The sequence below is a fragment of the Sphingomonas oryzagri genome, from assembly GCF_029906645.1.
GTDB classification, from domain to species: domain Bacteria; phylum Pseudomonadota; class Alphaproteobacteria; order Sphingomonadales; family Sphingomonadaceae; genus Solisphingomonas; species Solisphingomonas oryzagri.
The window spans coordinates 1-57,545 of record NZ_JARYGZ010000005.1 but is presented as its reverse complement, the minus strand read 5'-3'; the positions used below and the strand labels follow the sequence as shown (position 1 = coordinate 57,545).

The window sequence follows — 57,545 nt, the reverse complement described above, 5'->3', positions numbered from 1 at the left end:
CCACAGCTTCGGCCCCAGCATGGACTTCACCCTGATCGGCACGGCGATCCGTGTCGAGGGCCTGCCCGCCAGCGCCGAGCCGATCGTCGCCACCGTCCCCGCGCTGGAATTCGTGCGCCTGCTGGAGATGGGGATCGTGCCCGTCGGCATCGCGGTCGGCGCGCGCTACGACTGGCTGGGCCTCAACAGCTTCAACGGCGGCGGCTGGGGCAATGGCCGACAGGGCCGGCAGACCCAGTGGCAGACCGGCTTCTTCGCCGGCAACCAGCCGCTCTCCGAACTGGGCGGCTTCTGGGAGGGCATCCGGCGCCAGGCGCACGCCGCCTTGCGCGCCAACGCGCGAACGATGGGCAACGGCGTGCTCGCCCACACCCATTTCGGCCAGATCCTGAAGCGCGAGCAGGGCGACAAGCAGCCGCCCGCTTACCTCGGTCGCCACATCGTCGTCGGAACGGTGGTCGACACGCCGCGCGGTGCCGACGTGCCGCACGACATCGATCCCGTGATCGACATGCGCGATGGCCCCACCCCGCTCAAGCGCACCGGGGAGGTGCGCCACGCCGTCTACGACACCGATTCATCCGAACAGGAAGGCAGCATCTGATGACCGACGCGCACGGCCAGAACATCCCCGAGCACGCGCTCCAGCGCCTCGCGGGGCTGCGTAGTCAGGGCCACCCCGACGGCATCTTCACCTCCGACTTTTCGGTCAACGAGTTCCTGCTGGTGCGGAAAGCGGGGTTCGAGCCGGTCGGCCTGTGCGTGGGCTCCTGCATCTACCATCTCGGCTTCCAGTTCGCCTCGTGGGGATCGAACATGGAATTGGATGTGCTCTCCACCGCCATGTACGAGGCGCGCGCACTCGCCATGGAGCGGATGCGCGAGGAGGCCCAGCAGATGGGCGCGGACGGCATCGTCGGGGTGCGGCTGACCGTGAAGCGTCTCGAATGGGACGACAAGATCCTCGAATTCGTGGCGATCGGCACCGGCGTGGTCCACGCCAAGGGGCATCAGGGCTTCAAGGGGCCGAACGGCCAGCCCTTCACCTCGGCGCTGTCGGGGCAGGATTTCTGGACGTTGCTGGCCGCCGGATACCGTCCTCTCGAGATGGTGATGGGCAGTTGCGTCTATCACGTCGCCCGGCGCGGGCCGCTCGCGGCGATCTCCAGCATCGGCCAGAATGTCGAGCTGACCAACTTCTCCCTCGCCCTCTACGAAGCGCGCGAGATCGCGATGGAGCGGATGCAGACCGAGGCGAGCCAGGCGGGCGCCGAGGGCGTCGTCGGCGCGGACCTACACGAAGGCAGCCACAATTGGTCGCCTCATGTCATCGAATTCTTCGCGATCGGCACTGCCGTGCTGCCGATCGCGGGCCATGAGGCGGACGATATTCCCGATCCGAAGCTGGTGCTTTCCGTCAACAGCTAGGCGCGGAGCGCGCGACGCGGCGGCGCGATCTCCGTCGCCCGGCGGCGGCGGCCGGTCGTCACAAGCGTGCGAATGAACAAGGCCGCCTCGGTAACGATACGCCCCTTGTCGAAACAGGCGTCGGCACCATGCGCCAGCGCGCGCAGCGTCTCGGGCGATCCGGGCGATGTCGCGGCGGATACGATCACGATCGCGGGATGCACCGCGCAGTCCAGCTCGTCGAGATACTGGATGCCGTCATAGCCGGGCAATGACAGGTCCAGCGTGACGACGTCGGGCCGCAGCGCGGCGATCCGGTCGCGCGCGCTTTCCACGTCGGCGGCGGCACCGAGCAGCACACAACAGCCGCTCGTCTCGACGATGCGACTGATCACGCTCCTGACGACGGCGGAATCGTCGATTGCGAATACTCGAACCGGCTCCATAAAACCCAACTCCACTTTCCGTGAAGCAATGTGTTCCGGGCGAGTTACGCAAAACAGCCCGACAAAAGTCGGACGATACCGATTCCGGCCGACATTTAACCACGTTCGGCAAGTCTAGGCCAACCGTATCGACGCGCCTTCGTCATCGCGGACGATCCGCGCGCGAACGTCGAACAGGCGTTCGAGCATCGGGCCGGTCATTACTTCGACCAGCGGCCCGGCCGCCACCATCGTGCCGTCGCGCAAAGCCACCACGTCGTCGGCGACGCGCATCGCGAGGTCGAGATCGTGGATCGCCATCACCACCGTCCGCCCCGCATCGGCGCGCGCGCGCAGGCGCAGCGCCGCATCGATGGCGTGGCGGGGATCGAGCCCGGCGGTCGGCTCGTCGACGATCAGCAGCTCGGGATCGGCGACAGTCGCGCGCGCCAGCATAGCGCGCGCCAGTTCGCCGCCCGACAGGCCGGTCGCGGGGCGATCGCGCAAGGCCAGCAGATCGTGATCGGCCAGTGCCTGCTCGATCGCCTCATGCAGATGCGCCGGCAGGTCGCCGAAAGCCGGCAGATGCGCGGTCAGCCCCAGCGCCACCACGCGCTCGACGCTGATCGGCCAGTCGGCGCGCGGCGATTGCGGCAGGTAGGCCCTGCGCCGCGCCAGCGCCTTGCGACCGATCGCGGCAAGCGGTTCGCGGCCCAGCCACACCTCCCCGGAATCGGGCGCGAGCAGCCCGGCGGCGACCGCCAGCAGGCTCGATTTGCCGGCGCCGTTCGGGCCGATCAGCGCGGTCAGCCGGCCGGCGCGGAAGCTGGCCGATACACCGTTCAGCACAGAGCGACCACCGCGCGCGAGATGGATCGTGTCGAGCGTCAGGTCGATCATGGCGCCGTCCGCTTGAGATGCAGCACCAGCCACAGGAAGAACGGCGCGCCGATCAGGCTGATCAGCACGCCGAGCCTCAGCTCCGGCCCCGCCTGGAAATGGAACAGCCGCGTGCCGATGTCGGCCGCGACAACGATGATCGCGCCGGTCAAAGTCGCGGGCACCAGCACCTTGCCGGGGCGATGGCCGACCAGCGCGCGCACCAGATGCGGCGCGACCAGCCCGACGAAGCCGATCGCGCCCGCCACCGCCGTCGCCGCGCCGACACCCATGGCAGTGCCGAACAAGGCGAGGATGCGGGTCCGCGCGACATGCACGCCGAGGCTCTCGGCCTGCGCCTCGCCCAGCGACAGCGCGTCGAGCGCGCGGCCGGTGGAGAGCAGCAACGCCGCACCGGCGAGGATGAACGGCCCCGCCAGCCGCACATGATCCCAGCTGCGATCCGACAGCGACCCCATCAGCCAGGTGGTGATCTCGTAGGCGGCATAGGGGTTGGGCGCGAGGTTGAGCGCGAGGCTCACCCCCGCCGCCGCGATCGCCGACACCGCCGATCCCGCGAGGATCAGCGCCAGCGTGCCTCCGCTGCGCGACAAGGCCAGCGCGAGGCCGGCCGTCACCAATCCGCCGACCAGCGCGAAACCCGGCGCTGCGAGCGAGGTCAGGTGCGCGAAGCCGTAATAGATGGCGATCACCGCGCCGAGCGACGCGCCCGACGACACGCCGAGCAGCCCCGGCTCGGCCAGCGGATTGCGCAGCAGGCCCTGCAGCACGGCGCCCGACAGCCCGAGGATGCCGCCCACCATCAGCGCCAGCACCATCCTCGGCAGACGGATGTCGGTGACGATCAGCCTGGAAAGCGTCTCGCGGCCCGAAGTGAGGCCGTCGAATACGTCGGCAGGGCTAAGCCACACCGTTCCGGCGAGCAACGACACGCCCGCCAATGCCACCAGCACAACCACCAGCAAAGGGATCAGCAGCCGGCTCATCGCGTCCCCGCGAACGGCAAAGGCGCGTGCGGTCGAGCGGCGGCCGACTGGATCTGCTGTCGCAGCATGCGTGCACCATCCGCCGCGAAGGGCGTGCCGCAGAAATAGACGGTCGGCTTCACCGTCACCATCCGGTCGGCCCAGTAGCGGCGGACCAGCGGATGCCGCGCCACGTCGTCGCGCAGCCCCGGATATTGCGATCCCGGCGCGCCCTGCAGCAAGAGGTCCGGCGCGGCGGCGAGCAGAACCTCGGCATCGGGTTCTCCGTAGTTGGCAGCGGGCGGCTGATCGGCGACGTTGATCGCCCCCGCCACGCCCAGCACCGCATCGTAGAGCGAGCCTTTCATCGCCGAGAAGCCCGCCCCGTCCCACGCCGCGACGCGCACCGGCTTCACCGGTTCGTGGGCGAGTGCGGCCAGTTCCCCGTCCATGTGGCGGATCAACGCCTCGCCCCGCGCACGTTCCCCTACGGCCTCCGCGATCTGGCGGGTGACGACGCGGATATCGTCGAAGCTGGCCGCCTCGTTCACCTCGATCATCGGATAGCCGAGCTTCTTCAACAAGACGCGCGTCGCCGGCGTGGTGAAGCTGCCGGCGATCACGAGGTCCGGCTTCTGCCGCACCACCTCCTCCGCCTGCCCGTGGTTGACGCCGACGCGCATCGCCGCCTTGACCATCACCGAGCTTTCGGGATCGCGCGACAGCCATGTCACCGAGGCGATGCGCGACGGCGGCAGCAGCGCCAGCACGATCTGGTCAGCGCACTGGTTGAGCGACATCACGCGCACCGGAGCGGCCCTCGCCGCGCCTCCCGAGGGAAGCGCGGCGAGCGCGAGCACCAAAGCGCCCGCCGTCCGCATCAGAACGTCACGCGCACGCCGCCATAACCGGCGCGGCCGGCGGTGGCGAAGGTGTAGACGTCCTCATAATGCTCGCCGAGCTGGTTCTCGACGCGGCCGAAGATCTGCACCCGGTCGGTGAGCGCGTAGGTCGCGTCGATATTGACCAGCGTATAGCCGTGCAGCCGCACCAGAGTGCCGGGGAAGGTCGCGAAGAACTGGTCATTCTGCGGCCCGTTGTAGCGCACGCCGAGATTGGCGGTGAAGCGCTTGTGCGGCGGCGCCCAGGCGATGTTGACGCTGGCGATGTTCTTCGCGCGGCGCAGGCCCTGTACGTCGATGGTGCCCGTCAGGAAGGTCGCCGGATCGAGCGTGACGCTGAGCGGCTGCGGCGCGTGGAGATAGGTATAGGCCGCGTCGATCCGCCAGCCGTCGCCCAGCTTCGCCGAGGCCGAGACCTCGACGCCGCGCTGGCGGGTGTGGCCCGGCAGGTTGATCGAGGTGGAGCCGGTCGCGGTGTAGGTGGTGGTGATCTCGTCCTTCAGGCGATTGTCGAAATAGGTCGCGTCGAGGCTCACCTTGCCGCCCAGCAGCGTCTGGCCGATGCCCGCCTCCCAGCCGTGCGACTTTTCGGGCTTGAGGCCCGGATTGCCGATATACTGGCCGGCATAATAATCGAACAGCTCGCTGAAGGTCGGATCCTTCACGCCCGATCCGGCCGCCGCATGAAGGCGCGTTCCGGTATCGAGCTTGTAGCTCGCCTGCACCCGGTAGGTGGTGGGATCGCCGAAACGGTTGTTCCAGTCGTGGCGAACCGAGGCGCCGAAGGCGAGGCGATCGTGCACGGTCACGTCATACTCGCCGACGAGGCCGACATTGTTGGTGTGCCGCCAGCCGAGGAACGCGCCATACTGGCTGATCGTCGTGCGCTCGCTCTCGCGCTGGGCGTCCACCGCGACGGTGGCGACCTGCTTGATGGCGTCGGTGCCGAAGTGGAAGGCGCCGGCATAGCTGCCCTTGATGCGGCGGCCATGGGTTCCGTAGGTCGCCTCGATCGGCTGGTCGTCGCGCGGCGAATAGGGATCGGCGACGTCGAAGCCGGTGCGCTTGGTGTCGGCAACCTGCGCGGTGACGGCGTTGGTGAAGCGGCCGTCGAGCAGGTCCAGCTGGCCGCGCAGCAGGCCGTAGAAGGCGTTGGCGCGGAAATGGGTGCCGGGCGAATCCACCGTCGTGCCGGTATAGTCGCTGTCGTTGGTGTCGGCGTTGGTGTGGCTGTAGCGGCCGACCGCGGTGATCTTCAGGTTGGGCGCCGGCGTCCAGATCGCCTTGCCCGACAGGCCGACATTGTCCGATCCGACGTCGCGGGTGCCGCCCTCGGCAGTCGGGAAGCCGTTGGTGTGGAGGTAGGTGGACGACAAAGCGTAATCGAGATCGCCCTTCACGCCCGCAACCCGCGCCGCGCCGTTGAAGGTGCCGAACGAGCCACCCTCGGCGCGCAGCGAGACGCCGGGCGCCTCGGCGCCGGTGGAGGTGATGTAGTTGATCACGCCGCCGATCGCGTCCGATCCGTAGAGCGAGGACTGCTGGCCGCGCAGCACTTCGATATGCGCATCGGGATCGGCGACGAGCAGGCCGAAATCATATTCGCTGCTGGAGGGATCGGACACCTCGATGCCGTCGATCAGAACGAGCGTCTGGTTGGCCTCGGCGCCGCGCATGCGGATCTGGGTCTGGCCGCCGATGCCGCCCGTGCGGCTGACCGCGACGCCCGGCACGTCGCGCAGGATGTCGGACACGACGCGGGTCTGGCGCAGGTTGAACGCCTGATCGTCGATCACGGTGACGGAAGCACCGGTGAGGTCGATCGGCACCGCATCGCCCGAGCGCGAGGCGCTGACGACGATCGTGTTGCCGTCCGCATCGGTGGCGGGCTGATCGGGATTGGCCTGCGCGAAGGCCGGTGCGGCCGACAGCGCGAGCAGGAGGGTGAGCGTGGTCTTCATCATTCGGTCCCCAGGCGCTGGAGCGACTTCCAGCGGGGACTTCCGTGCCTCTCACGGCCGGGTCGCGCGGGTCGGCGAACGCCTGAGGCGCCGTCCCGAACGCACCGGTGCAGCCCCCGCCACACACGTCGCTCAGACGGACGGACCGTGCCTGGGCCAACCCCTGAACCCGGGCAAGAGCGACCTCGTCGCCGGCAGGTTTCCTGGCTCACGGGTCATCGCGCGACGCACGCCTTCCCAGGCTCGAAAGCCCAGTGGCCGGCCTTTCCGGACGGAAAAGCCCCGTGCATCGCGCTCACCGCTTACAGTTGCAGGGACAGCCACGGATTAGGGCGGCGAACCGCCCGCACCGCGTTCCCTATTAAGCCCCGAGGGGCACCGGCGCGATCGCGAAGGACCAGCTCGCGCCGCCCCCTCTGCGGCGGCCTATAGCGGCTTCGCCGCGCCGCGCCAGATGGAAATAGTTTCAAGCCCCTCCCCGTCGGAGAGGGGTTCAAGGTGTCAGGCCGCCGCGCCGAGCCTCTGTTCCAGCTTCGCCTGCTCGTCGTTGATCGCGTGCGGCACCCGCTCGCCCAGCCTGGCGAGGTCGCGCGCGGCGAGGTTCGCTTCCTCGCGCCACACCTCGGCATCCACGCGGAGCAGTTCGGCCAGCTTCTCCGGCGCCAGATCGATGCCGGAGAGGTCGAGCGAGCCCGGCGTCGGCACATGGCCGATCGGCGTGTGGACCGCCTCAGCCTCGCCCTCGATCCGCTCGACGATCCACTTGAGGACGCGGCTATTGTCGCCGAAGCCCGGCCACAGGAACTTGCCGTCGGCGCCCTTGCGGAACCAGTTGACCAGATAGATGCGCGGCAGCTGCGCCGGATCGGACGCCGCCTCCTTGCCGATGCGCAGCCAGTGGCGGAGATAATCCGCCATGTTGTAGCCGCAGAAAGGCAGCATCGCGAAGGGATCGCGGCGCAGCTCGCCGACCTTGTTCTCGGCCGCCGCCGTGCCCTCGGACGCGATGTTGGCGGCGAGGTAGACACCGTGCTGCCAGTCGAACGCCTCGGTGACGAGCGGCACCGCCGTCGCGCGACGGCCGCCGAACAGGATCGCCGAGATCGGCACGCCGGCCGGGTCTTCCCATTCACCCGCGATCGACGGGCATTGCTCGGCCGGCGCGGTGAAGCGGGCATTGGGGTGCGCGGCGGGCTTGCCCGAAGCCGGGTCCCAGCGGTTGCCCTGCCAGTCGGTCATGCCGACGGCCGGCGGCGCGTCGGTCATGCCTTCCCACCAGATGTCACCGTCGTCGGTCAGCGCGGTGTTGGTGAAGATGCAGTTGCCGGTGAGCGTGTCGATGGCGTTCTTGTTGGTCTTGATGCCGGTGCCGGGCGCCACGCCGAAGAAACCGGCCTCCGGGTTCACCGCATAGAGGCGCCCGTCCTTGCCGAAGCGCATCCAGGCGATGTCGTCGCCGATCGTCTCGGCCTTCCAGCCGGGGATGGTCGGCTCCAGCATCGCCATGTTGGTCTTGCCGCAAGCGCTGGGGAAGGCGGCGGCGACGTAATGGGTCTTCTGTTCCGGCGAAGTCAGCTTGAGGATCAGCATATGCTCGGCGAGCCAGCCATTGTCGCGCGCCATCACGCTGGCGATGCGCAGCGCGAAGCATTTCTTGCCGAGCAAAGCGTTGCCGCCATAGCCCGAACCGTAGGACCAGATTTCGCGCGTTTCGGGATAATGGACGATATATTTGGTCTCGTTGCACGGCCACGCGACGTCCTGCGCGCCATCGACCAGCGGCATCCCGACCGTGTGCACGCACTTCACGAAGAAGCCGTCGTCGCCCAGCATGTCGAGCGCCTGGGTGCCCATGCGGGTCATGATCCTCATGCTCACCACGACATAGGGGCTGTCGCTCAACTCGACGCCGATCGCCGACTTGTCCGAACCGATCGGCCCCATGCAGTATGGCACCACATACATGGTGCGGCCCTTCATGCAGCCGTCGAACAGCGGATCGAGCGTGGCGCGCATCTCCTGCGGGTCGGCCCAGTTGTTGGTCGCCCCGGCATCCGCCTCGTCTTCCGAGCAGATGAACGTGCGGCTCTCGACCCGTGCGACATCGCGCGGGTCCGAACGCGCATAGAAACTGTTGGGGCGCTTGGCGGGATCGAGCGGGATCAGAGTGCCGGCGGCGACCATCTCGGCGGTGAGCGCGTCCCACTCCGCCTGCGAGCCATCGCACCAGCGGATCGCATCGGGCTTGGTCAGCGCCGCCATCTCCGAGACCCAGGCGAGCAGCGCACGGTGGCGGGTGGGTGCGCCTGCCAGATCCGGTGCGGTCTCGGTCAGGGGGGTATCGATCAGCGTCGCCATCTATTGCTCCTCTTGGCTGGCGCTCGCGCGTGACGACGCCGCCTGTCGACGCGAGACTCCTCCCCTTCGGGAAGTTCCAGCCCCGCCGTACTAGGGGCCTTGTAGCGACGCGGGACGGGCCGCGCTTAATGACAACGATAGTATCAAAGGCGCTTTTCGAGACAAAAATGCAGTAATATCGCATATTTATCTGATTTATTACGGCCGAAATCCGCGCGCTGGACGGGTGCGACGAACCTTGCTTCATGAGAGATACGGCGCTCGCGGCGCAAAAGCCGACCAAGAAAGAGGCCGTCCTTTCGATCAACCCTTGCGACGAATGGCTAAGAGTCTGCTAGTATGTGCCGTGCTACCGCCCCCCTGGTTCCGGGGGGAGCAAAAGAGGCAGCGGGTTTGATGAACGGCGTCGGCACAGATCCGGGTTCGCATCATGCCGCCTGGTCGCGCCTGATCGCGGCCGGCGAGCGGCTGGCGACAGCGCGTTCGATGAAGGCTGTCGTCGATGTGCTGCGCACAACCGCTCGCGAAATCGCCGGAGCCGAGGGCATCGCCGTGGTGCTGCGCGACGGCGAGTTCTGCCATTATGCCGCCGAGGATGCGGTGGGGGCACTGTGGACCGGCCAGCGCTTCCCCATGGTCAACTGCATTTCCGGCTGGGCGATGATGAACCGCCAGACGGTCGCCATCCCCGATATCCGGCTGGACGATCGCATCCCGCAAGCCGCCTATGCGCCCACGTTCGTCCGCAGTCTGGTGATGGTTCCGGTCGGCACGCCGCGCCCGGTGGCCGCGATCGGCGCTTACTGGTCGGATGTCCGCGATCACGATGCCGAGACGATCGAGCGCCTCGAGGGATTGGCCCGATCGGCGGCGACCGCACTCGAGAATATCCGCCTGATCGAGTCGGTGCAGGAGAGCGACCGCCAGCGCGCGCTCGCCGTTGCGGCCGGGCGGATGGGCGTGTGGAGCTACAACCTCCCGACCGGCGAACTGACCACCAGCGAAACCTGCCGGCTCAATTTCGGCCGCGATCCGGCCGAGGACTTCACCTACGCAGATCTGCACGCCGCGATCCATCCCGACGATCGCGAGCGGGTGCAGGCGGCGATCGCGCAAAGCATCGCCGGCGGCACCGATTACGACATCGAATATCGCCTGATCACGCCGGCGGGCGAAACGCGCTGGATCGGCATCCGCGCCCAGCCCTCCTATGCGGCGGACGGCACGCCGCTCTCGCTCGCCGGCGTGTCGATCGACATGACCGATCGCAAGCGGATGGAGGAGGAACTGCGCGAACTCGCCGCCACGCTGGAGCAGCGGGTCGAACAGCGCACCGCCGAGCTGGTCCACGCGCAGGAGGCGCTGCGGCAATCGCAGAAGCTGGAGGCGATGGGCCAGCTGACCGGCGGCGTCGCGCATGATTTCAACAATCTGCTGACCCCGATCATGGGCAGCCTCGATCTGCTCCATCGCAAGGGGCTGGGCGACGAGCGCGAGCGGCGCCTGATCGCGGGTGCGCTCGAAAGTGCCGACCGGGCACGCGCGCTCGTCCAGCGTCTGCTCGCCTTCGCACGCCGCCAGCCGCTCGAACCGCAGCCGATCGACGTCGCGGCCTTGCTGGTCGAGATCGGGCCGCTGATCGGCACCACGCTCGGCCCCCGCATCGCGCTCACCATCGACGCGCCCGATCCACTGCCGCCCGCCTTCGCCGACCGCAACCAGATCGAGATGGCGCTGCTCAACCTCGCGGTGAACGCGCGCGACGCGATGGCCGATGGCGGTCGCCTGACCATCTCGGCGGCAAGCGAGGATGTCGCGCAGGGCCATGCCGAGCTGGTCGCCGGTCACTATGTCCGCATCACCGTCGCCGATACCGGCACCGGCATGGACGAGGAAACCCGCCGCCGCGCGATCGAGCCTTTCTACTCGACCAAGACCGAGAGCGGCGGCACCGGCCTCGGCCTGTCGATGGTTCATGGCCTGATGCACCAACTCGGCGGCGCTATGGCACTGGACAGTATGCCGGGCGCCGGCACCGACGTGGCGCTGTGGCTGCCGGTCTCGGCCCGGCCGCTGGTGGTCGAGCTCCGGATCGACGAGGAGCCACAGCCGGCGATCGAGGGCACCGTGCTGCTGGTCGACGACCAGGATCTCGTGCGCGCCACCACCGCGCACATGCTCGAGGAACTGGGCTTCGACATCATCCACGCGCGCTCCGGCGAGGAGGCGCTGCGGCTGGTCGAAGCCGGCGCGGCGTTCGATATCGTCGTCACCGATCACCTGATGCCCGGCATCACCGGCGCCGAGCTGGCCCGCGCCATCCGCAAGCGCGTGGCGGGCGCCCGCGTGCTGCTGGTATCGGGCTATGCCGACGAGGACGTGGCACCCGATCTGCCGCGCCTCGCCAAACCGTTCCGCGCCGCCGACCTCGCCGAACGCGTGCGCGGGCTGCTGCGGGACGAAGCCGCCTGACCATGAACCACGATCGGCTGCGCTCTTGAGCGTCGATCGCAGCCATGCCACCTTGCCCGCTCGAACGGCGTAGGGGCGGGTTTCTCTTTCGATGCGATATGGGGATCGCCGCCAGTCGCGGCCCTTCGATGCCTGGGATCCCTATCGCGACGATCCCGCGCCACGGCCGCGCAGACGGTACGAGCCGCGCCGCCTGATCCGGATCGCCATCCCCCTGCTGATCGGCGGAGCAGCGCTGGGCCGCGATCTGTGGCACGCCTTCGGCCCGGACCGCGCACCCGCCCAGCAGGCCGTCTCCGTTCCCGAACCGACGGCGCCCGCGCTGACGGCGGACCGTTCCGAACGCCCCGATCCCCGCACGGCCCTGCCGCGTCGGGCGCAACCGGCGGACAACCCCGGAGACTGGATCACGCCGGATGATTATCCGCCTTCGGCCCTGCGCGAAAACCTGCAGGGCAGCGTGGCTTTCCGCTTCACGATCAAACCCGATGGCCATGTGCGCGATTGCACGGTGACGCATGGCAGCGGATCGGCCCTGCTGGACGAGACGGCCTGCGGCATCTTCACCCTGCACGCCCGCTACTGGCCGGCGCGCGATCGCGCAGGCAAGCCGATCAGCGAAGTGCAGAACCAGACGGTGCGGTGGCAGATACCGAAGGACTAGGACAGGCGCCTAAGGCACCCGCCGCGCCGAGAGGATGCGGACCGGCTTCACCATCTGCTGCCCCGCCGTCTCCTTCGACCAGCCGCCCGGATAGGTCTTCGCCGCCAGCATCCGGCGCACCAGCGGCATCCCGCTCACGACATGGCCGAAGGCGGCGTAGCCGAGATCCTTGCGCGTCGCATCGAGATAGCGGCCATCGCCGACCACGATGAAGAAGTCCCCCGTCGCGGTGCCCGGATCGTCACGCGCCATCGACAGCGTGCCGTCGACATGGTGCAGCCCGGTGACGCTGGTCGGCTCGTGCCGGATCGGCTTCAGCACGCGGGTCATCATGTTGTTGGTGCCGCCCTGCACGAAGCCCTCCTTCGGTCGCTGGTCGGCGCGGGCGGCGCGGTAGAAGGTCATCTGGTCGAAGCGATGCTGATCGACATAAGCGAGGAAATTGCCTGCCGTCACCGGCGCGTGGCGGGTATCGACCTCGACGACGATCGGCCCGATGTCCGTCCTGATCTCGACGCGCACCGGCCGGGGCGACGCGGCAGCGACAAGCGCGAGCGACAGACAGGCGAGGAGAGCGCGTTTCAGCATGGCCATAGGCGATGATGGCCGATGGACGCCGCTGCAAGCGATTTCCGCTGCAATCCCTGCATCTTGCAGAGCCATGAGGAACCGGATCGCCTCGCCGGCCGTTTCCGCGCCGATACAAATATATAGGAGTAGGGCGACATGCTCGGCACGATTCTGATCATCATTCTGATCCTCATGCTGGTCGGCTCGCTGCCGAGCTGGGGCTATAGCCGCGGCTGGGGCTACGGCCCGTCGGGCGGCCTCGGCCTCATCCTGATCATCCTGATCATTCTGGTCCTGCTCGGCCGGGTCTGATCTGCACCGGCGACGGCGGTCGGGGCCCTCGACCGCCGCTTTCGCTAGATGGCTGGCCGCGCGACCGGAACCGGCGGGTTACGCGGCCCCGCCTTCAACCCGATCAGCGGGCGGAGCCAGCGCACCTCGCGCCCGGCCAGATAGAAGCCCCAGCATCCCGCCATCGTCGCCGCGACAAGCAGCAGGAAGGCCGGCAGCGGCGCGATCCCCGACCCCATCAGCCCGTAGCCGACGACGATGATGATCGTCTGGTGGATCAGGTAGAAGGGGAACACCGCTTCGGCCAGCATCGGCCGCCAGCGATGATCGACGTTCCAGAAGCGGTCGGCGATACCGATCAGCGCGATCATCGCGCCCCACGCCTCCGCCGACTGTGCCCAGCCGTGCAGCGCCCAGAAGCGGCGCGGCGCGATCGTCAGGCCGAAGCGCAGCTCGAACCACGCGAGTACCGCATAGCCTGCGACGGCCAGTACCACAGCGACCGGCCACCAGCGGGCGATCGCGGCCCGGATCGGCTCGGACCCCCGCAGCATGTACCCGAACAGGAACATCGGCAGATAGTGGGCGTGCGCGCTCCAATCGGTGAGCAGCAGGTGATTGTCCTCCCACCCCGCATCGAAGGAAGCGCGCGCATAATAGACGAAGGCGACGCCCAGCGGGAGGAGCAGCGGACCACCCAGAAGTCGCTCCGCCAGCCAGCGCCCGGCCTCGCACAGCCGCTCCGGCAGCAGCAATAGCAGGCACAGCAGCAAGGTGTAGCAGATCAGATAAGCGACGAACCACAGGTGCATCCAAGTCGGCACGATGACGCCATCGATCGATCGGAAACTGTAATAATCGTGCAGCAGGAAGTGACCGAAGCTCGCCTGGTAGCCATAATGGGTGATCAGCCAGATCCATGGCTGCGGCGTCACCAGCACCGCCATGCCGAACAGCAGCGGAATGCCGAGCCGCGCAAGGCGGGATTTGAGGAACGCTCCCACCCCGCTCGTCTCCCGCGCGAACAGCGCCGCGCTCGCATAGCCGGACACCGCGAACAGCAAGGAGAGCCGCCAGGGGCTGGTCAGCATCATCAACGCCGTCGCCGAAGCCACCGGCGGCTGGGCGACCTTCACCTGAAAGTCCCACGGCACGAAAGCCATGCCGACGTGATACAGGATCAGCAGCTGGAACGCCCCGATCCGCAACCAGTCCATTCCGTAATGCCGGCCTTGTGCCTGGCCCATCAACCCCAGCCTTCAGATGACGATCGCGTGACAGGCGCCCGCCTAGCAGCAAGGCGCCCGTTCAGGGAGTCCCGAAGCCAGGCGGATCGTGCCGCACGGCACCTGGGCCGCGCGGCATGATCGGGCGATGAACGAAAGGACGCGTCTTACCTGGCCGGAGCGGCCGGCGCCGGCTGCTGCGGCGGGGTGATGCTCGGCTGCGGGAAGCTGCTGTTGAGGCGCTGGATCAGCGTGCTGGTGATGTCGGCATTGGGATCGCTCGCCAGCGCCGCGCTCTTCGAGATCACCACGGAAGCCTTGCGCTCGGCGCGCATCTGCTCGGCGATCGGGCGGACATGATCAAGGATCTGCTGGCGCACATAAGCCGCCGCCTGGTTGATCTGCTGGTTGAGCGCCTGCGCCTGCTGCTCGACCTGCTCGACGCGCTGTGCCGCCTGCTGGAGCGCGGGCGAAGGCGGCGTGCCCGCCTTGGCCTGCTTCGCCGCCGCAGCCTGCGTGTTGTAGGCCTGCACGGCCGACGTGTAGGCGGTACGCGTCGAGGCTGTCTGCGGATCGTATTTCGCACGCAGCTGCGTCGTGCCGCTCTGCGCCGCCGCCGAGTTGGACAGCAGCTGGTCGAAATCGACCACCAGCACGGTCGGATCCGAAGCGGCCATCGCCGGCATCGCCACACCCGATACCATCGCCGCGCACATCAGGCTCTTGAACAGCTTGCCCATCGAAATCCTCCAATCCCTCAGTCGAATACGGCACGATCCTTACCCATGTGCCGGCGCGCGACGCAATCCTTGCGCCCGTCCACCGATCATCCGTGCCGGGGGTGCGGTGAAGCGCATCCGGACTTTTCGTCGCGCGGGGCTGCACTTCCGTCGCGGCGTACGCGCCGGCCGACATGGGGGGTCTACCATGCCGCCCGGTCGCATCCGGGAGCGCGACCGCAGACAGGGGCCATTTTCCATGATGTTCAAGTCGATCCGCGTAGCCGTCGCCATGTCCACCGCTGCCGCGACGCTGGCCGCGACGCCGGCCGCCGCCGATCCCTCCTCGGGCCGCAAGGCGCAGGCGAGCGGCACGCAGGACATTCCGCACTGCACGCGCAGCCTCGGCTCCGTCGCGATCGTCGAGCCGGATACCCAGTGGTGGCGCGAATATAATCTCGGCAGCCCAGAAGCGATCCTGAAGGTGTTCATCGCGCAATCCGGCTGCTTCACCATGGTCAATCGCGGCCGCGCGATGGCGAGCCGCAACATGGAGCGCGCCATGGCCGATTCCGGCGAACTCCAGTCCGGTTCCAATCTCGGCAAGGGCCAGGTGAAGGCGGCGGACTATTTCCTCCAGCCCGACATCGTGTCCGGCAACAACCATTCGGGCGGCAACAATATCGGCGGCGCGCTCGGCGGCCTGATGGGCCACGGCTTCGGCGCGGTGCTGGGCGGCATCAGCGTCAACAAGAAGGAAGCGAACGTCACGCTCAGCCTCGTCAACGCCCGCACCACGGAGGAGCAGGCGCTGACCGAGGGCTATTACCGCAAGTCCGACCTGTCCTTCGGCGCGGGCGGCGGCGGCGGCTGGTGGGGCGGCTTCGCGGCGGCGGGCGGTGGCGGCTATCAGGACACCGCGATCGGCCAGGTGATCGTGCTCGCCTATCTCGACGCCTATACCAAGCTCGTCACCCAGCTCGGCGGCCTGCCGAGCAATGCGGCCGCGGCGGCACCGATCGCGCGCTGATCCTTTCGTCACCGGGGGAATGGCCATCCGACCATCGCGTCGGATGGCCATTTTATATTCGGCGCCGATCAAGGCCACGTGCCGTGCGACGAAGCCGCGGTTTCAGCCTTCGTCGTACCGACAAGCCCGTTCGCCGAACCGCCGAACGCCATGGCGGATTGATCGCGAAACGCCCGACAGACGGCGACCGGATCGGCAGGGAGGAGGCGTAACAAGCGCCGCGCAGCCCGCACGGCCCGCTGCCGGAACCGATCATGGCCTACGTCGATACCCGCCCCCACGCGTTCGTCTGGAGCACGCGCTTCGCGGTCTCGGTGCCAGTGCCTGCCTGCGTTGCGTTGGCCCGAGTGGAGCGCGACGTGCTGTTGGCCTCGCGCCGCGACCGAGTGTCCAGTCTTCGGGGGAACAGCCCGCCCAGCCGCTGGATCGCGCGCCTCTTCGGGATCGAGCCGGCCAACCGCCTGGCCGATCCGCGACTGGAGGCCCTACGGCGCTTCGCGGTGCTGCTCCGCCGCCGGGGCGATCGGCTGCCCGCCACCGAACAGACGCGGATCGTCGCGGCCGGCTTCACGCCACTGCAGGTCGCCGAGGTGCGCAGACTGCTCCAGGCCGAACGCCCCACCCGTGTCGGCTGGAAACGCCGCTACATCGCGATGGTGGCGATCGTTTTCGCGATCGAGGCGGTGATCTTCCGCCTCGCATCAGCCTATTTCTCGGACGGACTGGTCGGCTTCGCCTTCACTCTCACCACCCTGGTCGCAGGTGTGCCGCTGATCAGGCGGCCAGCACGGCCTCATGCAGGATCGGTTCCGCCCGGCTGACCAGCGGCAGGCGGACGAGCGCGCGATACCCACCCAGCGCTTCCGGACCGGCCTCCAGCCGTGCGGCCACACCGTAACTGAGCGCCAACCGCTCGCGGATGTTCGCCAGGCCGACACCGCCGCCGCCGCTTACCCCGTCGGCGCCCTCGCCGTCGTCGCGCACGGTGAGCCATAGCTCGCCCCCCTCGATCGCGGCGGCGATCTCGACGGTCACCGGCCGCCGCGCCGGGGCGACACCATATTTCATCGCATTCTCGACCAGCGGCTGGAGCAGGAAGGGCGGCACCTGCGCGCAGCGCAGATCGGCGGGCAGATCGATCCGCGTTTCCAGCCGATCGTCGAAGCGCACCCGCTCGACGTCGAGATAGGCCTCGATCGTCTCGAACTCGTCCTCCAGCCGGACCATCGCCCCCTCGCGGGCGCCCAGCGACGCGCGCAGGAAGCCGGACAGGCGGCCGATCATCTCCTCCGCCTGCGCGGCGCGACCGACGACGACGAGGCTCGACAGCGCGTTGAGCGCGTTGAACAGGAAGTGCGGGTTGAGCTGGAAGCGAAGCGCGGCGAGCTGGGTCGCGCGCTCGCTGGCGCGCGCCGCGACCAGTTCGTCCGTACGGGCGCGCAGCGAATAATAGGCTTGCTGCATGGCGATCAGCCCCACCCACATCATGTTGGCGTAGAAGTTGATCGGGAAGGCGTGGATCACCCCTTCGCGGAACGGCTGGCTGTCGGGGTTGCGCAACCCCGTCCAGGTGCGCGCCTGCGTATCGAAGAAGGATTGCGCGATCGTCACGACGAGCACGCCGAAAAGCATCAGCGTCCAGCGCAGCCTGGGCTGCAGCCGCTCGGAAGCGATCAGCGCGACGAGCAACGGCAGGTCGCACAGCGTATCGCCCAGTACCATGACGACGCCGGTCAGGACGAGCGTCCCGGCGGGGAATTTGCCGAGCATGATCTGCGAGCAGCAATAGACGAGCAGTACCATCGCCTCGATCGCGCACAGCGTGCCGAACGCCCTCCATAAAGCGGACGGACGCTGCCGGACGACGCCGGTAGCGGCAATGGACCCCTGCATCACGGTCATCGACCGACCCCCGTAATCGCGCTGCAAAATAAGCGAATCGGCAGCATGCTGCAAGCGAGCCGCAACTTCGTCGCGCGATACGGGGACTTGGTCCCTTGCCCGATTGAACGCGCCCGCTGTTTCGGCTTCTCTGTTGTTGATGCGTTTTGCAGGCGGGGGCGATCTGAAACATTGGCAAGCGAACCGGCCGGCGATGCTTTCAACCGCCGCCGAAAACGACCGCCGGGATGCCCGCTGGCGAGACGCGATCCTGGCGATCGTCGGCCTCTGGCTGATCGTGCTGGTGATCTACCTGCCGATCATCATCAACAATCACCATGGCGAGGGCACGGTGAGCGTGCTGCTCGATTGCGCGACGATCCCGGTTTCGATGCTGCTCGCCGTGCCGCTGTTCGTCGTGTTCCGCGCCACGCTGGGGCTGCCGCCAGTGCTGCGCGGCGTGCTGCTGATGGCGGAGCTGATGCTGATCGTTGTCGGCCAGCTCGCCTTCGATCTCGTCTACACGCATTTCGTCATCACCCATGCCAGCCTGACCTGGTCGGCGGTGCCGCATGACCTCGCGCACAGCTACGATCGCGGCTTCCGCTATGCCGCTGTCTTCGCGATCAACCTCGCCTTGTTCCAGCTCGCCTATTCGCGCCGCCGCTCGCGTCGGCAGGAACGACAGCTCGCCAGCCTCGTCGCGGCCAGCCGGCAGGCGGAGATCGACGCGCTGCTCGCCAAGCTCAGCCCGCATTTCCTGTTCAACACGCTCAACGTCATCTCGGGTCTCGTCGTCACCCGCCGCAACCGGGAGGCGGACGATCTGCTGGGCCGTCTTTCCACCTTCCTGCGCGCCTCGCTGGGGCAGGACGCCTACCGCTTCGGCGCGGTGGACAGCGAATTGTCGCTGGTCGAGGACTATCTGGAGATCGAAAGCGCGCGCTTCGGCGAGCGGCTGGTCCCGCGCGTCGGCTGCGAGCCGGAAGCCGCCAGCCTGCCGATGCCCAAGCTGCTGCTCCAGCCGCTGATCGACATCACCGTGCGCGATGGCGTCGATACCGTGACGGATCCTGTGACCGTCACCGTCAATGCCGCCATCGAGGGCGATGCCTGGCTGCGCCTAGCGGTGAGCGACGATGCCCGGATCGCCGGCCGCAGGGTCGATCCGGCCGAGGCCGTGCTTGCCACCATCCATCAGCGTCTCGATGCCTTGTTCGGCGGGCGGGCATCGCTGGACGTCCATGCCAACGGGCAGGGCTTCCTCGCCACGATGCGCCTGCCGCTCGATGCGCTGCGGCGGGAGCTGGTGTGATGCGCATCCTGCTGGTCGATGACGAGCAACTGGCGCTCGACCGGCTGCGGGTGTTCTTCGACGACATCGAGAATGCCGATGTCGTCGGCGAGGCCCGCGACGGCGACAGCGCCATCCGCTTGATCGAGGAACTGCGCCCCGATCTCGTCATCCTCGACATCCAGATGCCGGGCCGCAATGGCCTGCGCACCGCCTCCGACATCGCGGTCGACCCCCGGCCGGAGGTGATCTTCGTCACCGCGCACGAACATTATGCCCCCGACGCCTTCGATCTGGAGGCGGCCGACTATATCCTGAAGCCGGTGCGATTCGATCGCCTGCGCGTCGCCACCGAGCGGGCGCGGCGGCGGCGCCTGCTCCACGACGTCGCCGCGCGCGCCGACCAGCTGGAGGCGGAGGTGCAGGGTCTGCGCGGCGGTCTGGGCACCGCTCCGTCACCGCCGCCGCCCGATCCCGAAATCTGGGTGCCCGAACGGCACGGCCAGCGCCGCGTGCCGATCGAGACGATCGACTGGATCGAGGCGGCGCGCGACTATGTGCTGCTCCACACCGAACTGCGCAGCTACATGCTGCGCGCGACGATGGCGATGCTGGAGGAGAAGCTGGCCGGCACCGCGCTGATCCGCGTCCACCGCTCGGCCTTCGTGCGGCCTTCGCGCGTGGGCGAGATCCGCCACGAAGGCCGCACCATGTCGCTCATCCTCGCCGACGGCACGGCCGTGCAGGTCGGCCCGAGCTACGTCGAGGCGGTCGAGCGCGCATTGGGGGTGCGCGCCTGACGCGACCTTACGGCGCGATCACGATGTCCCGCGCGCCGCGCTGCTCGTCGAACTGGAAGGACAGGCGCTGCCCGGCCGCGTCGAAGCTCGACGTCAGCTTGCGGCCGTCGACCGTCACGGTGCCGCTTGCCGTCGCGCCATGGACGGTGACGGCGATCTGCTTCCACCACGGCACGAACCGCCCGTCCGCCGCCGTGAAACTGATCGTCAGCCCCTGCGCATCGCGGGTGCAGCGGATCGCACGACGGTAGAACGAGCCGCGCCTGTAATCGAGGCTGTGGCCGTCGTCGGCATAAAGCGTGCCAGTGCAGTCCGGCCCCGGATAGACGTCGATCGACAACGGACCCTGCGGAATTTCGGAGGTGCTCTGGACCAGCGGCTGGCGCGGCACGATCGCGCCGGCGCGCACGAAAACCGGCAACCGATCGAGCTTCGGCGTCTCGGTGACGTTGGTGCCGCCGGCGGGCGCATCCATCATCGTCTGCGCGGCCGCCTGCACCGGGCCGCCGCCCTGATCGGCCTTGCCCTGCGTGACGGCGAGGCCCGTCCAGTAATCGTACCAGCCCCCTTGCGGCAGGCAGACATCGTATGTCTGCGGCGATTCCGGATGCGGTGGCGGTGCCACCAGCAGGTCCCGACCCAGCGTGAAGGCCATGCCCTGATCGCAGGTCGCATGGATCGCATCCGGATAATCGTAGAAGACCGGGCGCATGATCGGATCGCCGGTGCGCGCATTGTCGTCCGCCAGCGCGTACAGATAGGGCATCAGCCGATAGCGCTCCTCCACGAAGCGGCGGCGGATGGCGAGATGCTCCGGCCCGTCGACCCACGGCTCGGCGCGCGGCGTGTCCTTGGCGGCGTGATCGCGGAAGATCGGCATGAAGGTCGCGATCTCGAACCAGCGGGTCAGCAGCTCCGGGCTGGGGCCGCCGGTGAAGCCGCCGACGTCGTTGGCGCTCCACGAAAAGCCCGACAGGCCGAGGTTGATCACCTGATGGATCGCGAGTTTCAGATGATCCCAGGTCGCGCTGTTGTCGCCCGTCCATGTGGCGGAGTAGCGCTGGCCGCCAGCGTAGCTCGCGCGCGTCATCACGAAGGGCCGCTCGTCGGGGCGGAGCGCCAGAAGACCATCGTAGGTCGCGCGGGTATTCTCCATTCCGTAGACGTTGTGGATCTCGGCATGGCTGGCGTCACGCGGCGAGAAATCGTCGCCGGCGATGTGGTGGATGTTGTCGAGCGGCATGGTGGCGGTCGGCGTCTTGAACACCGACGGCTCGTTCATGTCGTTCCAGATGCCGGCGACGCCCGCATCGGTGAGCGACCTGAACAGTGTGCCGTACCATTTGCGCGCGGCGGCATCGGTGAAATCGGGGAAAACGGACGGGCCGGGCCACACCTCGCCGACATAGGTCTGCCCGCTGGCGTCGCGAACGAAATGGTGGCCCGCCATGCCCTGATCGTAGGGCGCGTATCCCTGGTTCGCCGCCGCCGCGACATGGAGATCGGCGATGGTGACCGTCTGGAAGCCGTCCTTCTTGAGGTCGCCGATCGTGCGGGCGAAATCGGGGAAGGCCTGCGTGTTGACGGTGAAGGGGCGGTTGCGATCCTGAAAGTCGATGTCGAGCCACAGCACGTCGGTCGGCACCCGGTCGCTGCGCAGACGGGCGGCGACGCCGCGCAGTTCGGCATCGTCCATGTAGGAATAGCGCGACTGCTGGTAGCCGAGCGACCAGAGCGGCGGCAGCGGCGCCTTGCCGGTGAGATCGGTGTAGCGGCGAACGACCTCGGCGGTGCTGGGGCCGGCGATGATGTAATAATCGATCGGCCCGTCCGGCGCGCCGAAGGTCAGCGTATCGGCGTCCTTGTGGCCGAAATCGAACCACGCGCGGTATGTGTTGTCGAACAGGATGCCGTAGCTGTCCCCCTCCCCGCCGACGCCGAGGAAGAAGGGGATCGACTTGTAGATCGGGTCGGTCGAACTGCTGAACCCGTAGGCATCGGTGTTCCAGTCGACATAGGACATGCCGCGCCGATCGAGTGCGCCGCCCGTCTTGTCGCCGAGGCCGAAGATATGCTCGGTCAGCGGCAGCCGCTTGGCGACGGTGAAGGCCGTGCCGTCGAGCGCGAGCGGGCGTGCGGCGTCCTGCGAGATGACCCGCCCCTGCGGATCGGTAACGGCGAGTGCGCCGCTCCGCGCATCGACATGGACGCGCAACGCCGCTGTGGCGAAGCCGTCGGGCGCAGCCGTCACGGTCGCGTGCTTCGCCCGGGTCGCCGCGTCTACCGCCCAGCTCGCATCCTCGGGAAAGCGACCGTCCGGCGCGATGCGGACGCGCAGGATCGCGTCGGTGAGGGCGACGACCCGCATCACCGCCGCGCCGCGACGGACCTCGACGCCGCCCGCGACCGGCGTTACGCGCGCCGCCTGCGCCGTCACGGCAGGGGCGGACTGCGCCAAAGCCGCCGTCGCGCCGGCCGCCACCATCGCGCACGCCAGCGCCCAGCCCGAAACACGCTTCATCACGCAGATATCTCCTGAAAAATCATGGGCCATGCGCGATCCGGCGGAGCAGATCGTCATGGGTGGGCTGGCGTAATACATGATCGCGCACGAAACCGAGCATGGCACGGAACTGGTCTTTGATGACAGCCGGATCGGTGCGGTCGATCGGCGGCAGCCACCTTTCGGGAACGAGGCCCTGCCCGATCAAAAGCGCGCGCCAGCTGTCCGGCGCGAAGCTCTCGTCCTCGAACGGCGCGATCTCGCCCCGCGCCGCGAAGGTGGCGAGCATATGGTCGAGATCGGGCGCGCGGTCGGCGGCACGCGCGTCATCCCAGAAAGGGCCAGGCTGCAGGCTGGTTACGTAAAAGGCTGACTGGAAGTCGCGCACCCGGTCGGTCGCCGAACGCATGATCCGATTATATTCGGCGCGCTGTGCGGCATGGCTGCGCGAAGCCGGGAAGCAGGCGAGCAGATGCACCAGTCCGAGCTGGGCCAGATGCAGGCCGACATCGAAGACTGGATCGGGCGTGCAGGCGGACTTTCCGATCGCCACGCAATTGCCCACCCAAGGATCGGCCGCGCGACCGGGATCGATCCGCCGGATCGTGATCGCGTCGAGTGGCATACTGGAGGTGGCGGCCGCGTCGCGCACGGCGTCCTCGTCGCCGCGATGCGCGCTCGACCAGGCGTGCAGCACGTGAGTATGCCCGGCGGCAGGATAGAGAGCCGTCCAGCCGCCCTCACCAGTGCGCAGTTCCGCATAGGCCGGCACCGATGCGAAACGCGGGCCGGTCGCGGTCAGCACCCGATCGACCGGAAACGCCCCCCGCCAGCTTTCGCGCGGTCGGTCGGACGGCAGGTCGGCGCCCGCATCGACGAACAGATCGCCCTCGATCCGCCGCTCGCCATCAAGCAGCAACGCGACGATGCCGTCTTCGCCATGCTCGGCCCGGGCAAAAGAAACCTCATGGATCTCGACGCCGAGATGCGCGGCGGGCGCCTTCAGGCTGCGCGCATAGGGAATGGCCGGCAGATGGTAGCCATAGTCGCTGCGACCATAGGCTTCGGTTGCATCGTCCGGAAACAGGATGCGCCCCTGCCGCGCGGCGGCGGCGGCGAGCGAGAAATGCTCCAGCGCGACGTCGAGGCCGAGGCTCCGCGCCTTCAGCCAGAAGGGGAAGAAATCCTGCCCCTCGATCTGTGTGCCGATGCCGCCGAACGGGATCAGGAAGGACGGCGCCTGCCCGACCGCGTCGACGATGTTCAGCCCCAGCGAGAAGGCGCCGCCGGTCAGCCGCAGCAGCACGCTCTCCTCGATGCCGAGCCGGCCGTGCAGCGCCTCCAGAGCCGGCTGCGTCGCGTGGACGTCGCCCGGCGCCAGCGCGCTCGGCAGCTCGACCGCACGCACTATCACCCCGGCGGGCGCCAGCGCCTGCTGGATCGTCGCGGCGGCGAGCCACAGCGGTGCGTCCCGCCCCGCGACGACGACGGTATCGACGGCGCTCATACCGGCACGCTTTCGGCAGGACGAGCGGCGCAATAGCCGGCGATGAACTCCCCGTGCGCGGGCATCGTGGCGACGCCGCCATCGATCCGCGCGCGCAGGTCCGCGAGCCGCACCTCCAGCACATCGAGCGGCAGGCGATCGGCGAGGCGGCCATAGCCCTTCGGCTCGACCCCCTGCCCGATCAGCACCGACAGCCAACTGTCCCGCGAGAACAGGCCATATCGGTAGCTCGGCGCCGCAGCGCTCTCCTCGAAAAGCGCGATCTTGTGCGCGAGCGTGTCGGGCAGCGCCATGGTGCGCAGGTGATCCCACAGCGGCTCCCCCTCACGCGCATTGGCGATGTAATGGAGGACGAGGAAGTCGCGCACGCGGTCATACTGGATCGCCGAGAGCCGGTTGAACTCGGCGGCGAGGCGCGGGTCGATCGGGCGGCCCGGCACCGGCATCAGGTTGGCGAGATCGGTCACTGCCGCCTGAACGAGGAAGATGCTGGTCGATTCCAGCGGCTCGAGGAAGCCACCCGCCAGTCCGATGGCGACGCAATTGCCCGCCCACATCCGCTCGCGCCGCCCGGCGCGGAAACGCAGCAGGCGGGGATCGGCGAGCGGCGGGTTCTCCAGATGGCCGAGCAGGGTGTCGAGCGCCCGTTCCTCGTCGCAGAAGCGGCTGGAGAATACATAGCCGTTGCCGACCCGATGCTGGAGCGGGATGCGCCACATCCACCCCGCCTCGCGCGCGGTGGCGCGGGTGTAGGGCGTGAACGGACCATCCCGCTCGCAGGGCGCCGCCCACGCGCGGTCGCAGGGGAGCCACTCGCTCCAGTCCTGCCAGCCCACGCCCATCGTCTGCCCGACGAGCAGCGAGCGGAAGCCGCTGCAATCGACGAACAGGTCGCCCTCGATCGTCTCTCCCGATTTCAGCGTTAGCGCCCGGACATGGCCGGTGTCGGCATCGCGCGCGACGTCGAGCACCAGCCCCTCGATCCGCCGCACCCCGCGCGCCGTCGCCCAGCGCCGGATGTAGGCCGCGTAGAGCGAGGCATCGAAATGATAGGCATAAGCGAAGGTCGACCGGATCGACTTCGAATCGGTATCGGGAAACGCGAACGCATCGGCCCGGCACGCCGCCACCGCGAAGCTGTAGTCCTGCAGCGGCGCGACCTCGCGCCCCGCCAGCTTCGCCCGCGCCCAATGGTGCTGGAAGTCGACGCCTGCCCAGGGCTCTCCGAAGGTGCCGAAGGGGTGGATGTAGCGATCGCCGTCGCGGGTCCAGCCGACGAACTCGATGCCCAGCTTGAAGCTGGCCTGCGTCGCGGCCATGAACTCGGCCTCGTTCAGCCCGAGCATGTCGTTGAAGGTCTTGATGTGCGGCAGCGTCGCCTCGCCGACGCCGACGGTGCCGATCTCGTCGGATTCGATCAGGGTGACGGCATAGTCGCGCGGGTCGAGCAGGCGCGAGAGGCCGGCGGCGGTCATCCACCCCGCCGTGCCACCGCCGACGATCACGATCCTCAGCGGTGTTGCCGATCCGCGCTCTTGCTGCATCCGCCTCGTCCTCGGGGGAAAAATGGCGCCGCCGGTGAACGACGGCGCCAGTCCTCCAGGGGAGTTATCAGAACTTCACGCGCGCCCCGAACTGGAAGCGACGGTCCACCCGGCTCCAGTTCGCGTCCCTGTAGACCGGCTTGGCGCCGGGCGTGGACGGGGAGTCGCCGAAGATCTGCTGCTGATAGACGGTCGTCGTGCCCAGCAGGTTGGTGCCCTCGATCGAGAATTCGATGAACTTCCACGGCGAGAAGCGGATCGACCCGTCGAGGAAGCCGGCGGCCTTCTGGAACACCGGCAGACCGATGCAGCAATCGAGATTGTCCGTCAGGTAGCGCGAGCGCCAGTTGTAGGCGAGGCGGAAGCCGACCGGCCCCTTCTCGTACAAACCGACGACGTTGAACGTGTGGGTCGAGATGCCGGCCAGCTTGTGCGAGTCGATCGTCGAGGTCACGCCGTTGACCGTCACGCCCGCACCGAAGGCGCCGGTGCCGCCGTCGGTCAGCGCGCCCGCCGTCACCAGGTTGGAGTTGTGGATGCCGGACTGGTGGACGTAGGTGTAGTTGGCCTGGATGCCGAGGCCGGACAGCAGGCCGGGCAGGAAATCGAAGAAGGTCTGGTAGTTCGCCTCGAAGCCCATCAGCTTGCCGCCGCCATCCTCGTTGCGGGGGCCGCGCAGGATGACCGTCTGGGTCGCGCCGTTGTTGGTGAAATCGCGGGCGAACTCGCCATAGGCGATGCTGCCGTTCAGCTTCTTGAAGAAGGCGTCGATCGTGAAAGCCGCGCCGTGCGCCATGTATCGCTCGAACGACAGGTCGATCTGGTCGGCGGTGATCGGCTTCAGCCCGCCATAGCCAGATTCCGCGCGGAACACGAAGTTGTAGCCCTTCACGTTCGCCGCCGTGTGCGGGGCGTTGGGATCGGTGTAGACGATGTAGGGCGAGGTCGCGGTGGTATCGATCAGCGGCGCGTTGATCATCACATAGTTGCGCAGCAGGCCGATATCCGGCCGCGACATCGCACGCGAATAGCCGAAGCGGACGAAGTTCTTGCTGTCCAGGCCGAAGCGGACGTTGAAGCTCGGCAGCCAGTTCATGTGGCTGGCCTTCAGGCTGTTCGGCGTGCCGCCACCCGACGCGAACGCGCGCACCGCGTCGGTCAGGTAGCAGGACGGATTGACGATGCTCGTCCCGCTCAGCGGCGTGTCGCACGGCGCGAGGCCGGCGAAGGTGGTGGTCGCGTCGGGGAAGCCGATCTGGCCGTCGCTCTTGTCCCAGGTCTTGACGGCGCGGACGCCGACATTGCCCTGCACGGTGATGCCGTCGAAGATCGTCGTCGAATTGCCGCCGAACTTCAGCATCGCATAGGCCGCCGCGGTCTGCTCGCGGATATGCATGATCTCGGACGGCAGGTAGCAGTTGGTGGTGCCGGCACGATCGCAGATGCTGGTATAGCCCGGCGCGATCGGGGAATTGGTGGCGGCCCCGCCCAGCGCGCCGAGCAGCGCGTCATAATCCTTCAAGGTCGCGCGGTTCAGATAGACGAGATCGCCGTTCGGATAGGTGCCGCTGCCGTAGAAGCCGTTGCCGAGGCTGGTCGATTCCCAGATGCCGGCGCCATAGCCCTGGAAGTCGCCGGCATGGCCACAGGCGGCCGGATAGGGCGCGGCCGACGTGTTGTCGATGTTGAAGCCCGGCCCGTTGCAGTTCCACGGCGCCGCGATCGGCGTCCAGTTGTAGGTGGAATAGCGCACCGTCTGCTTGCGATCGGCATAGCGCACGCCAACCTTCAGCGAGTCCAGCCAGCCGCCCGCGTCGTCGAAATCATATTGCGCGTCGGCGCGCAATGCGAGTTCCTTGGCGTTGTCGTCCTCGCGATGGCCCTGGATGAAAGGCATCCAGTAATTGTGCGGATTGGCGAGGCCGCCATCGGCATAATTGACGTTGGAGCCGGGCAGCAGCGTGACCGACGGGGTGCCGTCCTTGTTCACGCTATACTGCATGTTCGCCATCGAGCTGGTGGCGACGAGGATGTCGTTATTGTGGACGTTGGCCTTGATATACTGGCCGTCGAAATTGAAGTGCAGCCGGTCGGTCGCGTCCCACTTGATGTTGGCGGACAGGTCCTGCGTGCCTTCGCGGTGGTTGAAGTTGCGCGCCTCGTTCTGGAAATACATCCCCTCCTGCTGCGTGGTGCAGGCGGACCCGGCGCCGCAATAATTGACGAAGGGCAGGCCCGGCACCGCCGAACCGTCATCGATATAGTCGGCGGTGCTGCCGCCGCGCCAGTCGCCGGTCGGGTGGGTGAAGGTGCCAGAGATGATGTTGCCGCTGGAATCAAAGGTGAAGGCGCCGGTGCCCGGCGCCGGCTGCAGGATCGTGCCGCCGCGCGGGTTGAAGGACGAGGTGCCATAGGCGTTGCCGTCGAAGATGACGTGGCTCGCGCGCTCCAGCCAGGCATTGTGGTACTTGGAATTGGTATATTGCACCGTCGCGCGCAGGTTGCCGGCATTGTTCTCATACTGCGCGGCGAGCGCGAGGCCCCGGCGGGTGCGGTCGTAATCGACCTGCGAGTATCGGATGCCATCCGGCACATAGGCCCAGCCGGTGCCGCCGAACGGATTAGATGTGCAGGGCACGCTGCCGTCCGAACCGACGATCGCGTTACCCGACGAATCCAGATCGCCGCCCGAGCAATAGGTATCGATGCGATCCATGATCACGCTCTCGGTGCGCGTGACGACGTGCGAATAAGCGTAATCGCCGAGGATGCCGATCTTGCCGATCGAGGTATGGAAGACGTTGGAATAGATGCCCGACGCCTCGCCGGTCCACTTCTTGGAACGGCTGCCATAATCGGCCTTGGCGTTGGCGGAGATCAGCTGGCCATCGGTATCGAACGGCAGGCGGGTGCGCAGGTTGACCGTACCGGCGATGCCGCCCTCGATCATCTCGGCCGTCTGGTTCTTGTAGGCGTCGACGCCGGCCATCAGTTCGGGCGAGACGTCGTTGAAGTTGAGCCCGCGCGAAGCATCGGCGGAGAAGCTGTCGCGACCGTTGAACTCGGTGCGGACTTGGGTGAGGCCGCGGATCAGCACGCCGGTCGGCTCGCCCGAGGGGTGGGTGCTGTCGTCGTTCGACTGCAGGCGGTTGACGGTGATGCCCGGCACGCGCTGCAGCGCTTCGGACACCGACTTGTCGGGGAAGGCGCCGATGTCGGTCGCGGTGATCGAATCGACGAAGGTGTCGGCGTTCTTCTTGATGTTGAGCGCGGAACTGAGCGCGCCGCGCACGCCGACGACGACGATCTCCTTGCCGGGCGCCGCATCGGCCGCCTGGCCTTCGGCGATGCTACCGGTGGACGTTTGCTGGGCCTGCGGCGGCGTGCCGGTGACCGCGCCGGGCTGGCTTGCGGTCGCGCTGCCCGCATCGACCGGCGGCGCATCCTGCGCCTGCGCGGCCACCGTGAAGCTCAGCGCCGCCAGCACCGCGAGCGATGCACCGCCACGCAGACCCAGGCCGCGGCTCGAAATTCTGTCCCCCATGAACAATCCCCTCATTGCGCCCCATCCCTGCGGGGCTTTCGATTATGATGCCGGGACGCGACCGCTCGCCGCGCCGAACGGCGACGCCTAGAAAGTGAAAATATCGAAAAGCGCGGCGCGCAGGGCCTCGGCCCGATCCTTCCCCATTACATCCTCCCTTGGCCGCGACCGCTGATGGATCGCTGACCATTCCCTCTTTGCGCATTTTTGCGTCATTTTGCAGAAGATTGCAAGTGGGTGATCAAAGATACAAATATCGCTATTTATCAAATATATGATCGAATTTCACAATGGAAACAGCGACCCAGCACCTCCGCCCATGATGCGTATCGGATTGACACTTCTGCCGAATCATCGCAACTCAATGCAAGTTTTTGCATAACGAGGCATCATGCGGATCGGTGCTGCCACAAAGGATGGTCGTGAAGAGGCGGATCTAGCCGCGCGCGGGCCTATCCGGCACAGCGAGCGCCGCGATCGCGGCCACGAACAGCGACGCGGCCGCGAGGCCGAGCGCATAGATCGCACGGCTGTGGAAGACGCGGGCGACGAGAACATCCAGCATCGTCGCGGCGACAAGCTGGGGCAGCACCAGGAAGATGTTGTGGATGCCCATGTAGACGCCGATCTTGTGCGGCGGCAGCGCGTCGGACAGCATCGCGTATGGCGTCGACAGAATGGACGCCCAGGCGCAGCCGATCCCCACCGCCGGCAGCCACAGCCACGCCGGATCGGCGATGGCGACGAAGCCCAGCAGCCCCAGCGCACCGAGCAGCAGGCCGGCGGCATGAAGCCTCGGCCGGCCGATCCGCGCGGCGAACGGGGGCAGCGCCAGCGCGACGATCGCGGCCACACCATTATAGCCAGCGAACAGCACCCCCACCCAGTCGGCGCAGGCATTGTAGGAGGCGGTGGCGGGATCGGTGCTGCCATAGTGATCGGCCGCGATCGCGGGCACGGTATAGACCCACATGGCGAACAACCCGAACCAGGTGAAGAACTGCACCACCGCCAGCCGCTTCAGCACCAGCGGCATGTGCAGGATATCCTCGACGATCTCGAGCACGCCGATCGAGCCGCCTCCGCGCCGACGGAGGCGCACCGCGACCAGCTGCGCCATGCCGAACAGCACGGCGAGTATCGCGACGATGTAGATACCGCGCCGCAGCCCCTCGGCATGAGCGAAGCCGCCGATCGCGAGGCCAGCTGCGATCCAGACGATCCCGCTGCGGATCAAGATCGCCGCGCCTTTACGGGTCGGTACGGCGGGGGCGTGAGGCCGGTGCGCATGGATCTGTTCGGGCGGGCGCTCGGCAGTGGTCGCGACCGTCCACAACACCGCGCCGATCAGGAATACCGCGCCAATGTAGAAAGCGATGCGCACCGTCGGCGGCAGCACGCCCGGCGGCGCGACCGTCGCAACGCCCATCCAGTGCGCCAGCATCCACGGCAGAGCGGAGGCGAGCACCGCGCCCGATCCGATGAAGAAGGTCTGCACCGCAAAGCCGGTCGTCCGCTGCGCTTCGGGCAGGTTGTCCGCCACCAGCGCGCGGAATGGCTCGGCCGCGACGTTGATCGAGGCGGTGAGCAGCCACAGCGCCAGGCTCGCCATCCAGATCGTGCCGGCATTGGGCATCGCCAGCAGCGCCAGCGCGGTGAGCAGCGCACCGCCCAGCAGATAGGGCCGCCTGCGGCCGAGCGGCCCCCAGGTGCGGTCGCTCATGTGGCCGATCAGCGGCTGGATGACGAGGCCGGTGACCGGCGCCGCGATCCACAGGATCGCCAGACCCTCGACATGGGCGCCGAGCGTCTGGAAGATGCGGCTGGTGTTGACGTTCTGCAGGCCCCAGACGACCTGCACGCCGAACAGCCCGCAGCACATGTTCCAGATGCGTGCCCGGCTCAGCCGTGGCGGCGCGGCCTCGTTCGGCAACTCCCTCTCCCCCGGCCCGCTCGCTTGCAAAGGCGGGCTGTCCATGTCCTAACCGGCCGCACGGCCAAGAACCAGACTGAGCGCGATGGGCAACGGTAGCAACGGCAATACGACGCTCGAGGATCTGGCGAAGCTGGCGGGGGTTTCGGTCTCCACCGTCTCGCGTGCGCTGAACGACCAGCCCTTGATCTCGGCGCGCACCAAGCAGCGTATCTGGGCGCTGGCACGCGAACACAACTACCCGTTCCGCATGACGATGCCGGCCAGCCCGATCGGCGCGGAAGGATCGATCGCGATCGTGACGCCGCACGTGAAGAGCGGGCCGCTGCCCCTCTCCCACCCCTTCTTCCTCGAACTGCTGGCCAGCATTGGCGAGGCGGCGCGCGCGCGCGACTGCGACTTCACGGTCAGCCACATCTCGCCGACCAGCTACGAGGATCTCGTCCACGCGACCACCACCAGCCGGGCAAGCGGGGTGATCTTCCTCGGCCAGAGCACGCTGCACGATGCCTTCAACCGGCTGGCCGACACGCCCGCTCGCTTCGCGGTGTGGGGCGCGCAGATGCCGGGGCAGCGTTATTGCTCGATCGGATCGGACAACGTGCAGGGCGGCCGCCGTGCCACCGCGCATCTCGCGCGGCTGGGGCGCAGGGCGATCCTGTTCCTCGGCGGATCGGATCTCGAGACGATGCAGCGGCGGCAGGGTTATGCCGAGGCGCTGGAGGAGGCCGGGCTGGCGGTCGATCCCCGGCTGGTGGTGCCGGTCGATTTCGAGCTGGAATCCGCCGAGGCGGCGGTGGGGCGGCTGCTGCGCCGCCATGTCGCGTTCGACGGTGTGGTCGCGTCGAGCGACCTGATCGCGCTCGGCGCCATCCGCGCGCTGCGTCGTGCCGGGCTGTCGGTGCCGCAGGACGTGTCGGTGGTCGGCTATGACGACATGCTGCTCAGCCGGCTGTCGTCGCCTGCACTCACGACGGTGCGGCAAGATGTCGCCGGCGCGGGCCGGATGCTCGTCGCGCGCGTGTTGTCGGACCATCCCGATCACGAGCCGGAACGGCTCGCGACCGATCTGGTGGTACGAGAATCCTGCGGGGCATAACCCCGCAGGAGTGCGATCAGCCGAAGCGGCCCGTCACGTAGTCACGCGTGCGGGTGCTCTGCGGGCGCTCGAACAGCTCGGCGGTCGGGCGGAACTCGATCATCCGGCCGAGGAACATAAAGCCGGTATAGTCCGAGATGCGCGCCGCCTGTTGGAGGTTGTGCGTGACGATGACGATCGAGAAATCGTCGCGCAGCTCCATCAGCGTCTCTTCGAGCTTGGCGGTCGACACCGGATCGAGCGCCGAGGCCGGCTCGTCGAGTAGCAGCACCTCGGGCTCCACCGCGATGCCGCGCGCGACGCACAGGCGCTGCTGCTGGCCGCCCGACAGGCCGAGGCCGGACGAGTTGAGCTTGTCCTTCACCTCGTCCCACAGAGCGGCGCGGCGCAGTGAGCGCTCGACGATCTGGTCCATCTCCGCCTTGGACTTCTTGAAGTAGAGGCGAACGCCGAACGCCACATTGTCGTAGATCGACATCGGGAAGGGCGTCGGCTTCTGGAACACCATGCCGATGCGCGCGCGAAGCGCAGAGGTGTCGAGGTTGGCCGGCTCCAGCGCGACGTCGCCGTCCCGCTGCTTGAGGCGCGAGACGCTGGCGCGGTCGGTCAGCAGGTCCTTGCCGTCGAGCAGGATGCGGCCGGTCGCGTTCTGGCCCGGATACAGATCGTAGATCTTGTTGAGCGTGCGCAGCAGGGTCGACTTGCCGCAACCCGACGGGCCGATCAGCGCGGTGATCTTGTTGCGTTCGATCGGCAGGTCGACGCCATAGAGCGACTGCGACTTGCCGTAGAAGAAATCGAGCTGGCGCGCTTCGAGCACCAGATCGCCGGTCGGGCGGACCATGATCGGCGCCTCGGGATCGCGCGTGACGATGGGGGTGGCGACGTCGTTCATGGGCGGTGGGTCTCCCGGGCGACGAGGCGCCCAACGATGTTGACGGCAAGCACGGCGACCGCGATCAGCAGCGCGCCCACCCAGGCGAGGCGCTGCCAGTCATCATAGGCCGAAAGCGCGAACTGGAAAATGGTGGTCGGCAGGCTGCCCATCGGCTTGGCCATATTGTAATTGACGAACTGGTTGCCGAGCGACGTGAACAGCAGCGGCGCCGTCTCGCCCGAGATGCGGGCGAAGCCGAGCAGGCCGCCGGTGAACAGGCCCGCGCCCGCCGCCTTCCAGATGATCGAGCGGATCACGAAGCCGCGGCCGGCGCCCAGCGCCATGCCCGCCTCGCGCAGCGTGTTGGGCTGCAGGGTCAGCATGTCCTCGGTGGTACGGGTCACGATCGGCACCGCGAGCAGGCCGAGCGCGACGCCGCCGGCATAGCCCGAGAAGCCGTGGAAGGGCTTCACCAGGATCTCGTAGACGAACAGGCCGACCAGGATCGACGGCGCCGAGAGCAGCACGTCGTTCAGGAAGCGTACGATCTGGCCGTACATGGTCTTCCCGCCATATTCGGCGAGCCATGTGCCGGCGAGGATGCCGACGATCACCGCCAGCACCATGCCGAGCACGCACATCATGATCGATCCGACGATGCCGTTGAGCAGGCCGCCGGGCGAACCGGGTGCCGGCTGGGTCATCGTGAAGATCTTGGCGTCCAGCCCGCCGAAGCCCTTGGCGACCAGCGACCAGAGGATCATGACGAGGAAGGCGAGAGCCACCAGCGTGGCGGCCCCGCAGAGGCCGATGAACACACTGTTGGTGATCTTGCGGCGGAGAGCGCGGTCCATCAGTCCCTCCTCAATGCTTTTCGCTGGCGAGCAGCAGGCGGGCGACCGCCAGCACGGCGAAGGTCAGGATGAACAGCACGAGGCCGAGCGCGATCAGCGCGGCGGTGTGCATGTCCGACGTGGCTTCCGCGAACTCGTTGGCGATGGTCGACGCGATGGTCGATCCGCTGTCGAACAGCGAGTGGGGGAAGCCGTGCGAATTGCCGATGATGAAGGTCACCGCCATCGTCTCGCCGAGCGCGCGGCCGAGGCCGAGCATCACGACGCCGACGGCGCCGCGGCGGACGTAGGGGATCATCACCTTCGAGACGACCTCGAAATTGGTCGATCCAAGGCCGTAGGCGGCCTCGCGCACCTGCGCCGGGATGGTCAGCAGCAGTTCGCGGAACACCGCCGACATGTACGGCAGGATCATGATCGCGAGGATCAGCGATGCGGTGAAGATGTTGGCCCCGTTGGGGATGCCGGCGACCAGCGCGGAGAGCCAGTCTGGCAGATTGGCCGCGTCCATCATCAGCGGCATCTGGACGTGCGTCGCGAACCACGGCGCCAGCACGAACAGGCCCCACATGCCGTAGACGATGGACGGAATGCCCGCGAGCAGCTCGACCGCCACCGCGACGGGCTTGGCGATGCTGCGCGGGCAAAATTCGACGAGGAAGACAGAAACACCGGTCGCCAGCGGCAGCGCGATGATGAGCGCCAGGATCGAGGTGACGATCGTGCCGACGATCGGGCCGGCGGCACCGTAATTCTCCTGCACCGGATCCCAGGCGGAGGAGGTGAAGAAGCCGAAGCCGAACTGCCTGAAGGCGGGCCAGCCGCCAATCGCGAGGCTGATCACCACCCCGGCGAGCGCCGCCAGCAGCAGAGTCGCCGCACCGAAGCACAGGCCACGGAAGATCGTCTCGCTGAGCTCGCTCTGGCCCGGAGCCGTTTCGCGCGGAGGCGCGCTATCGCTGTCCATCATAGTGGCCGTCATGCCGCGCCCTATCCGTGGTGTGGTGTCCGCACGTCAGCGGGGGCACCCATTCAGGGCACCCCCGCCTTCCGTACCTTAGCGGTGGCTTACTTGCCCGTGTAGACCGGCTTGCCGCCCGCCGTCACGTTCGTCGTCCACTGCTTGCGGATCAGGTTCTTCACGGCCAGCGGCAGCGGCACATAGTCCAGCTGCGCGGCGGCGCCGTCACCGGCCTTGTAGGCCCAGTCGAAGAACTTCAGCACCTGCTCGCCGGCGGCCGGATTCTCCTGGTTCTTGTAGACCAGGATGAAGGTCGCGCCGACGATCGGCCAGCTGTTCGCGCCCGGCTGATCGAGCAGGAGCAGGTAGTTGCCCGGAGCCTGCGCCCACTTGGCACCGGCGGCGGCGGCGGCGAAATCCTGCGCGGTCGGCGCCGGATACTTGCCGTTCTTGTTCTGCACGAGCACGTACGCCATCTTGTTCTGCTTGGCGTAGGCGTACTCGACGTAACCGATCGAGCCGGGGGTCTGCTTCACGAAGGCCGAAACGCCATCGTTACCCTTGCCGCCGAGGCCGGTCGGCCAGTTCACCGAGTCCGACGCGCCGACCTTGGAGGCCCAGGCCGGGCTCTTCATCGACAGGTAGGAGGTGAACAGGAACGAGGTGCCCGAACCGTCCGAACGGTGCACGACGGTGATCGGCATCGCCGGGAGCTTCACGCCCGGATTCGCCTTGGTGATGACCGGATCGTTCCAGGTCTTGATCTGGCCGTAGAAGATCGCCGCCAGCATCGGGCCGGTCAGCTTGATCTGGCCGGCGGCGATGCCGGGGATGTTCACGACGGGGACGACGCCGCCCACCACGGTCGGGAACTGGTAGAGACCGGCGGCATTCAGATCCTCCGGCTTCAGCGGCTTGTCGGACGCGCCGAAATCGACGGTCTTCGCCTTGATCTGCTTGATGCCGCCGCCCGAACCGATCGCCTGATAGTTCAGGCCGGTGCCGGTGGTCGCCTTATAGGTCTCGGCCCACTTGGCGTAGACCGGAGCGGGGAAGGTCGCGCCGGCGCCCGAAATATCGGCGGCGGACGCAGCAGACGCGAGCAGGCCAGCCACTCCCGCGGCTGCTACGAAAGTCTTGAACATGATGCATGTCTCCAACGCCGGTGTTGCCCCTCCGGCTGAGACCGCCTCTAGGTAACCCCTGTTACGTATATGTGACAACGACGCCTGTTCCACCCGTCGTGGCCGGAAAACCCAAGGATTTACGGGGCAAAAAGGTTGCCGGCGAGCGTTCCCGCTCGCGGGCCCGTGGCGAGGAAGCGTGCGAATCGAGCGACGGCCAGCAGGTCCTCGCTGCGCCAGTCCGTTGACGGAAAACGCCCGAACGAGTCTGCAAACGGTTGGCGGGAGTCTGCGGCAAGCCTATGATTCCGAAGGAGGCGTTCTGCCTCGTTTTTCAGGGCCGGATACTTGCACACTCAACTTTCACACCGCGCATGGGCAAGCGCGCGGTGACACATACGATTCCGATGACCCGGCGCCTGATCGCCCTTGGCCTGGCCCTGATCGCGGCGCTGATGCCATTCTGCGCAGAGGCCGTGCCGCCGCGCTACGCCGCCTTCCTGGTCGATGCGAACACGCGCGAGGTGCTCTACGCCAACGCGCCCGACGAACTGCGCCATCCCGCGTCGCTCACCAAGATGATGACGCTCTATCTGACCTTCGACGCGCTGGAATCCGGACGGCTGAAGCTCACCGATCCGGTGCCGGTGTCGCGTCATGCCGCGTCGATGAAGCCGTCGCGCCTCGGGCTTGCCGTCGGCCAGAGCATCAGCGTCGACAACGCGATCTCGGTGGTGGCGGTGAAATCGGCCAACGACATCGCCGTCGCGCTGGCCGAGAAACTGGGCGGCACCGAAGAGAATTTCACGCGGATGATGAATGCCAAGGCGCAGATGCTGGGGATGCGCAACACGCATTACGCCAATGCATCCGGCCTCACCGATCCCACCAACGTCACCACCGCGCGCGATCTCGCGATCCTCAGCCTCGCGCTCCTTCACGACCATCCGCGCTTCTACAGCTATTTCAGCGAGCGCAATTTCGTGTGGCAGCGATCGACGATGATCAACCACAACCATCTGCTGGGCAAGGTGATGGGCGTGGACGGGATCAAGACCGGCTATACGGTGGACAGCGGCTTCACCGTCGCCGCCTCGGCGCAACGCGGCAACCGGCGGCTGATCGCGGTGGTGCTGGGCGAACCGAGCCTCGTCGCGCGCAACCGCGATTCCACCGCGCTGCTGGAGGCCGGCTTCTCGGTGCTCGATCGGCGCGGGCTGGGGCAGACGGTGACGGTCGCCTCGGTGCTGCCCGGTGGGGACCACCCCGCGCTCCGCGTCGAACCGGCGGTCGAGCAGGGCGCTTCCGACGAAGGCGACGACAATCCCGCCCCCGTCCGTCACGCGGCGCCCAGGGCGCGCGCCCATGCGCACATGAAAGCATCAGGCTCCGCCCATCATGCCGCAAGGGCCAGGAAATCGTCGCGCGCGGGCCACACCGCAGCCAAATCGTCATCGAAGAAGACCAGGGCCAAGACCTCGCATCGACACAAAAGCTGACTGATCTAAAAGGGATGCCGCGCGGAGAATCGCATCCGCGCGCCGGTGGCGGGGGCACCGCCCACAGGGGTCCGAATGTCCATGTCGCGCGCACTCGCCGGGGGCCTCCTTGCCGGCTCCGTCCTGCTGCTCGGCGCGGCCGGGATCGTGCTGATGCGCGCCGAGGAAAAGACTGCGCCGGTGGTCGCGGAGGCGCCCCCTCCGCCGCCGAAACCCCACTGGAATTCCGATACGCTCCACCAGCTGCTCGCCGCCATCGACGCGTCGCGCGCCGAGGGGCTGCGACCGAAGGATTATCAGCGCGAGGCGCTCGTCACCTTCCTCGCCCACGGCGGATATGTCGGCGATATTGAGGCCACCGCGACCAGCGCCGCCCACATGCTCGCCGGCGATTATATCGACGGTCGCATCAAGCATCCGTCGCGCTTCGACTGGCATATCGAACACAGTCCGGAGCGGCTGACGACGCTGGACGTCGATCTGGCCAATGCGGTCAACAACGATGCGCTGCCCGGCTATCTGAACGCCCTGCTGCCGACCGACCCACGCTATGCCGCGCTGCGCCAGGCCTATGCCGATACGCCGGTCTCCGAACACGGCCGCCGGGACGCGATCCGCGCCTCGATGGAGCGCTGGCGCTGGATGCCGCGCGTGCTGGGCGACAATTATGTCTGGGTGAACATCCCCACCTACAAGCTGCAGCTCTATCGCGACGGCAGGCAGGCGGCCGAGCATGTCGTGGTGGTCGGCGCGCCCAAGACGCCGACGCCGCAGCTTTCGGCGCATGTCGACCGGATCATCGTCAATCCGTGGTGGACGCTGCCGCCCAGCGTGCTGCGCGAGGGCAAGAAATACTCGCCGGCCAAGGGCTATGTCTGGCAGAAGATCGGCGGCAGGACCTTCATCCGCCAAAAGCCGGGGCCGATGAACGCGCTCGGCCGGATGAAGATCGATATGCCCAACGCCTGGGCGATCTACCTGCACGATACCCCGGCGAAGAGCGGCTTCGCCCAGCCGATGCGCGCCTTGAGCCACGGCTGCATCCGCGTGCAGAACATCCCGTCGCTCGCCTCCGAACTCTACGATCCCGCCGCGATCGACTCCGCACTCGAAACCTACACGATGAAATCGCTGCCCATGCGGACCAAGGTGCCGGTCTACATCGTCTATTTCACCGCCGCGCCGGATGCCGACGGCAAGGTCGTCACCTATGGCGATCCCTATGATCGCGACGCGCGAATGATCGCCGCGCTTGACGGAATCAGATACCACCCTCCGGCCAAGCCCGCGAAACCCCTTCCCAAGGCGGAAGCCGAGGCCGTCACGGTGAATCGTGCGGTCGATGAGCCGGGACGTGCCCAACCCTAGGGAACTCGACCATAAGTTAGCGAAACGGACGGGAATTGTCTGGTATACGGTTCCCCGAGCTAGGGCAGTCACAATTTAGGATCGATTGAGTGAACTCTCCTCGGGGGGCGTTTTCGCGCCGTGATATTCTTCGTACCGGTACCGTTGTGGCCGCCGGCATCGTGGCGGGTCCCGCCCTCGCCCAGATCAATGCAGGCCTTCCGGGCGTCGCCAAGCCGACTGCGACGGCCATGCCCGCCAGCCCGCTGACCATCCGGCCGGACCTCTTCCGCAGGGCGCTCGCCGCGCTCCAGCGGCACGGCAGCCAGATCAAGTATCGCGACAAGATGGCGCTGGTCGATTTCGATCTCTCCTCGTCGCAGCCGCGCTTCCATCTCGTCGATCTTGCCTCAGGGCGATCGAAGAGCCTGCTCGTCGCGCACGGTCGCGGTTCGGATCCGGAGCATATCGGCTACCTCACCCGCTTCTCGAACGAGATGGGATCGAACTGCTCCTCGCAGGGCACCTACCTGACCAGCGACATCTATGTCGGCCAGCATGGCCGCTCGCGACGGCTGCTCGGCCTCGACGCCACCAATTCGAACGTCGAGCCGCGCAATGTCGTGGTCCACGCCGCCTGGTACGTCAGCCCGGACATGATTGCCCAGCACGGCAAGCTCGGCCGATCGGAGGGCTGCTTCGCGCTCTCCACCGCCGATCTCGAGGAGACACTGGCCGCGCTCGGGCCGGGACGGATGATCTACGCCGACAAGGTGTGATTAGCGCGGTCCGAGACCGCGTTAAACCTTACATCCGTTCGCACTGAGCCCTTCGACTGCCTGCCAAGGCAGGCGCTCAGGATAAACTTCGATCCTTTGGATCGAAGTCGAAGTGCCGCCGCAGCGCATGGCCTTCGACTTCGCTCAGGCCGAACGGATGTTGGTTGGAGGATGAAGAGGGGCAAACGCCCCTTGCAACCTTTTACCCCCCATCCGTATTTGTCGTTTCATGACGACAACGACGCCCACTTTCGCTCCGAGCAGGCGCTCCCTCCTCGCCGCGATGGCTGCCGCCGCCGCCTTGCCCTCCGGCCGTCTCCTCGCCGCCGCGACCAGGGGGGAGGCTCAGCCCTTCTCCTGGCCGAAGTTGAAGGCGCTTGCCGCGCAGATGGCGCGCCAGCCCTACAAGGCGCCGCCGCCGCCGCCGCCGGGCGTCGCCGCCGTCACCTATGACGCGCTCAACTCCGTCCAATACAAGGCCGCCGCGACCCAGATGAAGGGCGGCGCCTCGGGCGGGGTGCGCTTCTTCCCGATCAACCATTTCCAGCCGCAGCCGGTCGAGATCTATCTGGTCGAGGGCAATATGGCGCGGCCCTTCCATTACGACCCGGCGCTGTTCGACATGCCCGCCGACGGGCCGCTCGCGAAGATGGGCGCCAATGCCGGCTTCTCCGGCTTCCGCGCGATGAACGCGGCGGGAACGAGCGACTGGCTGGCCTTCGCCGGCGCCTCTTATTTCCGCTCGTCGGGTGCGCTCGACCAGTATGGCCTATCCGCGCGCGGCATCTCGATCAATTCGGGCGGCCCCAGCGCGGAGGAATTTCCCGCCTTCACCAAATTCTGGATCGGGCGCGGCGAGGACGGTGCGCTGCTGGTCGATGCGCTGATGGAGGGGCCGAGCGTCACCGGCGCCTACCGCTTCGTCAACCGCAAGACAGATGCCGGCGTGATTCAGGACATCGAGGCCTCGCTCCACATCCGCAAGGACATTGCCCGGCTCGGCATCGCGCCGCTCACCTCGATGTTCTGGTACGATCAGGCCGAGCGTGCGCGCGCCACCGACTGGCGGCCCGAAGTGCACGATTCCGACGGCCTGCTGATCCACAACGGCGCGGGCGAGCGGCTGTGGCGTCCGCTCAACAACCCCAAGTCGCCAACCGCCGATAGCTTCGCCGACAAGTCGCCCAAGGGCTTCGGCCTGCTCCAGCGCGATCGCAACCACGATCATTATCAGGACGACGGCGTCTTCTACGAGAAGCGCCCGTCGCTCTGGGTCGAGCCGAAGGGCGATTGGGGACAGGGCGCGGTGATGCTCATCCAGCTCGTCACCACCGACGAGACCAACGACAATATCGTCGCTTTCTGGAACCCGGCCGCGCCGGTAAAGGCCGGGATGCACTATGACCTCGCCTATCGCCTCAGCTGGATCGCGGGCGATCCGCTGCCCGAAGGCCCCGCGCGTGTGGTCGACTGGTGGCAGGGCGCGGCGGGCCGGCCCGGCCAGACGGTCGTGGCGGGCGCCACCAAGCTGGTGATCGACTTCGAGGGGCCGAGCCTCTCGGGCCTCGGCCGCTCCAGCGGCGTCACGCCGGACGTGTCGGTCAGCAACGGCAAGGCCGACGCGGTCGCTGCCTATCCGGTGGTCGGCCAGCAGGACCGCTGGCGGCTGATGATGGACGTGACGCCGGCCGGCAAGGCGCCGGTCGACATCCGTGCCGCGCTGCGGCGCAACGGCGCGCCCCTCACCGAAGTCTGCCTCGCGCAGGTCGGCGCCTGATCGGCCGCCCCGCCCCGGAAGGGAACCACCCCGCCTCCGCGCTGTTGTGCGTGCATCCCACTTGCTGCACAGCGGCAGGGAGGATGGGTGGTGCGTTGCGGGGCGTTGTTTTCCTGATCATGAGGGTTTCGGGTTGATCCATGACACGAGCGGGACGGCATCCGCCAATCCCTGGGGCTCGATAGCCATGCCGGGGGACATGCCCGCCGAGACGCCGGCGATGATGCCGCTGCAGGTGCTGGAGGAAGCGCCCGCCCCGACCCGGGCGCCGCGTACCTCGCCTCACGGAATGACCGAGCGGCGCCTGCTGCTGGTGCTGGGCACGATGATCATCGGCACGTTCGGCGCGGGCGAGATCACGCGCAGCCTGTCGAGCGACGGCATCCAGGCGATCGACGTGGTGCTGATGGCGCTTTTCTTCGCGCTGTTCGCGTGGATCGCCTTCGGCTTCCTCAACGCGTTCGCCGGCTTCCTGCTGCTCGTCTCGGGCCGCTCGGTGCCGACGCCCGCCGCCGCGCCGACCGCGAAGCCGGTAGGCCGCACCGCGATCCTGCTGCCGATCCACAACGAGGAGGTCGAGCCGGTCTTCGCCCGCCTGCGCGCGATGTCGCGGTCGATCGCGGCGGCCGGCGGCGCGCAGCTGTTCGAGATCTTCATCCTTTCGGACTCCAAGCCCGAGCGCGAGGTGCTGGAGCACAAGGCGTTCCGCCGGCTGCGCGGTCTCTCCCCCCTGCCCGTCTGGTATCGCCGCCGCCTGATCAACGAGGCGCGCAAGCCCGGCAACATCGCCGACTGGGTGCGGCGCCACGGCGGCGCGTTCGACTATATGATGGTGCTGGACGCGGACAGCCTGATGTCCGGCGCTGCCGTGATGCGCCTCGCCGCCGCGATGGACCGCCACCCACAGGTCGGCCTGCTGCAGACCATCCCGATGGTGATCGGCGGCGAGACGCTCTTCGCGCGCTGGCAGCAATTCTGCGCCCGCCTCTACGGCCCGGTCTTCTCGGCGGGCCTGCTCTGGTGGTCGGGCGCGGAGGCGAGCTTCTGGGGCCATAACGCGATCATCCGCACCGCCGCTTTCGCCGAAGCCTGCGGCCTGCCCAAGCTCCCCGGCCCCGAGCCGTTCGGCGGCCACATCATGAGCCACGACATGTTCGAGGCCGCTTTGCTCCGCCGGCGCGGCTGGGCCTGCCACATGGTCGCGATGCAGGACGGTACCTACGAGGAATATCCGCCGACCTTCGTGGAACATGCCCAGCGCGATCGCCGCTGGTGCCAGGGCAACCTCCAGCACCTGCGGGTGCTGGACACGGCCGGTTTCCACTGGGTCAGCCGCCTGCAGCTGTTGATGGGTGCATCCGCCTATCTCACCTCACCGCTCTGGCTGATGCTGCTCGGCGTGAGCGCGATCGTCGCGGCCCATTCCGAAGGATCGATCCAGATCATCGCGCCGTCTGGCTGGCTGCTGGCGCTGACCATCGTGCTGCTGTTCGCGCCCAAGTTCATGGCGCTCGGCTGGATGCTGGCCGATCCGGTGCGGCGGCAGGGCTTCGGCGGCGGCTGGTCGCTGACCAAGAGCGTGCTCGCCGACATCCCGCTCTCCGCGCTCGTCGCGCCGATGATGATGATGACGCAGAGCCTCGCGGTGATCGACATCCTGCGCGGCCGCAAGAGCGGCTGGGCGGTGCAGAACCGCGTATCGGACGGCGTATCGATGTCCGACGCGGCGCGCGCCAGCCGGCCGCATCTGATCCTCGGTGCGGCGATGGCGGCCGCCGCGATCCTCGGCTGGCAGCCGGCGATCTGGATGAGCCCGATCTTCGCGGGCCTGCTCGCTTCGCCCCTGCTCGTCGCCTGGACGTCACGCGCCTCGATCGGGCGCGCGTCCGCCCGCCGCCATTATTTCATGATCCCCGAAGAGCGCCGCCCCAACCCGCTGATCCGCGACGCGCAGGTGTCGCCGGAGGATCTGGGCGAGCCGGTGGAGGCACGTTGGGGTGCTGAGGTGACGGCTTAGCCTTCGACCCTCCCCCGCCAGGGGGAGGATTAATCCTTCACCACCTCGCCCCCCTTCATCACGAAGCTCGGATGTTCGAGCAGGCGCACGTCCTGCAGCGGGTCGCCGTCCACCGCGACCATGTCGCCATAGCGCCCCACCGCGATCGCGCCGACGTCCCTGGTGCGGTCGAGCGCCTCGGCGGCGCTCTTGGTCGCGGCCTGGATCGCCTCGATCGGGGTCATGCCCCATTCGACCATCTTGGCGAACTGCTTGGCATTGTCGCCATTGGGATAGACTCCGCCATCGGTGCCGAAGAGCATCTTCACCCCGCCGCATGGGCCGCGCGGAAGGTCTGGCGCTGCTTCAGGCCGATCATCTTCTCCTTGGCGAGGCTTTCCGCGAACACGCCGTTCTTCGCGCCTTCGGCCAGGATGTAGTCGTCATTGTAGATGTCCATGTCGAACCAGGCGCCATGCTCCTTGGCGAGCTTGAAGCTGGTCTCGTCGGCGAGGCTGGCATGTTCCACCGTGTCGACGCCCGCGCGAAGGCCCGCGTTGATGCCGTCGGTGCCGTGCGCGTGGATGGCGACGCGCAGGCCCAGCATGTGCGCCTCGTCCACGATCGCCTTGATCTCGTCGAAGGTCAGCTGCTGCGCGCCGACGCTGTCGCCCTTGGAGAGCACGCCGCCGGTCATGCAGACCTTGATCACCTCGGCGCCATATTTGTGGACGGTGCGCACCGCCGCGCGGAAGCTCTCGGGCGAATTGGCGATCTGGGGCGACGGCACCGTGATCGAGGGGGGAAATTCGGTAGCGTCGCAATGCCCGCCGGTGGAACCCAGCGCATAGGTCGCCGGCACGATGCGAGGGCCGGGGATATAGCCGCCCTCGATCCCCTGCTTCAGCGCCACGTCGTCATAGTTGCCCGATCCCACGTTGCGCACCGTGGTGAAGCCCGCCTCCAGCGTCTTTTTGGCGTTGGCAACGCCCACCACCGTCCAGAAGGTGTCGGTATATTCGAGGCCCTTATAGCCTGAAAGGTGGGGATCGCTGGTCAGGTGGACGTGCATGTCGATCAGGCCGGGCAGCAGCGTGCGGTTGCCGAGATCGATCGTCTTCGCGCCCTGTGGCACCGCATCGCCCTGATGGCCGACCGCCGCGATGCGGCCGTCTACGATTGTCACCTGCGGCCTGTCGACCTCCTTGCCGGCCAGCACGTCGACCATGTGCGCGGCGGTGACGACCACCGTTTCGGCGCGCACCGGCGCAAGAGCGGTGCAGGCCGCCAGAACGGCCGCGATCCGGGCAAATCGACGCATGACAATGTCCCCCTGTTGTTCGATCGTATAAAGAATGCCGGATCGCGGCAGGTCAACCGGCAAAAAGCCATTGCCGGTTCGGCGCGCCTCGCCGAGAAGGGCGGAAGAGACGAGAAGGACAGACATGGCGCAGGCTGGGCAGGATAAGGAACTCACGCTGGGCGCGCTGGTGCTGGGATCGGCGCTGACGCTGATCTTCACCGCCGCCAACGTTTTCCTGGGCCTCAAGGTCGGCCTCACCTTCTCCACTTCGATTCCGGCGGCGGTGATCTCGATGGTGGCGCTGAAGGCGCTCGGCCAGTCCGGCATCCTCCAGAACAATATCGTGCAGACGGTCGCCTCGTCCGCCGGCACGCTCTCCTCGATCATCTTCGTGATGCCCGGCCTGATCATGGTCGGCTGGTGGGCGGACTTCCCCTTCTGGCAGAGCGCCTTGATCTGTGCGACCGGCGGCCTGCTCGGCGTGATGTTCTCGATACCGCTGCGCCGCGCGCTGGTGACCGGATCGGATCTGCCCTTCCCCGAAGGCTGCGCGGCGGCCGAAGTGCTCAAGGTCGGCAGCGACGACGGATCGCCCGCCGGCGCCGAGGAGAGCAAGGCGGGTCTGCTCGCCTTGCTGACGGGCAGCGCCGTCTCCGCTTTCTATGCCCTGCTCACCGCGATGCGTCTCGCCGCCGCCGATGCCGCCGCATGGTTCCGCATCGGGCCGAGCGCGACCGGGATCGACTACGGCCTGTCCTTCGCGCTGATGGGGGTGGGCCACCTCGTCGGCCTGTCGGTCGGCGCGGCGATGCTGCTCGGCCTGTTCGTCGGCTTCGGCGCGGCGACGCCGATCCTCGTCTGGCTGCATCACGCGCCCGATCCCGCCGCCATCGCCGAGGCGACCTGGGCGCACGAGGTCCGCTTCATCGGCGCGGGCGTGATCGGCGTCGCGGCGCTGTGGACGCTGGGCAAGCTGGTGCTGCCGATCGCGAAGGGTCTGCGCGATGCCGCCGCCTCGTCCAGGGCGCGTAAAGGCGCGTCCGGCGCCGTGCTGCCGGTCGAGGAGCGTGACATGCCGGTGCCGATCGTCGGCGCGATCACCGCCGCGTTGCTCGTCCCCACGATCGGTCTGCTGCTTCATTTCACCGGCACCGGGCCGCTCGCGGCGTGGAGTTGGCCGCTGGCGATCGGCGGGACGGTCTATATCTATGTCGCGACCGTCATCGTCGCCTCGGTCTGCGGCTACATGGCGGGACTGATCGGCGCGTCGAACAGTCCGCTGTCGGGTGTCGGCATCCTCGCGATCCTCGGTGCGGCGATCCTGCTGGCGGTGGCGGTCGAGCCGTTCGTGCCGGCCTCCGCCTCCTCGCAGATGATCGCGCTGGCGCTGTTCGCCACCTCGATCATCTTCTGCGCCGCCGCCATCGCCAACGACAACCTTCAGGATCTCAAGACCGGCCAGCTCGTCGGCGCGACTCCGTGGAAGCAGCAGGTCGCGCTGATGGTCGGCGTGGTGGCGGGCGCGATCACCATCCCGCTGGTGCTCAACCTGCTCGCCAAGGCCTATGGCTTCGGCGACGCGACGGCCGCCCACCCGACGCCGCTGCCCGCCCCGCAGGCGGTGCTGATCTCGGCGCTGGCCAAAGGCGTGCTGGCGCACGATCTCGACTGGAGCCTGATCGGCATCGGCGCGATCATCGGCTTCGTGCTGATCGCGCTCGACGGGATGCTCGGGCGGATGGGCAAATTGCGCCTGCCGCCGCTGGGCGTTGGCATCGGCATCTACCTTCCGATGTCCGCCACGCTGCCGGTGGTGATCGGCGCCTTCCTCGGCCATTGGTGGGAGAAAAGGAACCCCTCGCCCGCCACCCAGCGGATCGGCGTGCTGATGGCATCCGGCCTGATCGTCGGCGAGAGCCTGTTCGGAGTCGCGCTGGCCGTGCCGATCTCGATCACGCTCAACCCGGCGCCGCTGGCGGTGGTCGGTGCCTGGTTCGACCCGATCGCGACGATCGGCGGATCGATCCTTTTCGCGGGCCTGTTGTGGTTTAGCTACGTCCGCGCGGGACGGCTAGGCGCACGGATTTCCTAGTCTTTTCGTCGAATCTGCGGACGAGGGTTAAACCCTTCATAACCATCCCGATCCTAACCGGATGGAATGAACACCGTTTCGGATGCACATCGCCGGGCCTCGTCCGCCGGCCTGATCGGACTGCAGTCCACGATCGCGGCGGCCACGCTCGGCTGGCTGCTGCTGGCGCCGCCGGCGCAGGGGCAGATGCTGCTGGTGCCGCTTACCGGAACGGCGATCCAGTCTCTCCCCGCGCGCGCGCTACATGGCGAGACACGATTGATCGGTACGGGACCGACTCCCGGATCGCTGATCGTCGAGGGGCGCCGTGACACTCTGACCGGGCTGTTCCGTCACGCGACTTTGGTGCTGGCCGTGCCGCCGGGCGGTTGCCGGGCGGGAGCGAGCGCATGATCGTCCACGAACTGAACGACCTCCGCCGCGCCGGCATCCGCCTGCTCGTCATCGCGGGCTGGCTGAGCGTGGTGGCGCTGTTCTGCATGGCGCTGGTCTTCGGCACATCCGGCTGGGAGGCGCTGAGCGTCGGCATCGTCGTCAACATCGTGCCCACCCTGTGCGCGATCCGGGGGCGCATCGACATCGCCGCGCGCAACGTCGTGGCGATCATGCTGGCGGTGCACCCGGCGCTGCTCGTATTCGTCATGCGCGGCGCGGCGTGGCAGCTCGACATGCACATGTATTTCTACGTCTCGCTCGCGGGCCTCACCATCCTGTGCGACTGGCGACCGCTGGTCGTGGCGGGCGCCGCGATCGCGATCCACCATTTGCTGCTCAACACGCTGGCCCCTTCGTGGGTGTTCGACGGGACCAACGGCATCTGGCGCGTGATGATCCACGCCGTCGCGGTCGCGCTGGAATGCGGCGTGCTCGGCTATATCGCCACCAAGTTGCGCGGCATGATCCTGAAACAGGGCTTCGCGCGCCATAACAGCGATCAGCTCGCCGCCGACGCCACCGCCGCTAAGGCGCGGGCCGAGGAGGCGCTCGCTGCCGCAGAATCCTCGCAGCGCGAGGCCCAGGCCGAACGCGCCCAGCGCGAACAGGCAGAAGCCGCGATCGCCGAGATGCGCCGCGCCGATCTGCTGCGACTGGCCGGAGAGTTCGAGCGTTCGGTCGCCGCCGTCGCGTCCGCAGTCGGCGTCGCCGCGACCTCGCTGGAAGGCTCGGCCCGCTCGCTCAACGGGCTGGCGCAGAATACCGGCCGCCAGGCCGCCGACGTCGCCGCGACCGCGCTGCAGGCGTCCGACGCCGCGCGTTCGGTTGCCGGCGGGGTCAGCACGCTCTCGCGCTCCATCGGCAGCATCGCGATCAACGTCACCCAGCAGGCCGAGCTGACCGACCATGCCCGGCTACGCTCCAACGCCGGTGATCGCGCGGTGCGCACGCTCGCCGGACGCACGCAGAATGTCGGCGAATTCGCCAACCTGATCTCCACCATCGCAGCGCAGACCAACCTGCTCTCGCTCAACGCCACGATCGAGGCGGCGCGCGCCGGAGATGCGGGTCGCGGCTTCGCGGTGGTGGCGCAGGAGGTGAAGGCGCTTGCCGGCCAGGCCGCACATGCCACGGGCGAGATCACCGGTCTCGTTTCCGGCATGTATTCCGGCGCCAACGAAGCCGAGCAGAGCTTCGCGCAGGTGACGGAGGCGATCGGCGAACTGATCGAGGCCGCCGCCGCAATCCGCGCGTCCGTCGACGAACAGCGCCAGGCCGCCACCACGATCGAGCGCAACGCCGACGAGGCCGCCGCCGGCATGGATGCCATGGCCCACCGCATCGCCGAAGTCTCGACCAGCGCCAGCGCTGCCGAGCGGCTGTCGGGCGAGGTGAAGGGGGCGGCCGGCGCGCTGCTCCGCCATGCCGAAACGCTGCAGAGCGCCACCGACACCTTCGTGGCGCATCTGAGAGCTGCCTGACATCTCCCCTCCCTGAAAGGGAGGGGAATTTACGCCAGCGCCTGCCGCAAGGCCCTCCGCCACCCTTCCAGCGAGGCACGCCGGCCCGCCGACGCGTGCGGCTCGAACCGGTCGAGCTTGCGATCGAGCTTCGCCACGGCTTCCGGCCCATCCCACAGGCCGATCCCGATCCCGGCGAGCAGCGCCGCGCCCAGTGCCGTCGTCTCCAGCATCGCCGGTCGCTCGACCGGCAGATCGAGCAGATCGGCGAGGAACTGACAGAGCCAGTCGTTCGCCGCCATGCCCCCGTCCACCCGCAGCGTTTCCAGCTTCGCGGCGCCGTCCTCCACCATCGCCTCGGCAAGATCGTGGGTCTGGTAGGCGACCGCCTCCAGCGCGGCGCGCGCGACATGCGCGGCGGTAGTGCCCAGCGTCAGCCCGGTGATCAGCCCGCGCGCATCCGGATCCCAGTGCGGCGCGCCGAGGCCCACGAAGGCCGGCACCATGTAGACCCCGCCATTGTCCTCGGTGCGGGTCGCCATGTCGTCGGTCTGCGAGGCGTGGGTGATGAGACCCAAGCCATCGCGCAGCCACTTCACCGCAGCGCCCGCGACGAAGATCGATCCCTCCAGCGCATAGGTCGGCCTGCAGTTCAGCCGGTAGGCCACGGTCGTGAGCAGGCGGTGATCGGAGGTGATCGCCTCTTCGCCGGTGTTCAGCAGCAGGAAGCAGCCGGTGCCGTACGTCGACTTGGCCGACCCCGGATCGAAACAGGCCTGGCCGACCACCGCCGCCTGCTGGTCCCCCGCCATGCCGGCGACCGGGATCGCAGCGCCGAGCAGATCGGGCACCGTCTCGCCGAAGACACCGGCATTGTCGCGCACCTCGGGCAGGATCGCGCGCGGCACGCCGAACAGGCCGAGCAGTTCGTCGTCCCAATCCTGCGCGTGGATATCGAACAATAGGGTGCGCGACGCATTGGTGGCGTCGGTGGCGTGGACCTTCCCGCCGGTCAGCCGCCAGAGCAGGAAGCAATCGATCGTCCCGAAGGCCAGCTCGCCCGCCTCGGCCCGCGCGCGCAGGCCCTCCACCTCGTCGAACAGCCAGGCGAGCTTGGAGGCGGAGAAATAGGGATCGAGCAACAGCCCGGTCTTGCGACGGACGAGCGGCTCGTGCCCCTCCTCCTTCAGCCGCGCGCAAAGCGGCGCCCCGCGCCGGTCCTGCCAGACGATCGCCCTGTGCACCGCCTCGCCCGTCTCGCGATCCCACAGCACCGCCGTCTCGCGCTGGTTGGTGATGCCGATCGCCGCGATATCGGCGGGCTGCAGATGCGCCTTGGCGATCGCCTCCTTCATGGTAGCGAGCGTATCGCGCCAGATGTCCACCGGGTCGTGCTCGACCCAGCCGGATTGCGGGTAATGCTGCGCGAACTCGCTCTGCGCGGTCGCCACCGCCTGCGCGCGCGCGTCGAAGACGATGGAGCGGGTGGACGTCGTGCCCTGATCGATCGCGAGGATGTGCTTCGCCATATCCCTCTCTACCGTTCGCACTGAGCGAAGTCGAAGTGCGTGCCGCAAGCGAGACGCCCAAGGCACGTCCTTCGACTTCGCTCAGGACGAACGGGTTTCCCGTGTCCGACGGAGATAATGCTCCAGCCGCCTCTCCGTCCCCGGCGGCACGTGCAGCAGCAGCTTGGAGCGCCGCCAGAGGATGTCCTCGGCCGTCCGCGCCCATTCCTCGCGGACCAGATAATCCACCTCGCGCGCGTGCAGCCCGCCGCCCAGATCCTCGCCCAGCTCGGCAAGGCTCGCGGCATCGCCCAGCACGCGATCGATCCGCGATCCATAGGCCCGCGCGAGCCGCCACGACGTCCGCTCGGACAGGAACGGCCAGCGCCGCCGGACCCCGCTGAGAAAAGCGCCGAAATCGCCGATGTCGCCGCCCGGCAGCGCTACGCGATCGGTCCACGCCTCGCCCATCGCCGGCAGGAAGGGCGCGAGCTTCTCCAGCGCATGTTCGGCGAGGCGGCGGTAGGTGGTGATCTTGCCGCCGAACACCGAGAGGATCTGCGGCCCCTCCTCCTCGCCCAGCTTCAGCACGTAATCGCGGGTGACGGCAGACGCGCTGGCGCTGCCGTCGTCGAACAGCGGGCGGACACCGGCGTAGGAGTGGACGACATCCTCGGGTCGCACCGCTTTCGCGAAATAGCGGCTGACGCTTTCGCACAGATAGGCCGTCTCCTCCGCACTGATCGCGGGCGCGGCGGGATCGTCGTGCCACGCGACGTCCGTGGTACCGATCAGCGTGAAATCGCGCTCGTAGGGGATGGCGAAGACGATGCGCTTGTCCGGATTCTGCAGGATATATGCGTGATCGCCGTCGAACAGGCGCGGCACGATGATGTGGCTACCCTTGACCAGACGCGGCGGCCGTTCGGGATGCGCGCCCCGCGCCGCGCCGACGACATGATCGACCCACGGCCCCGCCGCGTTGACGATCGCGCGGGCGCAGACCTGTTGCTCGCCATCGTCGTCGGCGATCGTCGCGGTCCATCCTTGCGCATCGCGTGTCGCCCCCGCGAAGCGCGTCCGCGTGCGGATGTCGGCACCCCGCTCGCGCGCATCGAGCGCGTTGAGCGCGACCAGCCGCGAATCCTGCACCCAGCAATCCGAATAAGCGAAGCCCTTGGCGATCTCCGCCTTGATCCCGGCGCCGAGCGGCCCTTTCAGCGACACCCCCTGCGACCCCGGCAGAGATCCGCGCCCGCCGAGATGATCGTAGAGGAACAGACCCAGCCGGATCATCCATCCGGGCCGCCCCGTCGGCGGCATCGGCATGACGAAGCGCAGCGGCCAGATGATGTGCGGCGCGATATGAAGCAGCTTCTCGCGCTCGATCAGCGCCTCGCGCACCAGCCGGAACTCGTAATATTCGAGGTAGCGCAGACCGCCGTGGATCAGCTTGGTGGAGGCGGACGAGGTGTGCCCGGCGAGATCGTCCTGCTCGACCAGCAGCACCTTGAGGCCCCGCCCCGCCGCATCGCGCGCGATCCCGCACCCGTTCACCCCGCCGCCGACGATGAGAAGGTCCGTCTCGATCATGCGCCGGGTCTAGCGGGTCGGGTGCCGCAGGGGGAGAGGGTTGGATTGAGATCGATATCTGCCGGCGCGACGGGATAGGCGGGAACAACACCCGCCAAGCCCGTCATCGCGAGCTGCGAAGCGCCGTGGCGATCCATCCGTCACCGCATCTGGATTGCTCCGCCATGCTCGCAATGACGGAATGGTGGGTTCGGGACAGGCCGCTTTTAGGCTGATCATGGGATTTTACTGCCCGACGGCTCTTTACCTAGCATCATAAAAAGCCACTGCTCCGCGTGGAGATTGCAGGTCACGGTCACCCTTCGGCAAGCTCGGCCGCAGGCGCATCGATTTGATCGAGACCCTTCGGCCCAACGCTCCAGTGTTCAAGATGCTTGTAGACGATCACGTTGCTCGCCAGCACGTCGCCATGCGCGCGGCAGAATTGCTCGAGCTGCTCGCGCTGGCCGATCAATTCGACGCACATCGTCAGATGCGGGTCGGAGATCTCCGAGCCGTTCTCGCGAACGGGACCGTGGTTGCTGTAGCCATAATGGGTGTGGTGGGCGACGGCGTTCATGATCCCGGTGGCCTTCGCCTGTGCAACCAGCGTCCGGTAGAGCGGCTTGGCGCCCCACCGCGACTTGGCCCCGCCCCATGACGCCTTGTCGCCGGGCTTCAGATAGATGCGGATCATGCCGATCTCGCTCGGCGTCACATGATGGATGTCAGACATGGCAATGCCTTCCTGATGGCGGGGGGCGAAGAGAGCGGAGAGATCGGCCGCGGGACGCAGCGCACGCACGTCTCGCAGCGTGAGATCGGGAGGCAGGATCGTGCGCGACCGCTTGGGCACCGCGACCCGCTGCGACAGATAGATGCCGCTATGCCCCGAACAGACATAGGCGATGAAGCAGGCGACGGCGACAGGCACCGCCGTGCCCGCGCCGAACAGCTCGACGCCCATGATCGTGCAGGCGAGCGGCGTGTTCGCGGCGCCCGCGAACACCGCGACGAAGCCGAGCGCCGCAAACAGATCGACGGGCACGCCGAGCGGGGCGGCGAGCGCATGGCCGAGCGCCGCGCCGATGAAGAAGAGCGGCGTGACCTCGCCGCCCTTGAAGCCACCGCTCAGCGTTACGACGGTGAACAGCATCTTGAACGCCCAACTCCAGCTGTCCGCGCCGGGCTGGAAGAAGCCGACGATGGTCGGGGCGCCGGGGGTCAGGCTCCAGACGCCGAGGCCGAGATAGGCGCGCGTGCCGATGAGGTAGGTCAGAGCGATCAAGGCGATGCCGCCGATCGCCGGTCGCGCAGGGCCATAAGGCACGATCTTCTTGAGCCAGCCGCCCAACGCATGATTAGCTTCGGCGAAGATCAGGCTCGCAAGGCCGAACGCGACGCCAGCGAGAGCGGCCTTGAGCAGCAGGACGGGCTCGAACAGCAGGCCCGGCTCCTTGGGAGCGAAGGTCGAGACGGCATAGGCGGCGTGGTGGATGCCCCATGCGTGACACGTCCAGTCGCCGACTAGCGCCGCGACGAGGCACGGCACGAGCGCGGCATATTCCACCCGGCCGACTGCGAGCACCTCCAGCGCGAAGACTGCGCCCGCCAGCGGCGTGCCGAAGACCGCACCAAACCCGGCCGCAACACCGGCCATCAGAATGATGCGCACGCTCGGCGGATCGAGCCGGAACCATCCGGCCACTGCGCTGGCGAGGCTGCCGCCGAGTTGCACCGCCGTTCCCTCGCGACCGGCCGAACCGCCCAGCAGGTGCGTGACGATCGTACCGAGAAAGACCAGCGGCGCCATCCTGAGCGGCACGCCGCCGCCGGGTTCGTGGATCTGTTCCACGATCAGGTTGTTGCCGGCTTCCACCGAACGGCCGAGCCGGTGATAGAGCCAACCGACTCCGGCACCGCCGATGGGCAGCAGGAAGAGCAGCCAGGGGTGATCGAAGCGCGCGCGTGTAGCGGCGTCGAGGCTCCACAGAAACGCGGCACACAGCGTGCCAACCGCGATCGCCATCGGCACGAGTAACAACGTCCAGCGCAACACCGACGCGGCATGGCCGCGCTGTGCCAGCGCCCGCGATATCAGGTTCAGGGATGCGATCAGATTGGCAAACGACGCGCGCACGGTTCCTCCTTGTTGCGTTACCGCAGCAGGTAGGAATCATCGGCTCCGAGGAGCGGTTCGGCGCGAACGCCCGGCAGAAATCCATTGCCGTTGAAAGCGGCGTATGGCCGCCATGCTTCGGCACGTCAATGTCCAGTTTCGAGCTTGCGAATCTGTTCAGCGAATGACGAGTGATGGGTAATAGCCGCCATCGCCGTCGCCCCTGCGCAGGCAGGAGCCTATCTCAACACCGTGCGCACGGGCTCAGGTGATCGACGAGTATCGAGGCGATAGCGCGCCTTCCCATGTAGGATTTCGCGTGAGATCATCACCGCACCCGATCCGTCGGGCCGGCTCTGTCACACCGTCGGTCACCTGTAGGAATGTCTTCTTTTCGCTGTCACGACTGTCAACTTCGTCAACTTCACGTAGCACGGAACGGATAGGGCGAGACCGGCCGCTGATACTGGTCGAGATCGAGCGCGCGCGTCACCGGCGGGAGCGCGCGCTCGGGGCAGTCGGGGCGCTCGCACAGATGGCAGGCGGGGCCGATCGGGATCGCCTCGCTGCTCAAGCCGTCCGCAGCGCCCAGCGCACCGGCGTGCTTCGCCTCGCAGCCGAGCACGATCGTCACCAGCCCCGGTGCCGCGGTGCGCGGCACGGCGCGTGCGAAAGTGACGTAGCGCGTCTCGTCCGGCGCTTCGACCAGCGCCGCGATCGTTTCGCCGGGGAGGCGAAAGGCGCGCTGCACGCCCCAGCGCGGGCACCCGCCGCCGAAGCGCGCGACGGGCAACGCCTCGCCGGAGAAACGCTTCGAGACGTTTCCCGCCGCGTCGATCTTGAGCAGGAAGAAAGGCAGCCCCCGCGCCCCCTGCCGGCCGAGCGTGGTCAGCCGGTGCGCGATATGCTCGTAGGACAGGCCGAAGCGCGCGGCGAGCAGATCGATGTCGCAGCGCGTCGCCTCCGTCGCCTCCAGAAATCGCCCGTAAGGCATCAGGATCGCGGCGGCCGCGTAATTGGCGAAGGCGACCTTGGCGAGTGCCGCGGCCTCCTCGTCCGGCGGCGCGGCGCGCTGGATCGCCGCCACGATCGGCTTCTGCATCACCTGCAACGCCAGCTGATAGGCGATACCGAACAGGCGGCTCGCCGCCGGCAAGCGTTCGGACAGCATCAGCCGCCGCCGGTGGAAATCGTAATGGCGCAGCGATCCGGCCAGCACCTCGTCCGGCATTACCCGCACGCTGATGCCATAGGGATCGCCCAGCCGCCGGAGCATCCCTTCGCGCAAGGCCTCCGGCCCCTGCCCCAGCTCGGCGGAGAGCGCCTCGGCCATCTGGTCGAGCTCGTCGAAATGATTGCGCCTGCCGTCGAGATATTCGCGCAGCCAGTCGAGCGGCGAGGCCATGGTCGAGGGTGCCGATCCCAGCTGCTCCATCCGGTCGGGCATCCGCCGGAGGTCGGTGAGCGCGCGATAGAGCCGGGTCACGGCCTCCGCGACGCTGGGGTAATTCTCCGCCACCTCCATGATCTCGTGGCGCGGGATGCCGATGTCGCGCACCAGCCCGTCGGCGAAGATTTCGTGGAGATCGCTCGCCGCCGCCTCGTTCGCGCCGGCGACGAAATCGCGCATGTCGATATCGTAGGTGCTGGCAAGGCGCAACAGCATCTGCGCGGTCAGCGGGCGCTGGTTGCGCTCGAGATGGTTGAGGTAGGAGGGCGAGACGCCCAGTTCCTCCGCCATCCTGGTCTGGTTGAGGCCCAGCTCGCGGCGAAGCACGCGCAGCCGGGGGCCGAGATAGAGCTTGCGATCGGCGGCCGTCACCATGGCCCGAGACTGTCACACCATGACAGTCTCAACAAGTCATTTCATGACGGATCAGGCGGCGACCATTCGCAGCGCCTCGACCTGGTCGCGGCTATATCCCATCGCGATCAGCTCGGCGGCGACATCCTTGGCGCGCGCCATGTTGCGACGGCTGGCGCAGACGAAGCGGCGGATCGCATCGAGGCGCGGATCGGCCAGCGCGGTCGGCTTCTCGATCCCGGTCACAGCACGGAACAGGCGCGACAGGCGCCCTTCCGACTGGGACGGTGCGGCGCAGGTGAAGCGCTCGACGTCGCGCAGCGCGACGGTCACGGCCTGCCATTCGGCGGTGGTGAGGCGGGGTTGGGCTGTGACATCGACCATGTGCATCGTCTTGCTCCTTCCGGATGAACGACCGATTAGCGCTGTTCCCCTTAGCGCGACATCCGGATAGTCTCTTCCAAATCGTTCGAGGAAATTGAAATGTCGAACCCCGGAACGCCGACCTACGATCAGCTCCGCATCTTCCTGACCGTGGTGGAGACCGGCAGCTTCGCCGGCGCCGGCCGCAAGCTCAATCGTGCCACCTCGGTGATCAGCTACGGCATCGCCAATCTGGAGGCGCAACTCGGCATCCTGCTGTTCGATCGCGAAGGCACCCGCAAGCCGGTGCTCACCGCCGCAGGCAAGTCTGTGCTGGCGGAGGCGCATGAGATAGCACACGGCATGGACGGCCTGCGCGCCAAGGTGAAGGGGCTGATGCAGGGCCTCGAGCCGGAGGTGAGCGTCGCGGTCGACGTGATGTGGCCAAGCGCATGGCTGGGTTCGGTGCTGAAAGCCTTCGCGCGCGAATTTCCGACCGTGACGCTGCGCCTGCATATCGAGGCACTGGGCGGCATCGCGCAGCTGGTGGTGGACGGTCGCGCCTCGGTCGGCGTCAGCGGCCCGCTCCAGCTCGATCTGGAAGGGATCCAGCGCGTCATGCTCGGCTCGGTCCCGCTGGTGCCGGTGGCGGCGCCCGATCACCCGCTCGCCCGTGGGCGCTTGAAGCCGGGCGCCGGCCGCGATCACATCCAGCTCGTGCTGACCGATCGCTCGCCGCTTACCGCCGGACAGGATTTCTCGGTCTTTTCCGATCGCACCTGGCGGCTCGCCGACCTCGGCGCCAAGCACCAGTTGCTGCGCGAGGGGATCGGCTGGGGCGGTATGCCCGTACCGCTGATCGAGGCGGATCTGATCGCCGGCACGTTGGTCAAGCTCGACATGCCCGATCGCACCGAGCAATTGTATCACTTCCAGGGCATGTTCCGCGCCGATGCACCTCCCGGCCCCGCCGCCCGCTGGCTGCTCCAGCAATTCGCGCTGGTTTCGGGCGCGCAGGGCATCGATTGACCGCCTAGCTTTGCGCGAGCGCCCTACCGAGCCCTTCTGCCGCGGCCGAAACATCCCGCCAGGTCTGCTCGAAATCGGCGCGCTTCCCGTAATAGGGATCGGCCACGCTTTCTCCTGCCCGGCCATCGGCGTGATCGAGCAGCAGGCCAAGCCAGGCCGTTGCGCCGGACGGCGCGATCGCGCGAAGATCGGCGAGATTATCGCTGTCGAGCGCGAGAATATGGGTGAAGCGGCGGAAATCATCCTGCGTGACCTGCCGGGCGCGATAGTTGGAGATATCGATCCCATGCCGGAGCGCCTCGGCCTGGGCGCGCGCATCCGGCGGATCGCCCGCATGCCATCCACCGGTACCGGCCGAATCCACCTCGACATGCAGGTTCAGGCGTACGGCAACATCGCGGAACGCCGCCTCCGCAAGCGGGGATCGGCAGATATTCCCCATACAGACGAACAGGACGGCGTGCAGATCGGCCATGAAGGCATCCTCCTGACTTGGAAGCCGCTAGGCGAAAATGATGTCCGCTGGCAATCCCGTGCGCCAGCCCCGAGCATAGCAAAAAACCCCGCATCGATCGCCGATGCGGGGCTTTTTGTCAGTGAATGGGTTCGGATAGTTTTAGTTTAGCGCACGTATCGTAAAGCCTGGCGGCG

44 protein-coding genes, 1 pseudogene and 2 riboswitches (1 of these 47 running past the window's edge) are annotated in these 57,545 nt (G+C 67.6%); of the genes and pseudogenes, 19 read left to right on the top strand and 26 right to left on the bottom strand.

Features of this window, described 5'->3' with window-relative positions; genetic code table 11:
- A protein-coding gene (locus QGN17_RS19565) for a heavy metal-binding domain-containing protein (protein WP_281046286.1) crosses the window boundary here: on the top strand, window positions 1-604 show its 3' portion. 365 nt of this gene lie to the left of the window's left edge; 604 of the gene's 969 nt are visible here — the last part of the coding sequence; its start codon lies beyond the left edge, outside the window; its stop codon occupies window positions 602-604.
- A complete protein-coding gene (locus QGN17_RS19560; RefSeq protein ID WP_281046285.1) occupies window positions 604-1,428 on the top strand; it encodes a heavy metal-binding domain-containing protein in 825 nt (274 codons plus the stop codon). The genes QGN17_RS19565 and QGN17_RS19560 overlap by 1 nt, the downstream gene beginning before the upstream one ends.
- Here the strand turns inward: QGN17_RS19560 and QGN17_RS19555 are convergent.
- From QGN17_RS19555 to QGN17_RS19530, 6 genes are all read right to left on the bottom strand, one after another.
- Complete coding sequence (locus QGN17_RS19555) at window positions 1,425-1,853, bottom strand: response regulator (RefSeq protein WP_281046284.1); 429 nt, start codon at window positions 1,851-1,853, stop codon at window positions 1,425-1,427. The two genes, QGN17_RS19560 and QGN17_RS19555, sit on opposite strands and share 4 nt — an antisense overlap.
- A gap of 114 nt (window positions 1,854-1,967) precedes the next feature.
- Window positions 1,968-2,732: an ABC transporter ATP-binding protein gene (locus QGN17_RS19550; RefSeq protein ID WP_281046283.1), complete on the bottom strand. Its 765-nt coding sequence runs from the start codon at window positions 2,730-2,732 to the stop codon at window positions 1,968-1,970.
- Window positions 2,729-3,718: a FecCD family ABC transporter permease gene (locus QGN17_RS19545; protein WP_281046282.1), complete on the bottom strand. Its 990-nt coding sequence runs from the start codon at window positions 3,716-3,718 to the stop codon at window positions 2,729-2,731. The genes QGN17_RS19550 and QGN17_RS19545 overlap by 4 nt, the downstream gene beginning before the upstream one ends.
- Window positions 3,715-4,578, bottom strand: coding sequence for an ABC transporter substrate-binding protein (locus QGN17_RS19540; protein WP_281046281.1), 864 nt, complete (start codon window positions 4,576-4,578; stop codon window positions 3,715-3,717). The genes QGN17_RS19545 and QGN17_RS19540 overlap by 4 nt, the downstream gene beginning before the upstream one ends.
- Window positions 4,578-6,560: a TonB-dependent receptor plug domain-containing protein gene (locus tag QGN17_RS19535; RefSeq protein ID WP_281046280.1), complete on the bottom strand. Its 1,983-nt coding sequence runs from the start codon at window positions 6,558-6,560 to the stop codon at window positions 4,578-4,580. Before QGN17_RS19535 ends, QGN17_RS19540 begins: the two co-directional genes overlap by 1 nt.
- Before the next feature lie 176 nt (window positions 6,561-6,736).
- Window positions 6,737-6,958: riboswitch (cobalamin riboswitch) on the bottom strand.
- 103 nt (window positions 6,959-7,061) lie between these two features.
- Window positions 7,062-8,918, bottom strand: a complete 1,857-nt coding sequence (locus tag QGN17_RS19530) for a phosphoenolpyruvate carboxykinase (GTP) (RefSeq protein WP_281046279.1) — start codon at window positions 8,916-8,918, stop codon at window positions 7,062-7,064.
- A gap of 396 nt (window positions 8,919-9,314) precedes the next feature.
- Here QGN17_RS19530 and QGN17_RS19525 point away from each other — a divergent pair, with 396 nt between their 5' ends.
- Window positions 9,315-11,390, top strand: a complete 2,076-nt coding sequence (locus QGN17_RS19525; protein ID WP_281046278.1) for a hybrid sensor histidine kinase/response regulator — start codon at window positions 9,315-9,317, stop codon at window positions 11,388-11,390.
- 91 nt (window positions 11,391-11,481) lie between these two features.
- Complete coding sequence (locus QGN17_RS19520) at window positions 11,482-12,054, top strand: energy transducer TonB (RefSeq protein ID WP_281046277.1); 573 nt, start codon at window positions 11,482-11,484, stop codon at window positions 12,052-12,054.
- Between the two features lie 9 nt (window positions 12,055-12,063).
- Here QGN17_RS19520 and QGN17_RS19515 read toward each other — a convergent pair whose 3' ends face one another.
- On the bottom strand, window positions 12,064-12,642 hold the full coding sequence (locus QGN17_RS19515; protein WP_281046276.1) for a peptidylprolyl isomerase: 579 nt from the start codon (window positions 12,640-12,642) through the stop codon (window positions 12,064-12,066).
- Window positions 12,643-12,780: 138 nt separating this feature from the next.
- On the opposite strand from QGN17_RS19515, the gene QGN17_RS19510 reads away from it, so the two are divergent.
- The gene (locus QGN17_RS19510; protein WP_281046275.1) at window positions 12,781-12,936 is read left to right on the top strand and encodes a DUF3309 family protein; all 156 of its coding nucleotides are present in this window, start codon (window positions 12,781-12,783) and stop codon (window positions 12,934-12,936) included.
- 44 nt (window positions 12,937-12,980) lie between these two features.
- Here QGN17_RS19510 and QGN17_RS19505 read toward each other — a convergent pair whose 3' ends face one another.
- Window positions 12,981-14,162, bottom strand: a complete 1,182-nt coding sequence (locus QGN17_RS19505; RefSeq protein WP_281046274.1) for an acyltransferase family protein — start codon at window positions 14,160-14,162, stop codon at window positions 12,981-12,983.
- Window positions 14,163-14,308: 146 nt separating this feature from the next.
- The gene (locus QGN17_RS19500; protein ID WP_281046273.1) at window positions 14,309-14,881 is read right to left on the bottom strand and encodes an OmpH family outer membrane protein; all 573 of its coding nucleotides are present in this window, start codon (window positions 14,879-14,881) and stop codon (window positions 14,309-14,311) included.
- A gap of 271 nt (window positions 14,882-15,152) precedes the next feature.
- Here QGN17_RS19500 and QGN17_RS19495 point away from each other — a divergent pair, with 271 nt between their 5' ends.
- Both QGN17_RS19495 and QGN17_RS19490 read left to right on the top strand, forming a co-directional pair.
- Window positions 15,153-15,890 (top strand): CsgG/HfaB family protein, encoded by a 738-nt coding sequence (locus QGN17_RS19495; RefSeq protein WP_281046369.1) that lies wholly within the window; start codon window positions 15,153-15,155, stop codon window positions 15,888-15,890.
- A gap of 254 nt (window positions 15,891-16,144) precedes the next feature.
- Window positions 16,145-16,711, top strand: a complete 567-nt coding sequence (locus QGN17_RS19490; protein WP_281046272.1) for a hypothetical protein — start codon at window positions 16,145-16,147, stop codon at window positions 16,709-16,711.
- Here the strand turns inward: QGN17_RS19490 and QGN17_RS19485 are convergent.
- Window positions 16,665-17,783, bottom strand: coding sequence for a sensor histidine kinase (locus tag QGN17_RS19485; protein WP_281046271.1), 1,119 nt, complete (start codon window positions 17,781-17,783; stop codon window positions 16,665-16,667). The genes QGN17_RS19490 and QGN17_RS19485 overlap by 47 nt on opposite strands.
- A gap of 202 nt (window positions 17,784-17,985) precedes the next feature.
- Here QGN17_RS19485 and QGN17_RS19480 point away from each other — a divergent pair, with 202 nt between their 5' ends.
- Both QGN17_RS19480 and QGN17_RS19475 read left to right on the top strand, forming a co-directional pair.
- On the top strand, window positions 17,986-19,086 hold the full coding sequence (locus QGN17_RS19480) for a sensor histidine kinase (protein WP_281046270.1): 1,101 nt from the start codon (window positions 17,986-17,988) through the stop codon (window positions 19,084-19,086).
- A complete protein-coding gene (locus QGN17_RS19475; protein ID WP_281046269.1) occupies window positions 19,086-19,865 on the top strand; it encodes a LytR/AlgR family response regulator transcription factor in 780 nt (259 codons plus the stop codon). The genes QGN17_RS19480 and QGN17_RS19475 overlap by 1 nt, the downstream gene beginning before the upstream one ends.
- A gap of 7 nt (window positions 19,866-19,872) precedes the next feature.
- Here QGN17_RS19475 and QGN17_RS19470 read toward each other — a convergent pair whose 3' ends face one another.
- From QGN17_RS19470 to QGN17_RS19450, 5 genes are all read right to left on the bottom strand, one after another.
- Window positions 19,873-22,386, bottom strand: coding sequence for a glycoside hydrolase family 31 protein (locus QGN17_RS19470; RefSeq protein WP_281046268.1), 2,514 nt, complete (start codon window positions 22,384-22,386; stop codon window positions 19,873-19,875).
- A 22-nt stretch (window positions 22,387-22,408) separates the two neighbouring features.
- Complete coding sequence (locus QGN17_RS19465) at window positions 22,409-23,875, bottom strand: tryptophan 7-halogenase (protein ID WP_281046267.1); 1,467 nt, start codon at window positions 23,873-23,875, stop codon at window positions 22,409-22,411.
- Window positions 23,872-25,419 (bottom strand): tryptophan halogenase family protein, encoded by a 1,548-nt coding sequence (locus QGN17_RS19460; RefSeq protein WP_281046266.1) that lies wholly within the window; start codon window positions 25,417-25,419, stop codon window positions 23,872-23,874. Before QGN17_RS19460 ends, QGN17_RS19465 begins: the two co-directional genes overlap by 4 nt.
- A 67-nt stretch (window positions 25,420-25,486) precedes the next feature.
- Window positions 25,487-28,963: a TonB-dependent receptor gene (locus tag QGN17_RS19455; RefSeq protein ID WP_281046265.1), complete on the bottom strand. Its 3,477-nt coding sequence runs from the start codon at window positions 28,961-28,963 to the stop codon at window positions 25,487-25,489.
- Window positions 28,964-29,399: 436 nt separating this feature from the next.
- Window positions 29,400-30,896 carry an MFS transporter gene (locus QGN17_RS19450; RefSeq protein ID WP_281046264.1) on the bottom strand — a complete coding sequence of 499 codons (1,497 nt, stop codon included), beginning with the start codon at window positions 30,894-30,896 and terminating at the stop codon, window positions 29,400-29,402.
- An 85-nt stretch (window positions 30,897-30,981) separates the two neighbouring features.
- Here QGN17_RS19450 and QGN17_RS19445 point away from each other — a divergent pair, with 85 nt between their 5' ends.
- Window positions 30,982-31,995, top strand: a complete 1,014-nt coding sequence (locus tag QGN17_RS19445; RefSeq protein WP_281046263.1) for a LacI family DNA-binding transcriptional regulator — start codon at window positions 30,982-30,984, stop codon at window positions 31,993-31,995.
- A 16-nt stretch (window positions 31,996-32,011) separates the two neighbouring features.
- Here the strand turns inward: QGN17_RS19445 and QGN17_RS19440 are convergent, their stop codons facing one another.
- The 4 genes from QGN17_RS19440 to pstS form a co-directional block, all read right to left on the bottom strand.
- A complete protein-coding gene (locus tag QGN17_RS19440) occupies window positions 32,012-32,839 on the bottom strand; it encodes a phosphate ABC transporter ATP-binding protein (protein ID WP_281046368.1) in 828 nt (275 codons plus the stop codon).
- Between the two features lie 47 nt (window positions 32,840-32,886).
- Window positions 32,887-33,726 (bottom strand): phosphate ABC transporter permease PstA, encoded by an 840-nt coding sequence (gene pstA, locus QGN17_RS19435; RefSeq protein ID WP_281046262.1) that lies wholly within the window; start codon window positions 33,724-33,726, stop codon window positions 32,887-32,889.
- A 10-nt stretch (window positions 33,727-33,736) separates the two neighbouring features.
- Window positions 33,737-34,708 carry a phosphate ABC transporter permease subunit PstC gene (gene pstC, locus QGN17_RS19430; protein WP_281046261.1) on the bottom strand — a complete coding sequence of 324 codons (972 nt, stop codon included), beginning with the start codon at window positions 34,706-34,708 and terminating at the stop codon, window positions 33,737-33,739.
- A gap of 86 nt (window positions 34,709-34,794) precedes the next feature.
- Window positions 34,795-35,832, bottom strand: coding sequence for a phosphate ABC transporter substrate-binding protein PstS (pstS, locus tag QGN17_RS19425; RefSeq protein WP_281046260.1), 1,038 nt, complete (start codon window positions 35,830-35,832; stop codon window positions 34,795-34,797).
- Window positions 35,833-36,218: 386 nt separating this feature from the next.
- On the opposite strand from pstS, the gene QGN17_RS19420 reads away from it, so the two are divergent.
- The 5 genes from QGN17_RS19420 to mdoH all read left to right on the top strand — a co-directional run bounded on the left by QGN17_RS19420 (window position 36,219) and on the right by mdoH (window position 43,230).
- On the top strand, window positions 36,219-37,310 hold the full coding sequence (locus QGN17_RS19420; RefSeq protein WP_281046259.1) for a D-alanyl-D-alanine carboxypeptidase family protein: 1,092 nt from the start codon (window positions 36,219-36,221) through the stop codon (window positions 37,308-37,310).
- Window positions 37,311-37,391: 81 nt separating this feature from the next.
- On the top strand, window positions 37,392-38,678 hold the full coding sequence (locus tag QGN17_RS19415; RefSeq protein WP_281046258.1) for a L,D-transpeptidase family protein: 1,287 nt from the start codon (window positions 37,392-37,394) through the stop codon (window positions 38,676-38,678).
- A gap of 146 nt (window positions 38,679-38,824) precedes the next feature.
- Entirely contained in the window at window positions 38,825-39,436 is a 612-nt protein-coding gene (locus QGN17_RS19410; RefSeq protein ID WP_281046257.1) for a murein L,D-transpeptidase catalytic domain family protein, read from the top strand.
- 283 nt (window positions 39,437-39,719) lie between these two features.
- Entirely contained in the window at window positions 39,720-41,213 is a 1,494-nt protein-coding gene (locus QGN17_RS19405) for a glucan biosynthesis protein (RefSeq protein ID WP_281046256.1), read from the top strand.
- Window positions 41,214-41,400: 187 nt separating this feature from the next.
- Window positions 41,401-43,230: a glucans biosynthesis glucosyltransferase MdoH gene (gene mdoH, locus QGN17_RS19400; RefSeq protein WP_281046255.1), complete on the top strand. Its 1,830-nt coding sequence runs from the start codon at window positions 41,401-41,403 to the stop codon at window positions 43,228-43,230.
- A 29-nt stretch (window positions 43,231-43,259) separates the two neighbouring features.
- Here mdoH and QGN17_RS19395 read toward each other — a convergent pair.
- Window positions 43,260-44,530 (bottom strand): annotated as a pseudogene (locus tag QGN17_RS19395) (Xaa-Pro dipeptidase).
- A gap of 124 nt (window positions 44,531-44,654) precedes the next feature.
- On the opposite strand from QGN17_RS19395, the gene QGN17_RS19390 reads away from it, so the two are divergent.
- From QGN17_RS19390 to QGN17_RS19380, 3 genes are all read left to right on the top strand, one after another.
- On the top strand, window positions 44,655-46,604 hold the full coding sequence (locus QGN17_RS19390; protein WP_281046254.1) for an OPT family oligopeptide transporter: 1,950 nt from the start codon (window positions 44,655-44,657) through the stop codon (window positions 46,602-46,604).
- 66 nt (window positions 46,605-46,670) lie between these two features.
- Window positions 46,671-46,997 (top strand): hypothetical protein, encoded by a 327-nt coding sequence (locus tag QGN17_RS19385; protein ID WP_281046253.1) that lies wholly within the window; start codon window positions 46,671-46,673, stop codon window positions 46,995-46,997.
- On the top strand, window positions 46,994-48,520 hold the full coding sequence (locus tag QGN17_RS19380; protein ID WP_281046252.1) for a methyl-accepting chemotaxis protein: 1,527 nt from the start codon (window positions 46,994-46,996) through the stop codon (window positions 48,518-48,520). Before QGN17_RS19385 ends, QGN17_RS19380 begins: the two co-directional genes overlap by 4 nt.
- Before the next feature lie 29 nt (window positions 48,521-48,549).
- Here QGN17_RS19380 and glpK read toward each other — a convergent pair whose 3' ends face one another.
- From glpK to QGN17_RS19355, 5 genes are all read right to left on the bottom strand, one after another.
- Window positions 48,550-50,028, bottom strand: coding sequence for a glycerol kinase GlpK (glpK, locus tag QGN17_RS19375; protein WP_281046251.1), 1,479 nt, complete (start codon window positions 50,026-50,028; stop codon window positions 48,550-48,552).
- A gap of 81 nt (window positions 50,029-50,109) precedes the next feature.
- Window positions 50,110-51,600 carry a glycerol-3-phosphate dehydrogenase gene (gene glpD, locus QGN17_RS19370; RefSeq protein WP_281046250.1) on the bottom strand — a complete coding sequence of 497 codons (1,491 nt, stop codon included), beginning with the start codon at window positions 51,598-51,600 and terminating at the stop codon, window positions 50,110-50,112.
- A 295-nt stretch (window positions 51,601-51,895) separates the two neighbouring features.
- Window positions 51,896-53,719: a DUF190 domain-containing protein gene (locus QGN17_RS19365; RefSeq protein ID WP_281046249.1), complete on the bottom strand. Its 1,824-nt coding sequence runs from the start codon at window positions 53,717-53,719 to the stop codon at window positions 51,896-51,898.
- Window positions 53,720-53,742: 23 nt separating this feature from the next.
- Window positions 53,743-53,817, bottom strand: a riboswitch (Fluoride riboswitch).
- 305 nt (window positions 53,818-54,122) lie between these two features.
- Window positions 54,123-55,523, bottom strand: a complete 1,401-nt coding sequence (locus QGN17_RS19360; protein WP_281046248.1) for a helix-turn-helix domain-containing protein — start codon at window positions 55,521-55,523, stop codon at window positions 54,123-54,125.
- Between the two features lie 51 nt (window positions 55,524-55,574).
- A complete protein-coding gene (locus tag QGN17_RS19355) occupies window positions 55,575-55,892 on the bottom strand; it encodes a hypothetical protein (protein ID WP_281046247.1) in 318 nt (105 codons plus the stop codon).
- A gap of 93 nt (window positions 55,893-55,985) precedes the next feature.
- On the opposite strand from QGN17_RS19355, the gene QGN17_RS19350 reads away from it, so the two are divergent.
- Window positions 55,986-56,894, top strand: a complete 909-nt coding sequence (locus QGN17_RS19350) for a LysR family transcriptional regulator (protein WP_281046246.1) — start codon at window positions 55,986-55,988, stop codon at window positions 56,892-56,894.
- Between the two features lie 4 nt (window positions 56,895-56,898).
- Here the strand turns inward: QGN17_RS19350 and QGN17_RS19345 are convergent, their stop codons facing one another.
- Entirely contained in the window at window positions 56,899-57,369 is a 471-nt protein-coding gene (locus QGN17_RS19345) for a low molecular weight protein-tyrosine-phosphatase (RefSeq protein ID WP_281046245.1), read from the bottom strand.
- Between the last annotated feature and the right edge of the window lie 176 nt (window positions 57,370-57,545).

What these genes read in the sequence shown, in the direction of transcription:
- QGN17_RS19350 (WP_281046246.1), top strand. Translation starts at nt 55,986, where the DNA reads ATGTCGAACCCCGGAACGCCGACCTACGATCAGCTCCGCATCTTCCTG.
- glpK (WP_281046251.1), bottom strand. Translation starts at nt 50,028, where the DNA reads ATGGCGAAGCACATCCTCGCGATCGATCAGGGCACGACGTCCACCCGC.
- QGN17_RS19385 (WP_281046253.1), top strand. Translation starts at nt 46,671, where the DNA reads ATGAACACCGTTTCGGATGCACATCGCCGGGCCTCGTCCGCCGGCCTG.
- QGN17_RS19550 (WP_281046283.1), bottom strand. Translation starts at nt 2,732, where the DNA reads ATGATCGACCTGACGCTCGACACGATCCATCTCGCGCGCGGTGGTCGC.
- pstC (WP_281046261.1), bottom strand. Translation starts at nt 34,708, where the DNA reads ATGACGGCCACTATGATGGACAGCGATAGCGCGCCTCCGCGCGAAACG.
- QGN17_RS19530 (WP_281046279.1), bottom strand. Translation starts at nt 8,918, where the DNA reads ATGGCGACGCTGATCGATACCCCCCTGACCGAGACCGCACCGGATCTG.
- QGN17_RS19495 (WP_281046369.1), top strand. Translation starts at nt 15,153, where the DNA reads ATGTCCACCGCTGCCGCGACGCTGGCCGCGACGCCGGCCGCCGCCGAT.
- QGN17_RS19520 (WP_281046277.1), top strand. Translation starts at nt 11,482, where the DNA reads ATGCGATATGGGGATCGCCGCCAGTCGCGGCCCTTCGATGCCTGGGAT.
- QGN17_RS19555 (WP_281046284.1), bottom strand. Translation starts at nt 1,853, where the DNA reads ATGGAGCCGGTTCGAGTATTCGCAATCGACGATTCCGCCGTCGTCAGG.
- QGN17_RS19505 (WP_281046274.1), bottom strand. Translation starts at nt 14,162, where the DNA reads ATGGGCCAGGCACAAGGCCGGCATTACGGAATGGACTGGTTGCGGATC.
- QGN17_RS19480 (WP_281046270.1), top strand. Translation starts at nt 17,986, where the DNA reads ATGCTTTCAACCGCCGCCGAAAACGACCGCCGGGATGCCCGCTGGCGA.
- QGN17_RS19540 (WP_281046281.1), bottom strand. Translation starts at nt 4,578, where the DNA reads ATGCGGACGGCGGGCGCTTTGGTGCTCGCGCTCGCCGCGCTTCCCTCG.
- glpD (WP_281046250.1), bottom strand. Translation starts at nt 51,600, where the DNA reads ATGATCGAGACGGACCTTCTCATCGTCGGCGGCGGGGTGAACGGGTGC.
- QGN17_RS19510 (WP_281046275.1), top strand. Translation starts at nt 12,781, where the DNA reads ATGCTCGGCACGATTCTGATCATCATTCTGATCCTCATGCTGGTCGGC.
- QGN17_RS19390 (WP_281046254.1), top strand. Translation starts at nt 44,655, where the DNA reads ATGGCGCAGGCTGGGCAGGATAAGGAACTCACGCTGGGCGCGCTGGTG.
- QGN17_RS19485 (WP_281046271.1), bottom strand. Translation starts at nt 17,783, where the DNA reads ATGCAGGGGTCCATTGCCGCTACCGGCGTCGTCCGGCAGCGTCCGTCC.
- QGN17_RS19355 (WP_281046247.1), bottom strand. Translation starts at nt 55,892, where the DNA reads ATGCACATGGTCGATGTCACAGCCCAACCCCGCCTCACCACCGCCGAA.
- QGN17_RS19440 (WP_281046368.1), bottom strand. Translation starts at nt 32,839, where the DNA reads ATGGTCCGCCCGACCGGCGATCTGGTGCTCGAAGCGCGCCAGCTCGAT.
- mdoH (WP_281046255.1), top strand. Translation starts at nt 41,401, where the DNA reads ATGCCGGGGGACATGCCCGCCGAGACGCCGGCGATGATGCCGCTGCAG.
- QGN17_RS19560 (WP_281046285.1), top strand. Translation starts at nt 604, where the DNA reads ATGACCGACGCGCACGGCCAGAACATCCCCGAGCACGCGCTCCAGCGC.
- QGN17_RS19405 (WP_281046256.1), top strand. Translation starts at nt 39,720, where the DNA reads ATGGCTGCCGCCGCCGCCTTGCCCTCCGGCCGTCTCCTCGCCGCCGCG.
- pstS (WP_281046260.1), bottom strand. Translation starts at nt 35,832, where the DNA reads ATGTTCAAGACTTTCGTAGCAGCCGCGGGAGTGGCTGGCCTGCTCGCG.
- QGN17_RS19500 (WP_281046273.1), bottom strand. Translation starts at nt 14,881, where the DNA reads ATGGGCAAGCTGTTCAAGAGCCTGATGTGCGCGGCGATGGTATCGGGT.
- QGN17_RS19545 (WP_281046282.1), bottom strand. Translation starts at nt 3,718, where the DNA reads ATGAGCCGGCTGCTGATCCCTTTGCTGGTGGTTGTGCTGGTGGCATTG.
- QGN17_RS19415 (WP_281046258.1), top strand. Translation starts at nt 37,392, where the DNA reads ATGTCGCGCGCACTCGCCGGGGGCCTCCTTGCCGGCTCCGTCCTGCTG.
- QGN17_RS19455 (WP_281046265.1), bottom strand. Translation starts at nt 28,963, where the DNA reads ATGGGGGACAGAATTTCGAGCCGCGGCCTGGGTCTGCGTGGCGGTGCA.
- QGN17_RS19470 (WP_281046268.1), bottom strand. Translation starts at nt 22,386, where the DNA reads ATGAAGCGTGTTTCGGGCTGGGCGCTGGCGTGCGCGATGGTGGCGGCC.
- QGN17_RS19525 (WP_281046278.1), top strand. Translation starts at nt 9,315, where the DNA reads ATGAACGGCGTCGGCACAGATCCGGGTTCGCATCATGCCGCCTGGTCG.
- QGN17_RS19490 (WP_281046272.1), top strand. Translation starts at nt 16,145, where the DNA reads ATGGCCTACGTCGATACCCGCCCCCACGCGTTCGTCTGGAGCACGCGC.
- QGN17_RS19535 (WP_281046280.1), bottom strand. Translation starts at nt 6,560, where the DNA reads ATGAAGACCACGCTCACCCTCCTGCTCGCGCTGTCGGCCGCACCGGCC.
- pstA (WP_281046262.1), bottom strand. Translation starts at nt 33,726, where the DNA reads ATGGACCGCGCTCTCCGCCGCAAGATCACCAACAGTGTGTTCATCGGC.
- QGN17_RS19445 (WP_281046263.1), top strand. Translation starts at nt 30,982, where the DNA reads ATGGGCAACGGTAGCAACGGCAATACGACGCTCGAGGATCTGGCGAAG.
- QGN17_RS19360 (WP_281046248.1), bottom strand. Translation starts at nt 55,523, where the DNA reads ATGGTGACGGCCGCCGATCGCAAGCTCTATCTCGGCCCCCGGCTGCGC.
- QGN17_RS19460 (WP_281046266.1), bottom strand. Translation starts at nt 25,419, where the DNA reads ATGCAGCAAGAGCGCGGATCGGCAACACCGCTGAGGATCGTGATCGTC.
- QGN17_RS19345 (WP_281046245.1), bottom strand. Translation starts at nt 57,369, where the DNA reads ATGGCCGATCTGCACGCCGTCCTGTTCGTCTGTATGGGGAATATCTGC.
- QGN17_RS19515 (WP_281046276.1), bottom strand. Translation starts at nt 12,642, where the DNA reads ATGCTGAAACGCGCTCTCCTCGCCTGTCTGTCGCTCGCGCTTGTCGCT.
- QGN17_RS19465 (WP_281046267.1), bottom strand. Translation starts at nt 23,875, where the DNA reads ATGAGCGCCGTCGATACCGTCGTCGTCGCGGGGCGGGACGCACCGCTG.
- QGN17_RS19420 (WP_281046259.1), top strand. Translation starts at nt 36,219, where the DNA reads ATGACCCGGCGCCTGATCGCCCTTGGCCTGGCCCTGATCGCGGCGCTG.
- QGN17_RS19475 (WP_281046269.1), top strand. Translation starts at nt 19,086, where the DNA reads ATGCGCATCCTGCTGGTCGATGACGAGCAACTGGCGCTCGACCGGCTG.
- QGN17_RS19380 (WP_281046252.1), top strand. Translation starts at nt 46,994, where the DNA reads ATGATCGTCCACGAACTGAACGACCTCCGCCGCGCCGGCATCCGCCTG.